General features: G+C 29.2%; 44 protein-coding genes, 1 tRNA gene and 1 other RNA gene (2 of these 46 cut by a window edge). 23 read left to right on the forward strand and 23 right to left on the reverse strand.

The features are described 5' to 3' along the window. Both BLU40_RS07955 and BLU40_RS07960 read left to right on the forward strand, forming a co-directional pair. A protein-coding gene (locus BLU40_RS07955) for a heme NO-binding domain-containing protein (protein WP_090122095.1) crosses the window boundary here: on the forward strand, positions 1-438 show its 3' portion. 105 nt of this gene lie to the left of the window's left edge; 438 of the gene's 543 nt are visible here — the last part of the coding sequence; its start codon lies off the left edge, out of view; the stop codon is at positions 436-438. Positions 439-441: 3 nt separating this feature from the next. Continuing rightward, the gene (locus tag BLU40_RS07960) at positions 442-3,144 is read left to right on the forward strand and encodes a PAS domain S-box protein (protein ID WP_090122097.1); all 2,703 of its coding nucleotides are present in this window, start codon (positions 442-444) and stop codon (positions 3,142-3,144) included. Between the two features lie 8 nt (positions 3,145-3,152). Here the strand turns inward: BLU40_RS07960 and BLU40_RS07965 are convergent, their stop codons facing one another. From BLU40_RS07965 to BLU40_RS07975, 3 genes are all read right to left on the reverse strand, one after another. After that, positions 3,153-3,695, reverse strand: coding sequence for a hypothetical protein (locus tag BLU40_RS07965; protein ID WP_090122098.1), 543 nt, complete (start codon positions 3,693-3,695; stop codon positions 3,153-3,155). A 111-nt stretch (positions 3,696-3,806) separates the two neighbouring features. Next, positions 3,807-3,881 (reverse strand) — tRNA-Pro (locus BLU40_RS07970). A gap of 49 nt (positions 3,882-3,930) precedes the next feature. Further along, on the reverse strand, positions 3,931-4,269 hold the full coding sequence (locus BLU40_RS07975) for a thioredoxin family protein (RefSeq protein WP_090122100.1): 339 nt from the start codon (positions 4,267-4,269) through the stop codon (positions 3,931-3,933). Between the two features lie 166 nt (positions 4,270-4,435). On the opposite strand from BLU40_RS07975, the gene trxB reads away from it, so the two are divergent. After that, positions 4,436-5,383 carry a thioredoxin-disulfide reductase gene (gene trxB / locus BLU40_RS07980; protein WP_090122103.1) on the forward strand — a complete coding sequence of 316 codons (948 nt, stop codon included), beginning with the start codon at positions 4,436-4,438 and terminating at the stop codon, positions 5,381-5,383. 141 nt (positions 5,384-5,524) lie between these two features. Then, positions 5,525-7,108 carry an aspartate:alanine exchanger family transporter gene (locus BLU40_RS07985; protein WP_090122104.1) on the forward strand — a complete coding sequence of 528 codons (1,584 nt, stop codon included), beginning with the start codon at positions 5,525-5,527 and terminating at the stop codon, positions 7,106-7,108. Here the strand turns inward: BLU40_RS07985 and BLU40_RS07990 are convergent. After that, positions 7,103-7,936 (reverse strand): GIN domain-containing protein, encoded by an 834-nt coding sequence (locus BLU40_RS07990; RefSeq protein ID WP_090122106.1) that lies wholly within the window; start codon positions 7,934-7,936, stop codon positions 7,103-7,105. The genes BLU40_RS07985 and BLU40_RS07990 overlap by 6 nt on opposite strands. A gap of 224 nt (positions 7,937-8,160) precedes the next feature. Here BLU40_RS07990 and BLU40_RS07995 point away from each other — a divergent pair, with 224 nt between their 5' ends. From BLU40_RS07995 to trpA, 7 genes are all read left to right on the forward strand, one after another. After that, the gene (locus BLU40_RS07995) at positions 8,161-9,552 is read left to right on the forward strand and encodes an anthranilate synthase component I family protein (RefSeq protein WP_090122108.1); all 1,392 of its coding nucleotides are present in this window, start codon (positions 8,161-8,163) and stop codon (positions 9,550-9,552) included. 95 nt (positions 9,553-9,647) lie between these two features. Then, a complete protein-coding gene (locus tag BLU40_RS08000) occupies positions 9,648-10,223 on the forward strand; it encodes an anthranilate synthase component II (RefSeq protein ID WP_090122111.1) in 576 nt (191 codons plus the stop codon). A gap of 134 nt (positions 10,224-10,357) precedes the next feature. Beyond that, positions 10,358-11,344 (forward strand): anthranilate phosphoribosyltransferase, encoded by a 987-nt coding sequence (trpD, locus tag BLU40_RS08005; protein WP_090122114.1) that lies wholly within the window; start codon positions 10,358-10,360, stop codon positions 11,342-11,344. An 82-nt stretch (positions 11,345-11,426) separates the two neighbouring features. Beyond that, positions 11,427-12,212, forward strand: coding sequence for an indole-3-glycerol phosphate synthase TrpC (trpC, locus tag BLU40_RS08010; RefSeq protein WP_090122116.1), 786 nt, complete (start codon positions 11,427-11,429; stop codon positions 12,210-12,212). 173 nt (positions 12,213-12,385) lie between these two features. After that, the gene (locus tag BLU40_RS08015) at positions 12,386-13,057 is read left to right on the forward strand and encodes a phosphoribosylanthranilate isomerase (RefSeq protein WP_090122117.1); all 672 of its coding nucleotides are present in this window, start codon (positions 12,386-12,388) and stop codon (positions 13,055-13,057) included. Next, positions 13,057-14,238 (forward strand): tryptophan synthase subunit beta, encoded by a 1,182-nt coding sequence (gene trpB, locus BLU40_RS08020; protein ID WP_090122119.1) that lies wholly within the window; start codon positions 13,057-13,059, stop codon positions 14,236-14,238. The genes BLU40_RS08015 and trpB overlap by 1 nt, the downstream gene beginning before the upstream one ends. 90 nt (positions 14,239-14,328) lie before the next feature. Then, the gene (gene trpA, locus BLU40_RS08025; protein WP_090122120.1) at positions 14,329-15,090 is read left to right on the forward strand and encodes a tryptophan synthase subunit alpha; all 762 of its coding nucleotides are present in this window, start codon (positions 14,329-14,331) and stop codon (positions 15,088-15,090) included. A 58-nt stretch (positions 15,091-15,148) separates the two neighbouring features. Here the strand turns inward: trpA and BLU40_RS08030 are convergent, their stop codons facing one another. Beyond that, positions 15,149-15,973: an FKBP-type peptidyl-prolyl cis-trans isomerase gene (locus BLU40_RS08030; protein ID WP_139170933.1), complete on the reverse strand. Its 825-nt coding sequence runs from the start codon at positions 15,971-15,973 to the stop codon at positions 15,149-15,151. A gap of 73 nt (positions 15,974-16,046) precedes the next feature. After that, positions 16,047-16,700: a uracil-DNA glycosylase family protein gene (locus tag BLU40_RS08035; RefSeq protein ID WP_090122123.1), complete on the reverse strand. Its 654-nt coding sequence runs from the start codon at positions 16,698-16,700 to the stop codon at positions 16,047-16,049. Positions 16,701-16,772: 72 nt separating this feature from the next. Here BLU40_RS08035 and BLU40_RS08040 point away from each other — a divergent pair, with 72 nt between their 5' ends. Further along, positions 16,773-19,001 carry an FUSC family protein gene (locus BLU40_RS08040; RefSeq protein WP_090122125.1) on the forward strand — a complete coding sequence of 743 codons (2,229 nt, stop codon included), beginning with the start codon at positions 16,773-16,775 and terminating at the stop codon, positions 18,999-19,001. Here the strand turns inward: BLU40_RS08040 and BLU40_RS08045 are convergent. Next, a complete protein-coding gene (locus BLU40_RS08045) occupies positions 18,983-20,713 on the reverse strand; it encodes a TonB-dependent receptor (RefSeq protein WP_090122127.1) in 1,731 nt (576 codons plus the stop codon). The genes BLU40_RS08040 and BLU40_RS08045 overlap by 19 nt on opposite strands. A gap of 41 nt (positions 20,714-20,754) precedes the next feature. Beyond that, positions 20,755-23,772, reverse strand: a complete 3,018-nt coding sequence (locus tag BLU40_RS08050; protein WP_090122703.1) for a tetratricopeptide repeat protein — start codon at positions 23,770-23,772, stop codon at positions 20,755-20,757. A 204-nt stretch (positions 23,773-23,976) separates the two neighbouring features. Here BLU40_RS08050 and BLU40_RS08055 point away from each other — a divergent pair, with 204 nt between their 5' ends. Continuing rightward, positions 23,977-24,660, forward strand: coding sequence for a cell division ATP-binding protein FtsE (locus tag BLU40_RS08055; protein ID WP_090122129.1), 684 nt, complete (start codon positions 23,977-23,979; stop codon positions 24,658-24,660). On the opposite strand, the gene BLU40_RS08060 is transcribed toward BLU40_RS08055, so the two are convergent. The 4 genes from BLU40_RS08060 to ssrA form a co-directional block, all read right to left on the reverse strand. After that, entirely contained in the window at positions 24,657-25,787 is a 1,131-nt protein-coding gene (locus BLU40_RS08060) for a glycosyltransferase (RefSeq protein WP_090122131.1), read from the reverse strand. The genes BLU40_RS08055 and BLU40_RS08060 overlap by 4 nt on opposite strands. Continuing rightward, entirely contained in the window at positions 25,762-26,853 is a 1,092-nt protein-coding gene (locus tag BLU40_RS08065; RefSeq protein ID WP_090122133.1) for a glycosyltransferase, read from the reverse strand. The genes BLU40_RS08060 and BLU40_RS08065 overlap by 26 nt, the downstream gene beginning before the upstream one ends. Before the next feature lie 11 nt (positions 26,854-26,864). Next, positions 26,865-27,092: a uroporphyrinogen decarboxylase gene (locus tag BLU40_RS08070; protein WP_090122136.1), complete on the reverse strand. Its 228-nt coding sequence runs from the start codon at positions 27,090-27,092 to the stop codon at positions 26,865-26,867. Positions 27,093-27,516: 424 nt separating this feature from the next. Beyond that, positions 27,517-27,910: a transfer-messenger RNA gene (gene ssrA, locus BLU40_RS08075) on the reverse strand. Between the two features lie 122 nt (positions 27,911-28,032). Here ssrA and BLU40_RS08080 point away from each other — a divergent pair. Together BLU40_RS08080 and BLU40_RS08085 are read left to right on the forward strand one after the other, a co-directional pair. Then, a complete protein-coding gene (locus BLU40_RS08080) occupies positions 28,033-29,238 on the forward strand; it encodes an NAD(P)-dependent oxidoreductase (protein ID WP_090122139.1) in 1,206 nt (401 codons plus the stop codon). Continuing rightward, entirely contained in the window at positions 29,225-29,449 is a 225-nt protein-coding gene (locus tag BLU40_RS08085) for a DUF3820 family protein (RefSeq protein WP_090122141.1), read from the forward strand. Before BLU40_RS08080 ends, BLU40_RS08085 begins: the two co-directional genes overlap by 14 nt. Here the strand turns inward: BLU40_RS08085 and BLU40_RS17875 are convergent. The 5 genes from BLU40_RS17875 to BLU40_RS08110 are packed head-to-tail and all read right to left on the reverse strand — an operon-like array spanning position 29,423 to position 32,595. After that, positions 29,423-29,800, reverse strand: a complete 378-nt coding sequence (locus tag BLU40_RS17875; RefSeq protein ID WP_090122143.1) for a ribosomal maturation YjgA family protein — start codon at positions 29,798-29,800, stop codon at positions 29,423-29,425. The two genes, BLU40_RS08085 and BLU40_RS17875, sit on opposite strands and share 27 nt — an antisense overlap. 23 nt (positions 29,801-29,823) lie before the next feature. After that, a complete protein-coding gene (locus BLU40_RS08095) occupies positions 29,824-30,228 on the reverse strand; it encodes a hypothetical protein (RefSeq protein WP_090122144.1) in 405 nt (134 codons plus the stop codon). Further along, positions 30,228-31,622 (reverse strand): DUF4153 domain-containing protein, encoded by a 1,395-nt coding sequence (locus tag BLU40_RS08100; RefSeq protein ID WP_090122146.1) that lies wholly within the window; start codon positions 31,620-31,622, stop codon positions 30,228-30,230. The genes BLU40_RS08095 and BLU40_RS08100 overlap by 1 nt, the downstream gene beginning before the upstream one ends. 53 nt (positions 31,623-31,675) lie before the next feature. Then, entirely contained in the window at positions 31,676-31,972 is a 297-nt protein-coding gene (locus BLU40_RS08105; protein WP_090122149.1) for a winged helix-turn-helix domain-containing protein, read from the reverse strand. 5 nt (positions 31,973-31,977) lie between these two features. Further along, positions 31,978-32,595: a hypothetical protein gene (locus BLU40_RS08110; protein ID WP_090122152.1), complete on the reverse strand. Its 618-nt coding sequence runs from the start codon at positions 32,593-32,595 to the stop codon at positions 31,978-31,980. Positions 32,596-32,755: 160 nt separating this feature from the next. Here BLU40_RS08110 and BLU40_RS08115 point away from each other — a divergent pair, with 160 nt between their 5' ends. Both BLU40_RS08115 and BLU40_RS08120 read left to right on the forward strand, forming a co-directional pair. After that, the gene (locus BLU40_RS08115) at positions 32,756-35,305 is read left to right on the forward strand and encodes an adenosylcobalamin-dependent ribonucleoside-diphosphate reductase (RefSeq protein ID WP_090122156.1); all 2,550 of its coding nucleotides are present in this window, start codon (positions 32,756-32,758) and stop codon (positions 35,303-35,305) included. Positions 35,306-35,368: 63 nt separating this feature from the next. Continuing rightward, positions 35,369-35,746, forward strand: coding sequence for a DUF1801 domain-containing protein (locus BLU40_RS08120; protein WP_090122159.1), 378 nt, complete (start codon positions 35,369-35,371; stop codon positions 35,744-35,746). Positions 35,747-35,889: 143 nt separating this feature from the next. On the opposite strand, the gene kdsA is transcribed toward BLU40_RS08120, so the two are convergent. Then, the gene (kdsA, locus tag BLU40_RS08125) at positions 35,890-36,708 is read right to left on the reverse strand and encodes a 3-deoxy-8-phosphooctulonate synthase (protein ID WP_090122162.1); all 819 of its coding nucleotides are present in this window, start codon (positions 36,706-36,708) and stop codon (positions 35,890-35,892) included. Between the two features lie 119 nt (positions 36,709-36,827). On the opposite strand from kdsA, the gene BLU40_RS08130 reads away from it, so the two are divergent. After that, positions 36,828-37,280, forward strand: coding sequence for an LEA type 2 family protein (locus tag BLU40_RS08130; protein ID WP_090122166.1), 453 nt, complete (start codon positions 36,828-36,830; stop codon positions 37,278-37,280). 153 nt (positions 37,281-37,433) lie between these two features. Here the strand turns inward: BLU40_RS08130 and BLU40_RS08135 are convergent, their stop codons facing one another. Beyond that, the gene (locus tag BLU40_RS08135; RefSeq protein ID WP_090122169.1) at positions 37,434-44,174 is read right to left on the reverse strand and encodes an alpha-2-macroglobulin family protein; all 6,741 of its coding nucleotides are present in this window, start codon (positions 44,172-44,174) and stop codon (positions 37,434-37,436) included. Between the two features lie 167 nt (positions 44,175-44,341). Here BLU40_RS08135 and BLU40_RS08140 point away from each other — a divergent pair, with 167 nt between their 5' ends. The 4 genes from BLU40_RS08140 to BLU40_RS08155 all read left to right on the forward strand — a co-directional run bounded on the left by BLU40_RS08140 (position 44,342) and on the right by BLU40_RS08155 (position 48,151). Further along, positions 44,342-45,697: a UDP-N-acetylmuramate--L-alanine ligase gene (locus tag BLU40_RS08140; RefSeq protein WP_090122172.1), complete on the forward strand. Its 1,356-nt coding sequence runs from the start codon at positions 44,342-44,344 to the stop codon at positions 45,695-45,697. Between the two features lie 66 nt (positions 45,698-45,763). Next, positions 45,764-46,549, forward strand: coding sequence for a DUF2249 domain-containing protein (locus tag BLU40_RS08145; protein WP_139170934.1), 786 nt, complete (start codon positions 45,764-45,766; stop codon positions 46,547-46,549). Further along, positions 46,549-47,838: a hypothetical protein gene (locus BLU40_RS08150; RefSeq protein WP_090122179.1), complete on the forward strand. Its 1,290-nt coding sequence runs from the start codon at positions 46,549-46,551 to the stop codon at positions 47,836-47,838. Before BLU40_RS08145 ends, BLU40_RS08150 begins: the two co-directional genes overlap by 1 nt. After that, the gene (locus tag BLU40_RS08155) at positions 47,831-48,151 is read left to right on the forward strand and encodes a metal-sulfur cluster assembly factor (RefSeq protein ID WP_090122182.1); all 321 of its coding nucleotides are present in this window, start codon (positions 47,831-47,833) and stop codon (positions 48,149-48,151) included. The genes BLU40_RS08150 and BLU40_RS08155 overlap by 8 nt, the downstream gene beginning before the upstream one ends. An 8-nt stretch (positions 48,152-48,159) precedes the next feature. Here BLU40_RS08155 and BLU40_RS08160 read toward each other — a convergent pair whose 3' ends face one another. The 3 genes from BLU40_RS08160 to BLU40_RS08170 all read right to left on the reverse strand — a co-directional run bounded on the left by BLU40_RS08160 (position 48,160) and on the right by BLU40_RS08170 (position 51,781). Next, complete coding sequence (locus BLU40_RS08160; RefSeq protein WP_090122705.1) at positions 48,160-49,659, reverse strand: TrkH family potassium uptake protein; 1,500 nt, start codon at positions 49,657-49,659, stop codon at positions 48,160-48,162. Between the two features lies 1 nt (position 49,660). Continuing rightward, positions 49,661-51,004, reverse strand: a complete 1,344-nt coding sequence (gene trkA / locus BLU40_RS08165; protein ID WP_090122185.1) for a Trk system potassium transporter TrkA — start codon at positions 51,002-51,004, stop codon at positions 49,661-49,663. An 81-nt stretch (positions 51,005-51,085) separates the two neighbouring features. Next, a complete protein-coding gene (locus tag BLU40_RS08170) occupies positions 51,086-51,781 on the reverse strand; it encodes a carboxypeptidase-like regulatory domain-containing protein (protein WP_090122189.1) in 696 nt (231 codons plus the stop codon). 169 nt (positions 51,782-51,950) lie between these two features. Here BLU40_RS08170 and BLU40_RS08175 point away from each other — a divergent pair, with 169 nt between their 5' ends. After that, positions 51,951-56,207, forward strand: coding sequence for a two-component regulator propeller domain-containing protein (locus BLU40_RS08175; protein WP_090122707.1), 4,257 nt, complete (start codon positions 51,951-51,953; stop codon positions 56,205-56,207). A gap of 75 nt (positions 56,208-56,282) precedes the next feature. Here BLU40_RS08175 and BLU40_RS08180 read toward each other — a convergent pair whose 3' ends face one another. Further along, positions 56,283-57,671: the 3' portion of a glycoside hydrolase family 2 protein gene (locus BLU40_RS08180; RefSeq protein ID WP_090122192.1), read on the reverse strand. The gene runs 1,521 nt beyond the window's last position; only the last 1,389 of its 2,910 coding nucleotides appear in the window; its start codon lies off the right edge, out of view — the gene reads right to left on this strand; the stop codon is at positions 56,283-56,285.

A 57,671-nucleotide genomic window follows, 5' to 3' on the forward strand; every position in this document is an offset into this window, starting at 1 on the left:
TTTTTAAGTAATGAGCCTTATGATGACGATGTTACTTATAACTTGGTAGTTACGGCTTCAGAAGTATTAGGTATTCCAGCTGAGGATATTCTTCATACTTTTGGAGAATGGTGGATATTAAGAACTGGTAAAGAAAAGTATGGTGCATTATTACAAGCTGGAGGAGAAAATTTAAAAACATTTTTAGTAAACCTTCCTTCGTTTCATAATCGAATTATGTTGATGTACCCTAAATTAACACCTCCAGAATTTAAAGTTAGTGATATAGAAGAAAATTCAATACATATACACTATCATTCAAAAAGAGAAGGTTTGCAGGAATTTGTAAGAGGAATACTAAGCGGTTTATGTAAAACTTACGAAGTTGAGGTTGATATAGAACTGCTGCAAGCGAGAAGTGAGGGAAGTACTCACGAAATATTTAAAGTAAACTGGTAACTTATGGCTCGATCTTTTTCTTTTGATGAAGAACAATTCAACAGATTTTTCCCTTTTTATGTTTTAATAGATAAGGACTTGAAAATTGTTAATTCAGGAATGTCTTTAAAAAAAATTGTTCCAATAGAAAATGGTGCATTATTTAATCAATTCTTTTCAATTCCTAGGCCACTTACGGAAATAGAAACTTTTAAAGATTTAGTAGCTCTAAAAAATCAGTTAGTAGTTTTAAGCCCTTGCTCAAGTGAAAAAGGAATGATGAGAGGGCAATTTGAATATTTAAAAAATACTAATGAAATATTGTTTGTTGGTTCTCCTTGGCTAGATTCTATGGAAGCAGTAATTGAAAATAACCTAGTTATTGATGATTTTGCAATTCAAGATCCGCTTATAGATTTACTTCATGTTTTAAAAACAGTTGAAATTACAAATGAAGAGCTTAGAGAATTAGTATCAATAATAAGTAATCAAAAAAATGATTTAAAAAAACTATCTAAGGAATATTATAATATAGCTCTATTTCCAACACAAAACCCAGATCCAAATATTAGAATTAATTATAAAGGAGAAATAATACAAAACAACCCTGCAGCTTCAAATCTAGATTTTATAGAATATGAAGGTAGTAATTATCGTATTGATTTGTTTTTTAAATTATTAGCCTCAGGAATTGATAAAAGTGTTAAAAGGAAGAGTTTTGAGATTAGATCTAATGAAGTTGATTATTCTCTTGATTGTGTGGCAATGCCAGATGAAGGTTATATAAATATTTACGGAAGAGATATTACCGAGCAAAAAATAAATCAAAAGGAATTAGAAAAGCTATCTCTAATTGTTCAAGAAACCATAAATGCTGTAATTATTACAGATTCTAATGGTAAAATAAATTGGGTAAATAGAGCCTTTGAAGAATTAACTGGTTACAAATTAAATGAAGTATTAGGTAAAACTCCCGGTGCTTTTTTACAAGGAGAAGAGACCAATTCTGAAATAGTAGATTACATGAGGTCTGAAATTAGAGATTCAAAACCTTTTACATGTGAAGTTTTAAATTATAAAAAATCAGGAGAAAGGTATTGGTTAAGAATTAACGGACAGCCAATTTTTGATAAAAATGGTAAAATGACAAATTATTTTGCTATTGAAGAAGATATTACCAAAATTAAAAATATTCAGCATCAAATAGAACAAAGTGAGAAAAAGTATAGAGACGTAATAGATCATACTTTGGCAATTGTAACTACACATGATTTAGAGGGTAGGTTGCTTACTGTTAATCCTATGGTGAAAAAAATGTTTGGATATGATGAAGATGAAGTACTAGATCGTAGGCTTATAGATTTTATGCCTGAAGATGATAAAATTATGTTTTATGATGAGTATTTAACAAAAATAAAGCAAGAAAAAGAAGCTACAGGTATTTTTAGAATTCTTCATAAAAACGGAGATATTGTTTACAGTTTGTATAATAATTATCTAAAAGAAGAACCTGGTAAAGATCCTTATGTTATTGGATTTTCAGTTGATATTACAACTCGTATTTTAGCAGAAAAAGAGTTGAAATTAGCAAAAAAGAAAACAGAAGAGTTGGCGCGTTCTAAACATAATTTTTTGGCAAATATGAGCCATGAAATTAGAACACCAATGAATGCTATTATGGGTATGAGTCGTCAATTGAAAAAAACTAGTTTAAATGACGAACAACAAAGCTATTTATACAATATATCAACAGCCTCTGAAAACCTATTGGTTATAATTAATGATATACTTGATTTATCAAAATTGGAAGCCAATAAGTTGTCTTTTGAAAAAATTGGATTTAAGCCAAAGCTAGTTATAGATAACGCATTAAAAGTAATGAACTATAAGGCAGAGGAGAAAGGAATTAAATTGACTAATAATTTTTATGATACTAAGTTGTCTCCAGTATTAATTGGTGACCCGTATAGAATTAATCAAATATTATTAAACATAATTTCAAATGCCATAAAATTTACAGAAGTAGGTAGTGTAGATATTAGTTGTAAAGTTTTGAAAGAAACAGACAATGTGCAAGAAATAGAAATAAAAATTACGGATACAGGCGTAGGTATGGATTCGTTATTTTTAGAGAAATTATTTGAGAAATTTACTCAAGAATATGGAGCCAAAAGTAAAAACTTTGGAGGTACAGGTTTAGGAATGGCTATTACTAAGTCTTTAATAAACAATATGGGTGGTGCTATTTTTGTAGAAAGTGAAAAAAATAAAGGAACTACTGTGTTTATTAGTTTTCCTTTAGATAAAGGAACAGAGTTAGATATAGAGGGGAAAGATAATGTGGTTACAACTTCTACTAATTTAAAAGGGAAAAAAATACTTGTTGTTGATGATAATATTATGAATAGAATGATTGCTGCATTAATTTTAAAAGAATTTAAAGTAGAAGTTTCTGAAGTTGGAGATGGAGAAGAAGCTGTAAATTATTTAAAAGAAAATCAATGTGATTTAGTTCTAATGGACATCCAAATGCCTGTATTAAATGGTTATAAAGCAACAGAAATTATTAGAGAAGAATTAAAATTAGATCTGCCAGTTATTGCTTTAACAGCAAATGTTATTGAAGGGGAAAGGGAGAAGTGTATAATTGCAGGAATGAATGATTATTTATCAAAACCTTTTGAGGAGGAAGAGTTTATAAGAGTTATTTGTAATTGGGTAGAATAAATTAAAAATTACCTTTTTTTATGTTCATTCCATAAATCTGTAATACTTTCTATTTTTAAATCAGAAGTTTTAGATGGTATTTTAATCCCTCTCATTGTAAAAGTAAACCTTTTATGAACTTCAAAATTCCAATAATTACCTGTTAATTTTCCATCGTTAGATTGTATATTCCAATTAGGAATATTAATTAAAGAATATTCTCCATCAGAATTTAAGTCTAAACCAAAATCTTCTAAATCTTTAGAGGTGTTATATTCAAGTGTAATTGTTGCATTTAAGAGATTGTTTTTGTCTGTTTGAAATTCTATGTGTTTAGACTTGTATTTTTTTAAAAGAGGAGACCAAATATTATTAATAATGGTATCTATTTCATTTTTTAGGTTTAAACTATCGTTTTTTGATTTTAGAATAGTGCATAGGTTTTCTTGTTGAATAACCATGGTTTTGGTTTGTGGATCAATAGATACTGTTACCAATTCTGAACCTATGTGGCAGTAATTAACTCCAAAAAACATTCCTAAAACAAAGAAAATTATTTTAACCTCTACCATATTTATTTTTTATTTTATTAAAATTATCCTTTAAAACTAGGTAATTGAACTTTTATTACTTTTAAAGCATAAAAAAAACTCGCTAATCTGTAAAGAAAAACGAGTTTTTTGTCGGGGTGGCAGGATTCGAACCTGCGGCCTCCACGTCCCAAACGTGGCGCGATAACCGGGCTACGCTACACCCCGAATAATTTCGGAATGCAAATATAAAACTAAATATTGTTTATGCAAGCATTTAATTAAAAATAAGTTGGTAAGGTCTGTCAATTACTTGTTTTAGTTCCTCAATGCTAAAACTTCTGCTTTTTTTTATGGTTTCTTTACCATCAAAAAATAAGATAACCGTTGGTTCTACAAAAGCTGTATATTTTGCTGTAATATCTGCATTGGTCTCCATATCAACACTGTAGCTTTTTATTTTAGGAAAATATGAAGCTAGTAACTCTACAACTTTAGGTTCTACAGCTTCGCCAACTATGCAAGAATTTGTTTTAAAATATAATAGTACTGCTAAGTTTTCTTTAAGTACTTTGTCTAATTGATTTGCAGATGCAATAGTGTTTTTAATATTCATAGGTAATAATTGTAGTGCAAAATTACTTAAATAAAGAAAAATGAAAGCTAAAAATATTGCTTATTGTAAAAGCTTATAATTGCATTATTAAAAATTATAAACAATGGTGTACAATTTTAGTATTTATATCCTAAATTTGTTTCAGAAAAAAATAAAAACATATAATATGTCAGAAAATATAGAGAGAATAAAATGTTTGATAATTGGTTCTGGACCAGCAGGGTATACTGCTGCAATTTATGCTTCAAGAGCTGATTTGAAACCTGTAATGTATACTGGTATGCAAATGGGTGGGCAATTAACAACTACAACAGAAGTTGATAATTTTCCGGGATATCCAAAAGGTACAGATGGTACTGCTATGATGGAAGATTTGAAAAGTCAAGCTGAGCGTTTTGGAACTGAAGTTCGTTTTGGTTTGGTTACGGAAGTTGATTTTAGTAAAGAGGTTGGTGGTGTGCATAAAGTTACAGTAGATGGTTCTACTTTAATTGAGGCTGAATCTGTAATTATTTCAACAGGAGCAACAGCTAAATATTTAGGTTTAGAAAGTGAACAACGTTTAATTGGTGGTGGAGTTTCTGCTTGCGCAACTTGTGATGGTTTCTTTTATAAAGGACAAGATGTTGTTGTAATTGGAGCTGGAGATACTGCTGCTGAAGAAGCAACTTATTTATCTAATATCTGTAACAAGGTTACAATGTTAGTTAGAAAAGATTATATGAGAGCTTCAAAAGCAATGCAACATAGAGTTGAAAAAACGGCTAATATTGAAGTGAAATATAATACCGAGTTAGATGAGGTTTTAGGAGATAATGTTGTTGAAGGTGTTAGAGCTGTTAATAACCAAACTGGTGAAAAAGAAGTAATTGATGTTACAGGTTTATTTGTTGCTATTGGACACAAACCTAATACAGATATTTTTAAAAATGTTTTAGAAATGGATGAGACAGGTTATTTAATTACCAAGGGTAAATCTACAAAAACAAATTTACCAGGTGTTTTTGCAGCTGGAGATGTTCAAGATAAGGAGTATAGGCAAGCTGTAACTGCTGCTGGTACTGGATGTATGGCAGCTTTAGATGCTGAGCGTTATTTAGGAGCGTTAATTTAAAAACTAATTAAATATATTTAAAAACCCAAGTTTTAACTTGGGTTTTTTATTTTTATAAATAAATCGTTTTCGTTAATACAGAAAATAAAAGATGAATTAAAAGCCATTACTAATTAATTTTGCAATTCAAAAAAAGAGATTATGAATTTACTTACCAACAGTTACTTTGTGTTATTTCTAATTATTTTAATTGGGTTTATTATTGGTAGAATAAAAATAAAAGGAATTTCTTTAGATGTTTCTGCAGTTATTTTTGTTGCCTTAGTATTTGGACATTTTGGGGTTGTTATCCCAAAAGATTTTCAATATTTAGGTTTGGTATTATTTATTTTTACAATTGGTATCCAAGCTGGTCCAAGTTTTTTTGAATCTTTTAAAAAGAATGGTAGAGAGTTAGCATTATTGGCAAGTGTACTTATAGTAAGTGCAGGTTTAATTACATTTTGTATTTTTTACTTTTTAGGTATCGATAAAAATTTATGTATTGGATTGTTAAACGGATCTTTAACAAGTACACCTGGGTTAGCAGCTGCAATTGATGCGACAGGTTCTCCGTTAGCTTCTATTGGTTATGGTATTGGTTATCCGTTTGGTGTAATTGGAGTTATTTTATTTGTAAGTTTTTTACCTAAAATTCTTCGTATTAACTTAAAAAAAGAAGAAGATATTTATAAAAAAGAAGTTCTTACAGGATTTCCAGAAATAACAAGAAAGTATTTTGTAGTTGAAAATGAAAGTGTTATTGGTAAAACTTTGGGTGAATTAAATATTCGCTTTATGACCAAGGCTGTGATTTCGAGGATAATGCATAATGATGAAGTAATTGTGCCAGACCCAAAAATTGTTTTTCATAAGGGAGATATTGTAAAGGCTGTTGGTACAAACGATGCTTTGGAGCGTGTTAAATTATTAATTGGTAGTGAAACCGAGCAAGAAATACCTTCAGATAATAATTTTGACATTAGATCGGTATTAGTAACTAATAAAGATGTTGTTAAAAAAACATTAGGGCAATTAAATATTTTAGAAACTTACCGAGCTACAGTTACTAGAATTCGTCGTTCGGGTATTAATATCTCTCCAAGTCCATCAGCAAAATTACAGTTTGGAGATAAACTAATTGTAGTGTGTCATAAAGATACTATGAAGCACGTAAGTAGAATATTTGGAGATGACACAAGTAAATTATCGAATACAGATTTTATGCCAATTGCAGCTGGAATTTTATTAGGAATTTTAGTTGGTAAATTAAGTATAAACTTTAGCTCATTCTCATTTAGTTTAGGATTAACTGGAGGAATTTTATTAGTGGCTTTAGTACTAGGTAGAACTGGTAAAACAGGACCAATTATGTGGACTATGACTGGTGCTGCCAATCAATTATTAAGACAATTTGGACTGCTCTTTTTCTTAGCAGCAGTAGGTACAAGCGCAGGGTCTAGTTTGGTAGAAACTTTTTTAGAGTACGGTATAGAATTATTTGTTTATGGTATTGCAATTACGCTAATACCTATGATTATTACAACAGTAATGGCTATTTACGTACTTAAAATAAATATACTTACAATTTTAGGAACATTAACAGGTAGTATGACAAGTACGCCAGGTTTAGCAGCAGTTGATAATTTAGTAGATACTGATGCGCCTGCAGTTGCTTATGCTACAGTATATCCAATAGCAATGGTATTGTTAATTATTGTAGTTCAAATATTAAGTTTGTTATAATTCTCTTTTATGTATTGAAGCTTTATCCAAAAAATTAGTAATAGTAATTTTTGGATTTGAATAAATATAAACTTCAGAGGTGTTTATGGTAGAAATATCAATAGTTTCTGAAGCATTTATAAAAGCGTCAGCATTATTTTCTGTGTTTACAATAGCATTTTTAATAGAGAATTCTTTTCCTATAAAATGTCCATTTCCAATAGCTTTTAATTCTAAATTTTCTGAATTACCTTTAAAAGAAATATCAGATTTTTCTGTTAATGAAATAAACGTGTTTTGAGAGTTTACATTACCTTTAATTGCACTGTTTTGAATTGTATTTACAAACAAATCATTTGTAAGAATTTCTAAATTTAAGTCGCTGTTTTTTTTAGCGTTTACAGTTACAATTTTAGCGTTCAATTTTAAACTAAAATCTGCATTATCAAAAGCATTTACTGTTAAGGAGTCTATGTTTAAAACGTTGGTAGTTTTAATTTTAGCATTGTTGTATGCATTAATTTCAGTTAAATAATTATTAACTTGAATAATTATTTTAAGCTCTTTTTTTCTAGTAATTTTAGTTGAAGTTTTTATGGTAAGAATACCATCATTAACTTCAGTAATAATTGCATTTAGAAGGTTAGAATCTGCTTTTACTTTTAAATCTTGATTTTCATTGTAAAGTAGTTCTACTTCAACATTGTCAATAACTTCAATTTTGTCAAATTCAGCTATTTCTCTTTCTTCTGTTGTAATTTCTCTATTACCTTTTAATTTGTCTTGTGAAAATGATGTTCCTATTACAAATATTGTAAAAAATAAAGCTATTAAGTATGAATTTTTCATAAATATGTTTTTATCAAATTTAATAAAATAATTTTTCAATGAATAATTTGTACAATTAAAAATCTATGTTACATTTGTACCTAAATAATGAAAAACAATAATTTAAATACAACTTGGTGGTGGAACTCTCTTATACAATAAGCGAGAAACCTGTTATATTTAAAAAAATAATATAAAACTTAAAAGGACTTATCTCGTGATAAGTCCTTTTTTTATACAACATAATGGAAAAACTAAAATTTAAAACAATTTCTAAACATCAGCTTTCTGATACGGTAACTCCAGTTGGTTTGTACTCTAAAATTAGAGATAAGTATGCCAATAGTTTATTGTTAGAAGGTTCAGATTATCACAGTAAAGAAGAAAGTTTCACCTTTATTTGTGCCGATCCAATAGTTACATTAAAAGCTGATAAAAACAAGTTTACGTATAGTTATAAAAATAAAGAATTGGATGCAAAAGAAATCAATAGAGATTTTTATTCAATTTTTGAAAATTATAAGCAAACAGTAGATGTAGATTGTAGTGACGAAATAAAATCGTTTAACGGTTTTTATGGATATATTTCTTACAATTCAATTCAGTATTTTGAGACTATAAAATTAAAGGCTGAAAAAGCACCTTCTGAAATTCCAGATTTACAATTTAGTTTCTTCCGTTTTATTATAGTTATTAATCATTTTAATGATGAATTAACGTTGATTGAAAACATTGAAGAAGGCGAGGAGTCAAGAATTGAAGAAATGCAAACTCTAATAAATGCTCGTACTTATGGTTTGTATAAGTTTGAAATGGAAGGGCAAGAATCTTCAAATTGTACCGATGAATATTTCAAAAATAATGTTGCCAAAGCAAAAATGCATTGTAAACGTGGTGATGTTTTTCAGTTAGTTTTATCTCGCCAGTTTCAACAATCTTTTTCAGGTGATGATTTTAATGTGTATAGAGCATTACGTTCAATAAACCCTTCGCCATATTTATTTTATTTCGACTACGGAAGTTTTAAATTAATGGGTTCTTCACCAGAAGCACAAATTAAAATTGATTCAGAGAAAGCAATCATCAATCCAATTGCTGGAACATTTAGAAGAACTGGTGATATGGCAAAAGATATTTTGTTGGGTGAAAAACTTTCAAATGATCAAAAAGAAACCGCCGAACACGTAATGTTAGTGGATTTAGCGCGTAACGATTTAAGTAAACACGCAAGCAATGTAAATGTTGAGGTGTTTAAAGAAGTACAATATTTTAGTCACGTAATTCATTTAGTTTCAACAGTTCAAGGGAAACCAAAAGGCGAAGCTATTAAAATTGTTGGTGATACTTTTCCCGCAGGAACTTTAAGTGGAGCGCCTAAATTTAAAGCAATGGAATTAATTGATACTTATGAGAATCAAACACGTGGTTTTTATGGTGGAGCAGTTGGTTTTATTGGGTTAGATAATAGTGTAAATTTAGCAATTGCCATTCGTTCATTTGTAAGTAAAAGCAATACGTTGTATTACCAAGCAGGAGCAGGAATTGTAATGAAATCCTCAGAAGAAGGAGAACTACAAGAAGTAAATAACAAATTAGCTGCTTTGAAAAAAGCATTAACATTGGCAGAGAAAATATAACTAAAACACGTCATTCTGAACTTGTTTCAGAATCTCATAATATTGATAATGAGGCCTTGAAATAAGTTAGGGAGACGAAAACAGAAATTGAAACAATGAAAATTTTAATATTAGACAATTACGATTCATTTACATACAACCTAGTTCATATGGTTGAAGATATTACAGGTGAATATCCAGCTGTATTTAGAAACGATGAGATTGAAATTTCAGAAATAGATAAATACGATTTAATAATTCTTTCTCCAGGTCCTGGTATTCCAGATGAGGCAGGAATTTTAAAAGAAACTATTAAAACCTATGCAGGTAAAAAACCAATTTTTGGTGTGTGTTTAGGTTTACAAGCTATTACAGAAGTTTTTGGTGGAAGTCTCGAAAATATGGATGAAGTTTTTCACGGTGTAGCAACTACAATGAATATTACCAAAAAAGATGCTACAATTTATAAGGATTTTCCTACTGAATTTGAAGCGGCTCGTTACCATTCTTGGATTGCTTCAAAAAAAGGTTTTCCTGCTGAATTAGAAATTACTGCAGAAGATGAATTTGGAGATATTATGAGTATTCAACATAAAGAATACAGTATTAGCGCGGTGCAATTTCACCCAGAATCTATTTTAACGCCAACAGGAGAAAAAATGGTTCGTAATTTTATTGATGCAAATAAATAATTAGGTCGCTGAGCGGAGTCGAAGTGACATCGGAATAGAGGAAATGTGATTTCGACTCCGCTCAATCACCCTAAAAAATATGTCATTGCGAGGAGAGAAACGACGTAGCAATCTGTTTTATTAAAAGAAATTAAATGAAAAATACATTAAACAAATTATTTGAGCAACAACGCTTAACCAAAGAAGAAGCAAAATCTATATTGATTGAAATTGCAGCAGAGAAGTTTAATAACTCCCAAATTGCTTCATTTTTAACAGTGTTTTTAATGCGACCAATTTCGGTTGATGAGTTAGCTGGGTTTAGAGAAGCATTGTTGGAATTATCGGTAAAAGTTAATTTGTCCGATTTTAATACCATAGATTTATGTGGAACTGGAGGAGATGGAAAAGACACTTTTAATATTTCAACATTAACATCGTTTATTGTTGCAGGTACTGGAAATAAGGTTGCTAAACACGGTAATTATAGTTCATCTTCAATTAGTGGTTCATCAAATATGCTAGAATATTTGGGTTATAAATTCACAAATGAAGAGTCAATTTTAAAAAGCCAAATAGATAAAGCAAATATTTGTTTTTTACACGCTCCGTTATTTCATCCAGCTATGAAAGCAGTTGGACCAACTCGAAGAGAATTAGGTATGAAAACCTTTTTTAATATGTTAGGTCCGTTGGTAAATCCAAGTAATCCTCAAAATCAAATGGTTGGAGTTTTCAATTTAGAAGTTGCAAGATTGTATAATTATTTATTGCAAGAAACTACTCAAAATTATGCCATAGTTCATAGTTTAGATGGTTACGATGAAATTTCATTAACAAGTGGTTTTAAATTACTTACAAAAGATAACGAGCAATTTATTACTCCTGAAGAATTGAATTTAAGAAGATTAGAACAAGAAGAGATTTTTGGAGGAGATTCAGTTGAAGAATCAGCAAAAATATTTGTTTCAATATTGGAAGGAAATGGAACTGAAGCCCAAAATAATGTAGTGTGTGCCAATGCCGCATTTGCATTAAAAACATTTGATAAAACTAAATCTTTTGAAGATGCTTTTGCAGAAGCAAAAGATTCATTATTAGGATTAAAAGCAAAAGAAAGTTTAAAGAAGTTGATTATATAAGGTTGGTCACTGAGCGGAGTCGAAGTGACAATAGTAATAATGTGGTTTCGACTCCGCTCAACCTCCAGAATTTATTAGAAAAATGACAATACTAGAAAAAATAATAGCACATAAAAAGCAAGAAGTTGCTCAATTAAGAAAAGAAGTTCAGGTAGAGAAACTTATAAAAAGCCCTAACTTTCAAAGAACTCCATTATCTTTAAAAAAGAGTTTGTTGAGTGTTGGGTCGACAGGAATTATTGCAGAATTTAAAAGGCAATCTCCTTCAAAAGGAATTATTAATGATAAAGTTGAAATAGAAGAAGTAACAAATGGGTATTTAGATGCTAAAGTTGCAGCACAGTCTATTTTAACAGATACTCACTTTTTTGGAGGAAATATAATGGATGTTATGAAAGCTCGTGCAGTTCAAGATACAACACCAATTTTACGTAAAGATTTTATTGTTGATGGATTTCAAATTGTTGAAGCTAAAGCCATTGGAGCCGATGTTATTTTATTAATTGCAGCCTGCTTAACCAAAGATGAACTAAAAAATTACGGAAAATTAGCTGAAGATTTAGGTTTAGATGTTTTGTATGAAATTCATACAGAAGAAGAACTAGATAAGATTGATGCAGACAATAAAATTATTGGAATTAACAATAGAAATTTGAAAACATTTAAAGTTGATTTAGAACATTCAATTCAGTTGGCAAGTTTAATTCCTGATAGTTGTGTAAAAGTTTCTGAAAGTGGTTTAAATGATCCAAGAGTGATAACTGGATTGAAAGAATATGGTTTTCAAGGGTTTTTAATTGGTGAAAATTTTATGAAAACTGATAATCCAGGCGAGGCGTGTAAAGAATTTATTGATCAAATAGGATAATTTGTTATTCTGAACGTAGTGAAGAATCTTATAATCCGTGAGATTTTTCGACTTCACTTTGTTTCGCTCAAAATGACAATATTAAATGTCATTTCTGGAAAGGCAGGAATCCAAAACTAACAGAATAAAAGATACCTGCTTATGCAGGTTTGACAAGAGTAAAAAATAGAAAAATGAAAATTAAAGTTTGTGGAATGCGAAATTCCGAAAATATTTCGGAGCTCATAAAATTAAAACCAGATTATATGGGTTTTATATTTTATAAAAAGTCGAAACGTTTTGTTTCCGATTTTCCACAAGTTAAAATTCCTTCTGAAATAAAAAAAGTGGGAGTTTTTGTAAACGAAACTATTGAAACTATTGTTAAAATAGTTCAAAAGCATCAATTGGATGCAGTTCAATTACACGGTAATGAAACACCAGAGTATATTCGGTCACTGAGCGGAGTCGAAGTGACTTACAACGAAAATATAAATAATGTGATTTCGACTCCGCTCAATCGCCAAGTTGAAATATTCAAAGCATTTTCAGTTGATGATGATTTTGATTTTTCTAAAACAGAGCCTTATCAAAAAGTATGTGATTATTTATTATTTGACACTAAAGGAAAAGATTATGGAGGAAATGGTGTTAAATTTAATTGGCAGATGTTAGACAATTATAAAGGAGAATTGCCTTATATGTTAAGTGGTGGAATTACAAAAGATGATTCACAAGTAATACTGTCATTCTTACGTAGGCAGGAATCCAATAAGTGTATAGGAGTAGATATAAACAGTGGTTTTGAAATAGAACCAGCGTTAAAAAATATAGCAAATATTAAAGAATTTAAACAAAATTTATAATGAGTTATTTTGTAGATGAAAACGGATATTACGGCCAATTTGGTGGAGCTTATATTCCAGAAATGTTGTATCCAAATGTAGAAGAACTACGTCAGAATTATTTAAAAATAATGCAAGAAGATTCTTTCAAAAAAGAATTTGACGAGTTATTAAAAGAGTATGTTGGGCGGCCAACACCTTTGTATTTTGCAAAAAGGCTTTCAGAAAAGTACAATACAAAAATCTATTTGAAAAGAGAAGATTTATGTCATACAGGTGCTCATAAAGTGAATAACACAATTGGGCAAATTTTAATGGCAAAAAAGCTTGGAAAAAATAGAATTATTGCTGAAACTGGTGCAGGACAACACGGTGTTGCAACAGCTACTGTTTGTGCTTTAATGGGAATTGAATGTGTGGTTTATATGGGAGAAATTGATATTGCACGTCAGGCACCAAATGTTGCTAGAATGAAAATGTTAGGCGCAACGGTTGTTCCGGCATTATCGGGTAGTAGAACTTTGAAAGATGCTACAAATGAAGCTATTAGAGATTGGATTAATAATCCAGTAGATACACATTATATTATTGGTTCGGTAGTTGGGCCACACCCTTATCCAGATATGGTGGCTAAATTTCAATCTGTTATTTCAGAAGAAATTAAGTGGCAATTAAAAGAAAAAGAAGGGAAAGAAAATCCTGACTATGTAGTTGCTTGTGTTGGTGGTGGAAGTAATGCAGCAGGTGCTTTTTATCATTATTTAGATGAAAAAGAAGTTGGTTTAATAGCGGTTGAAGCAGCAGGTTTAGGTGTTGATTCTGGCGAAAGTGCAGCTACAAGTGTTTTAGGAAATGAAGGTGTTATTCACGGAAGTAAAACATTGTTAATGCAAACTAAAGACGGACAAATTATTGAGCCGTATTCAATTTCTGCAGGGTTAGATTATCCAGGAGTTGGGCCATTACACGCGCATTTATGTGAAAGTAAAAGAGCAGAGTTTATTTCAATTACAGATGATGAAGCAATGCAAGCTGGTTTGGAATTATGTGAGTTAGAAGGGATTATTCCTGCTATAGAAAGTTCACATGCATTGGCTGTTTTTAAACAGAAAGAATTTAAAAAAGACGATGTTGTTGTACTAAATTTATCAGGAAGAGGAGATAAGGATTTGAATACATATATAAAATATTTTAAATTGTAAAACTAGATATGAGGTTTTAGATTTAAGAATTGAGAGAAGATAATTGCTGAAAATCTTATTACTAAATACTCATTACTCAATACTATTAAAATGAACAGAATAAATAAAAAATTACAAGAAGATAAAAAGCTACTTTCTATTTATTTTACAGCTGGTTATCCTAAACTTAATGATACTGTTGAAGTAATTGAAAGTTTAGAGAAAAGTGGAGTAGATTTTATTGAAATTGGATTACCTTTTAGTGATCCTTTAGCTGATGGACCAACCATTCAAGCGAGTTCTACGGCTGCTTTAGAAAATGGAATGACTACCGAAGTACTTTTTAATCAATTAAAAGATATTAGAAAAACAGTTTCAATACCGCTAATAATTATGGGGTATTTTAATCCGATGATGCAATATGGAGTGGAAGCGTTCTGTAAAAAATGTGAAGAAATAGGTATTGATGGTTTAATTATACCTGATTTACCTGTGCAAGATTATAATGAGAACTATAAAGCTATTTTTGAAAAATACGGAATAATAAATGTGTTCTTAATCACACCTCAAACTTCAGATGAACGAATTAGATTTATAGATAGTATTTCAAATGGATTTATTTATATGGTAAGTTCTGCCGGTGTTACTGGAGCAAAAGATAGTTTTGGAAATACGCAGGAAACCTATTTTGATAGAATTGCTAGTATGAATTTAAATGCACCACAAGTAATTGGCTTTGGAATTTCGAATGCAGAAACATTTCAACAAGCTACTTCAAAAGCAAAAGGAGCTATAATTGGTTCTGCTTTTGTAAATTATATTACAGATAAAGGAATAGATAAAATTCCAGATTTTATTACAACAATAAGATAAAAACAAAAAAGCTCATTTTATTAAAATGAGCTTTTTTGTTTTTATCTAAAACTGAATATTAGTCTGTGATTTCAATATCGAAAACAACCACTGCGTTTGGTGGTATTGTGTTGCTATAACCAGTTTCTCCATAAGCCAATTCAGGTGGAATAATTAGCGTTCCTTTTCCGCCAGTATTAAATAGCTGTGCGCCTTCAGAAAATCCTGAAATAACACTTTGAAGATTTAATTCTACAGCTGTTCCATTGCTGTTGTCAAACTCAGTTCCGTCGAGCAAATATCCTTTGTATATTACATTAATTGTCGAAGTAGAAAATATAGTTTCGCCATCTCCAATTTCATCAACAATGTAGTATAAACCAGAGTCTGTACTTTCTGCTGTTAAACTATTTTCGTTTAAATATGTTAGAATATCATCTTCTCCTTGTGGATTGTACACATTTAAAACTTCAATGTCAAATACTAAAACAGCACTTCCTGGTATAGTTCCATTTCCACTTTCTCCATATGCTAAACTAGGTGGAATTAATAACTTTCCTTTTCCTCCTTTTTTAAAATGTGTTAGTCCTTCAGCAAAACCGGCAATTAAACCTTCTAGTTTAAAATTGTAGCCTTCGTCACTACTCGCGTCAAATTGGTTACCGTCTAAAAAAGTTCCAGTGTATTTTACAATAACTGAAGCATTACTTTCAATTAAATCTCCTGTTCCTTCTTCTTCAATAATATAATATAATCCACTGCTTGAAGTTTCTGCACTTAGATTATTTGTTTGTAAATATTCTATAATATCACCTTCATCTTGATTTAGTGATTTTATATCGTCATCATCACTATTACATGCTATGAATAAAGCAAAAAATAAAATATAAAAATATGATTTCATACGTTTGTTTATTGGGTTAAAATGCAAATTTAATGAAAAAAGCAAGTTTGGTAATGCGGAAAGTGTTAAAACTCTAAAAGAACTTTTTGTATTGTAAAACTCTAAAATCAAAGGTGTTAAAATTTGGGTTTTTCTGTTTAAGTAATTTGTAATCTGGGTTACTTCCAACGGCTCTATTTGCTGCTCCAGACGGAGCTGTTAGCGATACAACCTTAATTGTTCTATTGTTTACTTTGAATGAATTAATTTTTGGTGTTGTTTTACTAATAGGTGTAAATGTTATGTTCTCTGCTTTTAGCAATCTTCTTAAATGGTATTCAGGACCATTTTTACTATTTCCGCCAGTTAATAGCAATGTGTCAACCTTTTTAGAATTTTTTATAAAGTTTAATAAATCTCTTAGAATAATATTTTCCATTCCTAAATCTGATGCATCAATTTTTTTTCGTTCACACGATTCAACAATATCACAAATACCAATATGGTTTTTTATCAAGAAATTTTTTCTTTGCTGAATTGCAAAATCAGTAGTTTCGAATTGCAGATTTAAGGCGAAAATTTCATTTAAAATAGGCCATAATTGCCCATCAATACTTCCATAGCAAAAATCTACATCGCCTTTTTTTAAAACACCATTAAAAAATCGAGGAGGAGGTAAAGTACCAACAATTAGTTTGGTAGCATTTGTAGGAATAAAAGGTTTATATGGGTGTTTATGTAAAAACATTTTACAATTATATAATTTTTATTTCTTCTGAATAGATAAATACTGTGTAAATTTGCCGCTAATAAAGTATAAATGTTAGCATCATTAAATAGATTTATAAAAAGTTTTAGTTTTTTAAAAGCAATTGTTTTAGCATTTGCTATGATCTCTCCTGTTTTTTTTGCAAATTATTTTTTAGGTGATATTCATTTAGGATTTAGTATTTCTTTAGGTGTATTATTTTGTTCGCCAACAGATGTGCAAGGAAGCTTAAAGCATAAGTTTTTTGGATTGCTTGCTGCGTTAATAATTTCATTTAGTATCACCTTACTTTTAGGTTCTATTTCTTTCAATTTATGGGTATTATTACCTGTTTTAAGTGCATTAGTATTTTTAGTTTCGTATATATCTGTTTTTGGTTTTAGAGCTTCACTTATATCGTTTTCAGGCTTGTTGGCTATTGTTTTAAGTTTTGCTTACGAAGTAGAGGAAATGAGTTTGTTAATGCATTCAATGCTAGTTGCTATTGGTGGTTTATGGTATTTGTTATTAACTATGTCGGCTTCATTATTATTGCCTAAAATTCAAACAGATCAGCTTTTTGTTGAGGTTGCAGAAAAAACTGCAGAATTTTTAAAAGTTAGAGGTCAATTGTTAGTTTGCACAACAAAACGTGATGAGTTGTATAGCAAGTTGTTTCAATTACAGTCGGAAATTAATGACAGTCACGAATCATTACGTGAAATTATTTTGAGTAAGCGTTTAATGTCTGGTTTTTCAAATAGAACACGTAGGCAGCAATTATTCTTTTCTGAATTGATAGAGATTTTAGAGTTGGCTGTTTCTAACCCTGTTAATTACGAAAAATTTGATGAGGTTTTTAAAGATCACTCTGAAAAAACAGAAGCATTTAAAAATCTAATATTTGAAATTTCTAATCAACTTTTGCATATTTCAAAAGTAATAGGAGGTGATGGCAAGGTTACACATAATGAGCAAATACCTGGAATGCTTAAAAAAATTAGTTTACAAATAGATTATTATAGAATACTAGTTGGTTTACCTAAGTCTAGAGTAGGTACTTTAATGTTGTTAAACCTTAAAAATTATTTAGAAAAACAAGCACAATCCGTTATTAGTATTGAGCGAATTATAAATAATTATAAAACAAATGATAAAATATTAGGTGTTAAAGATGCTGATAGATTTATAACACCACAAGATTATGATTTAAAAAAACTGAAAGAAAACTTTAGTTTAAAATCTCCAATTTTTAAACATTCGTTAAGATTGGTAATTGTTGTAATTATTGGGTTTTTTATTGGTAGTGTTTTTTCTATGCAAAATCCATATTGGATTCTATTAACCCTAGTTGTTATAATGAGACCAAGTTATGGTTTAACTAAAGAACGATCTAAAAATAGGGTTTTAGGAACATTAATTGGAGCTGCAATAGCTACAGTTATTTTTTTGGTAACTCAAAATGCAGTTATTTTTGGAGTTATTGCAGTTATTTCTCTTCCATTAGCATTTTCATTAATACAATCTAATTATAGAAATGGAGCCATATTTATTACGTTACACGTAGTATTTGTTTATGCATTATTAGAACCAAATACGTTGTCTGTAATAAAGTTTAGAGTGTTGGATACCTTAATTGGTGCAGCATTAGCTATAGCTGCAAATTATGTGTTGTGGCCATCTTGGCAATTTCAAAATATACACGAATATTTTATGGATGCTATTAAGGCTAATAAATTATTTTTGAAGCAAATAGATAGTTATTACCATAAAAAAGGTGAAGTGCCAACTAGTTACAGCTTGTCTAGAAAAGAGGCTTTTTTAAATATTGGAAATTTAAATGCAGCTTATCAGCGAATGAATCAAGATCCAAAATCTAAACAAAAAGAGTTAGCAACTATTTACGATATTATTACCATAAACAATACATTTCTTTCTTCTTTAACATCGTTAGGTGTATTTATTAGAAATAATAAAACGGCTCAAGTTCCAAAACAGTTTACTGTTTTTGTAAAGTATATTGTTGCTAATTTAGAGTTGGCTAATAATTTGTTAGAAGGAAAAACAGCTATTGAAGCATTAGAAGTTTCTGAAATTGAAAATGCAAAGGCAGTTTACGATAATTATTTTGATAATTTATCTAAACAAAGAGATCAAGAAATAGAAGATGGTAAAGAAATTAGTATAGAAATGGGAGAGATGTTAAAAGAGACCCAACTAGTTTCAGAACAAGTTAAATGGTTGTTTAACTTGTCTGAAAAACTAATTAATTCTATAAAGCATTATAAGTCGAATTTGTAAGTAATTCCTGCAGAAACTTGTAAAGTTTGTACTTGGTAATTTACAAAAGGATGGTATTTTTTACCTAACGCATTATTTATTTTTGCAAACGCTGTTAACCTATCCGAAAATATATAACCTCCATTTAAATTTAAATCTATATAGCTATCGTTTTCTACAATTGTACCAGTATTTGGAGCTGCTAAATAAAGTAAAACATAATCCTTAGTTGCACCATTATAAAATAATTTAGCGCCAGCAAACCAATTTTTGTTTTGGTAATTACCAGAAATTGTAGCGTACATATCTGGTAAATTCCAAGCTTCTGTTTGGTTTGTAGTTGTATAATTGTTGTAGTTTAAATTAGCTCCAATATTTAAGTTTTCAGAAACATTAATTGTAATTTCAGCAAAAACGCCTAAAGTTTTAATATCGTCATAAATTACACTAAACGAATTTCCTAATTGGTAAGCTTCAGTAACACTACTTGTACCGTTTGTTTGCGTTTGATTTTGAATAAATAAAGGTTTATTTTTTTCGTTTGAATGACTAACATTTAAATTATACCCAATGTTAGATGCTAATTTACCTTTTGCACCAACAAAAGCTTTGTATTGCTGATCGCTTTGCATAATGTTTAGTGTAGGAGAAACATAGGGATTGTCTTCTGTAAAATCTTTATAATTATTTTGAATCAAGTCTCCGGTAACTCCACCAACTAAAGTAAAAACATCTTCAACCATTTTTAATGAAGCAGTAACATTTGGGTAGGCATAAAAATTATTTGCACTATTTTCTAAATCATTAGAGTAATATATTTTTGCTCCAAGATTTACTGTTAAATTATCTCTTAATACTTCAAAATTAGGATTAAAACCAAGGTTTAAAAAGCTGTATTTAGTTTCTGTATTTACTAAATAATTTTGTTTGAATTTTCCTGAAATAAAGTCCACTAAAAATTCACTATTAATAAGCTCTGTTGAAATTGGGAATTCTACTTTAGGCTTTGCTACAAAACGAATTTCATTAGAGCTATAATTATCTGTAAAGTTTACAACTTCTACCGTAGCACCTTTAAAATACGAATCGAAAAAGTCAATTTTTCCACCTAAATAAATATTTTTGTAAACTTGTTTTTCGTCTAAACTATTTAACATTGTATCATCAAAAGTAATCTGGCTGTCTAAACCATAGTAATTAAATTGTCTACGTTGTACGCCAGCGTTTACTTGCCAGTTAAAATCTCTGTCAAATTGCTTGTAAAAAGCATCAATTCTGGTGTCAGCAAAACTATCATCTAATTGTAGGTCTTTAATACCACCTTCCGAAGAATAATGATTTACAAAAACACCAAAATCATTATACCTACTTTCTCCAGAATGTATGTAAGCTTCGAACGTTGGGCTTGTAAAGTTTCCGAACCCAGCAGAAATGTAATTTTGAAACAAGCGTTCTTTTGGAGCTCGTTTTATACTTTGCGCTTTTCCTTTTGAAGGTGTAAAAGTAGACGCTACAGGAATAGAAAAAATACTATAGTTTACTTTTTCTTTTTCTATGTTTTTAGTTTCTTCAATAGAAGGATTAGATTTTACTTTAAAAGCATCTGTAATAGTTGGTGTGTATGGTTTTACAACAATTATTTCTTCAGTTTTTAAGGTGTCTTTACTCTTTTTTTGAGCAAATAAAAGACTTGATGAACAAATTAATATAGATACTATAAATAGCTTTCGCATTGTTTTATGTTTTAAAAGTTGAACGTTTTATGGTTTAACTGTTATTGTTTTATTGATTCGTTAGTTTTAGCTTGCTCTGTTTTTATACGGTTCAGTTCTAAGGTTGCTTCATCAACAACATCTTTAAACTCAGCAAAATTTTCTATTACACTTTCTAAAATATAAGTGGCCTGAAAAGCATCTTTTAACTCGTAATGGTTATTTGCCATAACTATTAAACCTTTAGCTCCCCAATATTTATATGGTGCATAATTAGCAACTAAATTTTGAATTATTTGATTAGAAACTCTGTAGCTACCATCGTTATTTTCGAAATAAGCGCTGTAGTATAAAGCTTCAGCTTTAAGCTCTCCAGAAGCAATTTTTTCCACTTCTTTATAAGCGGTTTTCGCTTTTTCTAGTTTATTAGTTTTAATTGCAGATCGAGCAATAATTATATGAGCATCAGATTTTATTCTGTTTTCAATTTTATTATTAGCCAGTACTTTATCGGCATAATTAACCGCTTTGGTATAATTTTCATTTGCATAATACCCTTTCATTAAATTAGACTGCGCAAACGTTTTGTTTTGTGGTATGTTAGATTCTAGCTCTAAACGTTCTAATAACGGAATAGCTTTTTGCCAGTTTTTGTTTTCTAAATAAATTTCAGACAATCTAGATAAGGCATTTTCAGAAAACTCACTTTGTGGTGCATCAACAACAAAAGTATAATACGTTGCAGCTTCGTTTTGTTTTTTTTCTGAAAACAATGATTGAGCCAAGTAAAAGTTTGCTTGTAATTTGTGTAAGCCATTTGGAAAACTACTTAAGTATTTTCTAAAGCTAGTAATTGATTTTTTATGGTTGTTTTGTAGGTATTGCTTTTCTGCAGACTCATACATATCATTATCCAATTCAGCATCAGAAACATTTACAAAATCAATATTTTTAACCCAAGCTGCATATTCATCAACTCTACCTAAATCCACATATATTTGGCGTGTGTTTTTAACAGCTTGTTTTGCTTCCGCAGTATTAGGAAATTTTTTTACAACAGCTTTATAGGTTGTTAAAGCTTGTTCATTTTTATCGGTATTGTAATAAATTAATCCTTTTTTTAGCATTGCTTTAGATACTAAAGGACTTCTTTTAAAGCTGTTAATTAGATTGTTGAAATTTTGAAGAGCTTTATTGTTATTACCTTTTTTTGTGTAAGAATTTCCTAGCACATAAAAAGCATCGTCTCTATAAGCAGATTTTGAATGTTTGTTTAAAAATGAATTTAATTCATCAATTTTTTTAGATTCATTACCTGTTAAGCCGTAGCTAATTGCTTTTTGAAATTGAGCATAATCTTTATCAACTCCGTTAGAACTTATAGCTTTGTTATAGTATTCAATAGCATTAGAATAATTTCTACTTGCAAAATAACCATCACCAATTCTTAAATAACTATCGTTTATTCGTATTGCATCTTCAGAATTTTTTGAAGTAAATTTTTTGAAGTTGTCAATAGCATTCGGATACTCTTTTAATTTAAAATTAGCATATCCTAAGTTGTAATTAAAATTAGTGTATTCTTCAGTTTGTGAAGCATTAGGATGCGCTTCAAAAGATTTAAAATCGTTTTGAGCATCTAAAAAATTATTTAGTCTATAATTTGTTTCACCTTTCCAAAAAGTTGCTCGTGCTGTTGTTGTAGCGTCTAGTGCAACAGTTAGTGAATTTTTAAAACTCTCGTTAGCAGCACTAAATTTACCTTTATTAAATAATTCTACACCTCTGTAAAAAGCTACTTTTTGATATAATTCACGCTCTTTCGACCCTTTTTTGTTTTTCAGAAAATCTAATGCGCCTTTAAAATCGCTAGACGAAATATAAGCGCTTATAATTAAATCGTTAATTTCTTTTTTGTGAGTTGAATTTGGGTACAAGTCTAAATATTCTTGTAAAACATCGGGTACACTTTTGTATGGGTTTCCAATTTCGTAACTTAATTTAGCATAGTTTAACCAGGCATCTTTTTTAATTTCTGGTTCAAACTTCATATGTGCAGCATTTCTAAAAGCATTTAAAGCCTCCGTTTTTTGATTTAGTTTTAAATAACACTCAGCCAAATGGTAATAAGCGTTTTGTGCAACAGCATTAGAACCGCCAATTATTTTGTTAAAATTGCTAACAGCACTTTCAAAATTGTTTTGTTTGTAGTATGTGTAGCCTAATAAATAATAATCTGTATTATTCCATTTACCACGTTTACCTTTGTAATTTTTTAAGTGTGGTAAAGCATCATCATATTTTTTAAGGTTGAAGTAACTTTCTCCAACAATTTTAGAAATTTCAGAATGTTCCACACCTTTTGCTTTCTCTAAAAGTGGTAAACCATTAGTAATAGCTTTATCAAACTTTCCTAATTTAAAATTCATATCAGCTAAGTAATAGCTAACCTTACTTTTGTAATTAGATTCGTTAGCCACTTCACCTAAATATTGATCAGCCGTATCATAATCGTCTAAATTATAAGCAATATACCCATAGTAGTATTTTGCTTGAGAACCGTAAGTAGGAGAATCTAACAAGCTTAAAAAATGTTCTTTTGCTTTAGCGTAGCTTTTATTAACAAATAAAGAGTAGGCGTAATTAAAGTTATAGTCTTCTTCTTTTTTTAATGTTAAGTTGGTTGTATTTACTTTAGAATACCATTTAGCAGCATATGCATATTTACCAGATTTAAAATAATAGTTTGCAACATTTATAAAAGCACTATTACGTTTTGTACTTGTTGGATATTTATCTACAAAATCTTCCATTAAGCGGTCTGCATCTGGTTGCCCAAGTCTAACAGCACAATTAGCAGCGTAAAATTCGCAATTAGCTTTTAGTTCTGAAGCGTTGTCAAAACTATATTTAATGTTGTTAAATTTTTCTTGTGCCGCAACAAAAGCTTTGTTTTGATACAACTCCATTGCGTGGTTGTATTCTTTTAAAGGATTGGTGTGTATAATTGTTTGCTGGGCTGAAAGTGATACTGTTATGAAAAATATAACAATAGGAAAAAACAATTTTTTAAAATTCATTTTGCTGAAAATTGAAAGAATTAAACTATAATGTATTAACGCATATTTTTTTTGAAATTGCGTAGGCTCGATTATTTTTAAGTAATAAGCTTGCAATTTTTATACCTTTTTTAATCTATGAGCGAAATTATGCAAATTTTAAATAGTTTAATAAAGGTTGATACTTTATTTTATAATAGTTAGATTTGTTCAAAATCAGAAACTATGTCAGAAGAAATTCTTTCTTTACACAATGCTGAAATTTTTCAGCGAGAAAATCTTGTTTTATCAAACGTAAATTTATCTATAAAAAAAGGTGAGTTTGTTTATTTAATAGGGAAAACTGGAAGTGGAAAAAGTAGTTTAATGAAAACACTTTACGGAGATTTACCTTTAGAAAAAGGTACTGGAGGTATTGTAGATTTCGATTTGACTAAATTAAAAGAGAAGGAAATTCCATTTTTAAGAAGAAAGTTAGGTATTGTTTTTCAAGATTTTAAATTGCTAAATGATAGAACGGTTTATGAAAATTTATTTTTTGTTCTTAAAGCAACTGGGTGGAAGGATAAGGGTAAAATGAAAGCGAAAATTATAGAAGTTTTATCTAAAGTAGGTATGGAAACTAAAGATTTTAAAATGCCCTTTCAATTGTCTGGTGGAGAGCAACAAAGAGTAGCTATTGCAAGAGCTTTGTTAAATGATCCAGATTTAATTTTAGCAGATGAACCAACGGGGAATTTAGATCCAGTAACTTCAGTTGATGTTATGAATGTTTTGAGAGATATTCATAATAGCGGAAAAACCATTTTAATGGCAACACACGATTATGCTTTAATTTTAAAGTTTCCTTATAAAACTATTAAGTGCGAAGGTGGAGAATTGTTTGAGGTTGTTCAACAAAAAAATTAATCTAGTAGAGCAATAATTTTTTTAGCATTTTCGATATTGTTAAAATCAACTAAAGAATGCTTTCTTTTTTCTATTTCTTTTTCTGAAAACTCTTTTTGAAATAAATTTTTAATTTGTTTTTGAAATTCATGTTTTGTGTTTGCTGTTTCACATAGGTTTTCTAAACCTGTATTTTCTATCATTGCATTATTAACCAAGCAAAACCTTCCGTTAAATAAAGCATTGATTAGTTTTAATTTAATACCGGTATTTTGAAAAGTAGGAAGTATATTAATATGGGCGTTTATTATTAAGTTATTTAATTGTTTATTATCAATTTTATGAATTAATTTAATGTTCGAATACTTTTTAAAATTGCCTATTAATTTTTTGTTATTAGTATTTCCTGCAATAATTAGATTATAATTTATGTTAGAAAAAATTTCACATAAATATTTACAAGCTTTTATATTGTCTCCTACACTTAAATCTCCATGGTACAGTGCGTAATCTCCTTTGCCAGCTAAACTTGTAATAGTACTATTTTGATGAAAAGCAGGAATGTATTCAATATTAGTATCTAGTTCTTTTTTTAAATAGTTGTCTTCTTTTTTTGAAATAGATAAAACATAATTTCCTTTGTTTAATATTGATTGATGTTTTTTTAATTTTAGAGCTTCAATTAAAAAGTATACTTTTTTTAATACAGAAGGTTCACTTTTTGACAAACCTAAATAATAGTGATGCTCTATATTATGAGATCTTACAAGTATGTTTCTGTTTTTTAAAGGTAATTTTAAAATAGGAAATGTTGTATGTAACCCTTCAAAAAGAATAGGATAATTATTGGATTTTAAATTTTGAATTAAGTTTAAATCCTTTCTAGATTTAACAATAAAAGGTAAAGAAGATATTAGTTGATTTATATTTTTGGTTCTTTTGTAGTAATAAACATTTTCGCAGTATTTATTTAATTCAAAAGCCTCGCCTCTTCCGTATTCAAAAGTATGTAAGGTTATTTTTATGCCTAATTGATATAAAGCTTTTATTTTAAAAAAAACATCTATTACTCCACCGTAATTTGGAGGGTAGGGAACATCAAATGAAACTATGTTTATATGTTTAGACAAGGTTGTTGAAAATTTCAATTAATTGTTTTTCTTCGTTTTCCCAAATTAATTCTTTTTTAGCTGTTTTAAGCTGTTTTAGATATTTGTTTTTAGAGTTTAATAAAATATCAATTTGTAAAGCAAGTTTTTTAGGTGTTCTATTATTAACAACTTGTCCAATTTTATATTTTTTTATAATAGCACTCATTTCTGGTAAATCTGAAACTAAAACAGGAACTTCAGCTTGCACATAATCAAATATTTTATTTGGTAGAGCATACCTATAATTTAAACCTAAATCCTCTTCAATACTAATGCCTAAATCGGCTAATGGTGTTATTTTTTTTAATTCAGATGGTAATACCCTAGAAATTAGTTTGACGTTTGTTAATTTATGTTTTTCAACTTCTTTTTTAATATCCGTTTCAATTTCTCCACTGCCTATTATTAATAAAAGAGCATTATTTAAGTATTGCATAGTTTCAATAATTAATTCAAGCCCTCTGCCTTTATTAATTGCACCTTGATAAATGATTAATTTTTTATCATTAGGATTAAAGTTTAATTTAGATTTTGCTATTGAAAGTTGAGCTTTAGGAAAATTTCTAACAACCTTAAAGTCTGTTTTATACAGCTTATTATAAAAATTGGCAATTGAATTATTTACTGTATATGTGTTTTTTAAATTAGGAACAATTAGTTTTTCAATAGTAAGCCAAATTTTTTGTTTAAAAGGCCTGTTTATTAATTCAGGAAGTTCAGAAAATAATTCGTGAGAATCATAAACTAATTTAATATTAAAAAGTTTACTAATAATAAAATTTGGAAGTAGAGTATCTAAATCATTGGCTAGTAAAACATCTTTTTTGGAAAAAAATAATTTAAAAAAGAGTCTTGTATTAAATTCAGCATAAGAAAGCATACCGCGATTAAATACTAAATTGAATTTTAAAACTTTATATGGGAGTTTTAATTTTAGGGTTTTGGTTTTTTTTCGTCCAATTACTAAAACTTCAAAATTATTGTTAATTAATGTGTTGCATACTTTCTGTACTCTTTGGTCGGTACTAAAATCGTTGTTAACAGATACAATAATTCTTTTCAAAAATTAATTTTTTAATTCTTTTTTAAAAATAAGTAATAAATGTTAGCAAATAAAATAAAAACGTTTGTAATTATTATTGGGTAAGAAATATTAAGCATAAAACCATACAAAACGAAAAGTACAGCTCCAATAGAATTTATAATTCTTAGTGTTTTAACGTTTTTCATTGTAAACGAAATAATAAGGGCTAGCGAGGCTAAATATCCAACCCATTCGGTATAAGTAATTCCAAATATCATAATGTTAAATTTTTAAGGGGGGCAAATGTAGTAATTAATTTGAGAATAACATACCTCTATAAAAAAAGAAACCTCACTCAAAGTATGAGTGAGGAAAATTGCTATGAAAAAGATTGATAAGTATTACACTTATCAGGTACAAATATACAGCTAATATTTTATATGCAATACAAAAAATGTGAAAAAAATGTTAAAATAATAAGTTTAGTTAAAGTTTTCTTTGTTTGAAATTTTTCAAATGAATCTATCTACCTGTAAATAAGTTGTTTGTGTGGTTTGGTTGGAGGTTGTTAGAATAAAATAATTTAATATTTTTTTTCTTTTAAATTAACTTATTCAAATTAAAAAAATTATATTGGTTAAATTACAAGAAATTATTAAGGTAGAATATTGAATAATTGAGAGAAAAAGGGAAAAAATAAAATAGTGGAGACGCCGGGAATCGAACCCGGGTCCAAACAAGCAACCAAAGTAGTTTCTACATGCTTAGTTTTCGATTAATTTTCGATAATAAGCTGACCGAAAACAGCCCACTTAAAACTTAGTTTTTTTAGTTTCGAAATACTACCAAAACTTTAGTATTTCTATATTAACTTTTACGATGCCCGTAAATTGATCGCCGCTAATCAAGGCTATCAGGGGGCATAAAGCTTGCACACCTTGTGTGCCGAGGCTAATCCTACTATAATTCGGATTATGCAGCTAAAGCGTAGTTATCTTCGCCGTTTAAAATGTTGAAATTGTGATTTACGAGTGCTATTTCATTACTCGACATGCTTCTAGTTTAATTGACCTTGCAGTCAAAACCAGTCGTCCCCAATAAATCAAAGATCTTATATCTTTTAAAGATCGCAAATGTATAAAAAAATCTGTTAGTATAATTATTTGCGTGTTCCTTTAATTCATAATATATTGTGCAAAACTTATACCAAATGTAATTATGAAGTTAGGAATTATTAAAGAAAGAAAAAATCCACCAGATAGAAGAGTAGTTTTATCACCAAAAAAATGTAAAGAAATTCTAAAAGAATATCCTCAACTTCACATTAAAGTAGAAAGTTCTGATATTAGAGTTTTTAAAGATGAAGATTATATAAAGGAAGGTATTGAGGTTGTAAATGATGTTTCGGATTGTGATATATTGCTTGGAGTAAAAGAAGTGCCTATTGAAAATTTAATTCCTAATAAACAATATTTCTTTTTCTCACATACTATTAAAAAGCAACCTTATAACAGAAAATTACTTAAGGCTATTTTAGATAAAAACATTAAACTATATGACCATGAAGCTATTGTAGATAAGCATAATGTGCGTTTGGTTGCTTTTGGAAAGTATGCTGGTAATGTAGGTGCTTATAACGGTTTAAGAGCTTATGGAAAAAAGGCTGAGCTTTTTGAAATGCCTAAGGCAGAAGAGTTACACAATCAGCAAGAATTGATTGATGAAATGAGTAAAGTAGATTTACCGAACATTAAAGTTGTATTAACTGGTTGTGGTAGAGTTGGTAATGGAGCAAAAGAAATGCTTGAAGGTATGGAAATGCGAGAAGTTACTATTAATGAATTTTTAAACGAATCGTTTAAAGAACCTGTTTATGTTCAAATAAATGCGTTAGATTATAATGTTAGAAAGGATGGTTTTGTAAAAGGCTATCAAGACTTTTTTACACATCCAGGAGCTTATGAAAGTAATTTTATGCGTTTTGCCAAAGTGGCAGATATGTACATTGCGGGGCATTTTTATGGAGATAATGCACCCTTTATTTTTAGCAGAGAAGATGCTAAACATAAAGATTTTAATATAAAAGTTGTTGCAGATATTAGCTGTGATATTGATGGGCCTGTTGCCTGTACCATAAAACCTTCAACCATTAAAAATCCTATTTACGGATATTCTCCTTCAGAAGAAAAAGAAGTTGATTATTTAAATGAAGAGGCTATTGCTGTTATGGCAGTTGATAATTTACCTTGTGAGTTACCTAAAGATGCATCTGAAGGTTTTGGAAAAAGTTTTGCAGAGCATGTGATTCCTTCATTTTTTAATAATGATGAAGATGGTGTTCTAAAAAGAGCTAGAATGACTAGTAAAGGTAAATTGAAACGTAGATTTAAATATTTGCAAGATTTTGTTGATGGAAAAGAATAACCAACAACATGAATTAGTAAAATTAGCAAATACTAAAATGCCATACGGAAAGTATAAGGGTAAGCATTTAATTGATTTGCCAGAACATTATGTAGTTTGGTATAATAATAAAGGGTTTCCGAAAGGTAAATTGGGCGATATGCTACGTTTGGTTTATGAATTAAAACTAAATGGTTTAGAAGATTTAGTTAGAAAATTGAGAGTTTATTAATTTTTCAAACACTAGAGTTGTAACTACTCCAAAAGTATAAGCGATTAAATCGCTTATACTAAATGTGGTACCTATAATTATTTTTATAATTCTGTTTTCAATATTTAATATTTTTATAATGTTTATTAATTGTAAAAATTCAACAAAAAAAGAAATAGTAAGTACTGCTATTCCAATTGAAAGCGGATTCACTTTTAAAAAACTTTTAAAAAAACAGTACAAAAGTATAGTTGCTAAAAAATCACCAAATATATTTCTAATAAAGGGCTGTGTGCAATAGCTAGCTATTAATATTTCCGTTATTAACACTATTATAAAAGTTAAAAAGTAGCGGTAGTTATATGTAATCATTCTATTTCTAAAATTATTTTATTTTATTTTTTAAAAAACCAAATCCAACTTGTAACAGATGTTAAAAATACCGTTATGATAAAGTTGATAATAAAAGGTTCAATTATATTCATGTTAAATGCTAGCCCAGTGCAAATAACAAATGATACTATTGCGTAATATGGGAAATACCTTTTGAAAATTTCTTTTGGATTAAATTTAGTAATGGATATTTTATAAAATGGAACAATGGTTAGTATAACTGAAATATAACAGATTACGCTTATAATAATTGATGAGATGATAAAAAATGCAAATACGATTGGAAGATCATCTAGGTCTGTTTTTTGAATTTTACCGTAACATAATATGTTCAAACTCCAATTTAAAAATATTGCGGTAATTGTTGCTCTTAAACTTGTAGCTGTAATTCGTTGTGATAAATTCATTACTCAATAGTTAAATTATCAGCAACCATTTCTTGCCAAGAGTTTCTTTTTAACTGAGATACATAATTTGCGTGTTTACTCTCAATTTCCTCTTGTTGTCTAAAGCTTACATTGTTTCCTTTATCAATATATGCTTTAAGAGCAAATGTGTTGTTGTTAGATAGGTTTAGTAGGTATTCCATATCAATAACTTCAGCAGTATATAAATTGTATTTTGAAATAATTGCATCCCAATTTATGAAAGAGAACATAACTAAAATTGAAAAAGCAATAGTTGCATTTTGTCTAAATAAATACCAAATATTTTTTTGCTGGTTTACCTTTATAAAAGTTGTAATTAAACCACTAATAGCTAATAATAAATAGATTAAAACTCCAATTCTTTTATAAGTTAACCCAAACGAAGTTATATATTCAATATTTTTAATACTTGTACTAACACTTAATAATAAGTTTAAAACAATCCACACAATAGTTAGCGTTTTTAGTTTTTTGTTTTCTTTATAAAAGTTTAAATGACCTCTAAAAAAGTATAGAATAATTGCAATAGCTAATACAATAGATATAATTAATGTGTAAACGCCATTGTGTACTTGTTTAGAAATTTCTGCAGCAGATAAATAATGCAGTTTAGATATGTAAACAAAATCTGTTACTAAAAACAATATTATTAAAACATTTAATGTTAGAATTAATACGGTTGCTAATTTATTTTCATTTTTTAAATTATCCGTTGAAGTTTCTTTCAATTTATTTTGAAGGAGCAAATTTCCAGTAGTTAAATCTGTGTTTGTTGCTGGTTCAATTTTAATTGGATTAAGAATATTATTGAATAAATAATAGCCCAAACCAGTAAATAATATCCATTTAAAATTTATAAAACTTAAATCTATTTTAGAAAGTAAATCACTAAATACCGGATTTCCTTTGCTGTACAATACTATAAATACAACAACTACAATTATGGTTGGAATTGTTATTTTTAAATTTGAGACAAATTTTTTCTGATTGTTAGTGTTGCTTGTTGAAATAACATTAGAATTTTGTTTTTCGAAATAAATGGCAAATACAGATACAATACAACTATATAAACCATTTATCCAATTAATATAAATAGAGGTTCTATTTTCTGAAAAAGCACCAACTACCGTAAAAAATGAAATAAGGTTTGCAATAATAGTTAAATCCGATTTTTGAAAAAACACTGCTATTCCAGTTAGCAAGTAAATAACGCTATACCAAATTGTAGTTTTGTTATTAATTTTTGAAGGATGAACTATTGCTAAACTAATAATTGTAGTTATAGTAAAAAGCAAAAGGTTTAGCCCTACAGATTGTTGAAAAAAGAGTAGGCTAAAAGTAATAGCGGAAATAAGTGTAATAATTTTCTTCATAATTATATTTATTTAAAAGTACTTTGTTTTTCAAAGTGTATAGTTAAAAAAATTTAGTTTTTATTAATTAGTTTTTCTAAAGCAGTTATATGCTTTTTAAATTCTAAAGTTCCAAGTTTAGATATGCTATAGCGAGTATTTGGTTTTTTACCAATAAACTGTTTTTCAATTATTAAATATTCAACTTTTTCTAAAGCTTTAATATGGCTAGCTAAATTACCATCGGTAACACCTAATATTTCTTTTAACGAATTAAAATCTAAAAACTCGTTAACCATTAACGCTGACATTATTCCTAGTCTTATTCTATTATCAAAAGCTTTATTTATATTTTTAAGAATATCTTTCATATAAATTACTTGTCGTATTTAGTATACATTAAAGTTCCGTATATTATATGAAATACACCAAAGCCTAAAGCCCAAAAATAAATTCCGTAGCCAATAAACTGTGTTGCAATTAAACCTGTAATTATGTTAGCCATTCCTAAATACTCAATATTACCTAATGTATATTTACTAGCATTTACACAAGATAAACCGTAAAAAATTAACATAAATGGAGCAATTAAACCTATTAAGTTGTATTGGTATAAAACAATACATAATAAACCACCAGTAAATAAAGGAACAATAAAGCTTTTTAGCAACCTTCTAGTAGTTGACGTCCAAATTTTTTCGTTATTAGATTTAGCCTTTTTGCTAGTTAATAAAAAGGCTGTAGATACAGATAGTAACAGTACAATACTAGCAACAACTAAAAGTAGAATTTCAAAATAATGAATTGGTAAGTGTTCGATACCAGTTTCGCCTTGCTGATACGAATTAATTAAGAATTTTCCAACAAAAGCTCCTATCAAAGCATACACGCCAGCTAAAATTCCAGACATTCCACTAAGTGATATAAACCGAGTAGATTTATTCATTATCGATTTAATTTCTGTAAGGTCTTGTAAATAATCTTTTTCGCTCATGTTAAAAGTACTTTGAAAAGCAAAGTAAATAAAAAAATGGCACTCAAACAAGTTTTCAACAAAAAATGTTAATTACTAATTCTAAATAAGACTGTTTAGTTTTTAATTAATGCATAATTTTAATTTTTGAAAAATAAAACGATAAATCTGCTTAATAAAAATGACTGAAGAATTAGTGTTTCCGAAAACGTATACTTATAAAGAGGTGTTAAAGAGTTGTTTAGACTACTTTAATGATGATGAACTTGCAGCAACAACTTGGATGAATAAATACGCCATGAAAAATAAAGATGGTGAGTATTTAGAGTCTTCTCCAAATGATATGCATAAAAGAATGGCTGCTCAGTTTGCTAGAATTGAGAAAAAATATGATGAAGCTAAAGTTGATACTGAAGGCTTATCTGAATACGGAAAAACTCGTTCTAAACTTGGTGAAGAAGAGATTTTTGAGCTTTTTAAAGATTTTAAATACACAATTCCACAAGGAAGTGTAATGTCTTCTTTAGGTAATACTAATGTAATTGCTTCTTTATCAAACTGTGTGGTTGTACCACCTGTTTACGATTCTTATGGAGGTATTTTTCATACAGACCAACAATTAGCACAATTATTTAAACGTAGATGTGGAGTAGGAGTAGATTTATCAAATTTACGTCCAAATGGTGCACAGGTTTCAAACTCTGCTGGTTCTACAACTGGAGCGGTTTCATTTATGGATCGTTTTTCAAATACAACTCGTGAGGTTGCACAAAACGGTAGACGTGGAGCATTAATGCTTACTATGGATATTGCACATCCAGATGTTGAAGATTTTATTACTGTAAAACAAGATTTAACAAAAATAACAGGAGCAAATATTTCATTAAGATTGTCAGATGAATTTATGTTGGCTGTTGTTAAAGATGAAGATTATACGTTGCGTTGGCCAATAGACAGCGAAACACCAAAATATACCAAAGTAGTTAAAGCTAAAAAATTATGGGATTCTATAATTAAATGTGCACATAACACTGCAGAACCAGGATTAATTTTCTGGGATCGTCAACATTATTATTCTACATCATCGGTATATCCAGGATTTAAGAATGATTCAACAAACCCTTGTTCAGAAATTGCAATGCAAGGTGGAGATAGCTGTCGTTTAATTGCAGTTAACTTATATAGTTTTGTAGATAACCCATTTACAGATAAAGCATCGTTCGATTTTAAAAAGTTTTATAAAGTAGTTTATGAAACACAAAGATTAATGGATGATTTGGTTGATTTAGAGCTAGAAGCTGTTGATAAAATATTCAACAAAATAATGCATGATAAAGAACCAACAGACATTAAACAAGTAGAAATTGATACTTGGAAATTGTTGTACAAAACAGGTAAAACTGGACGTAGAACTGGTTTAGGTTTTACAGCATTAGCAGATGCTGTTGCTGCTTTAGGAAAAAAGTTTGATACCGATGAAGCAATTGAGGTTGTTGATGAAATTATGAAAGTTAAATTTAGAGGTGAGTTTGATAGTAGTATTGATATGGCTATTTCTCGTGGAAAATTTAAAGTTTTCAACCCAGAAATTGAAAAATTCTCTGAGTTTGTTCAAATGATAGAAACAGATTTTCCTGATATTTATGAAAGAATGATGAAATACGGGCGTAGAAATATTTCTGTAAGTACAGTGGCTCCTACTGGAAGTTTAAGTATGCTAGCTCAAACATCATCAGGAATTGAACCTGTATTCTTATTATCATACAAAAGAAGAAGAAAAATAAATCCAGACGATCCAAATGCAAAAGTTGCTTATGTAGATGATATGGGAGATGAGTTTGAAGAGTTTGATGTATACCACGGTAAATTGAAAACTTGGATGGACATAACTGGAGAAACAGATATAGATAAGAGTCCGTACAAAGGTGCAACTGCCCCAGAAATAGATTGGGAGAAACGTGTTGAAATGCAAGCGTTAGTTCAAAAATATACTACGCACTCAATTAGTTCAACAATTAACTTGGCTAAAGATGTTCCTGTAGATTTAGTTGGCGATATTTATATTGAATCTTGGAAAAAAGGATTAAAAGGAATTACAGTTTATAGAGATGGTTCTCGTAGTGGTATTTTAGTTTCTAATGACGATAAGAAAAAGGAGAAAAAAGGTGAATGTTATGCTGAAACTATTTTCCCTAAAAGACCTAAGAAAATTGACGCAAAAATAGTTCGTTTCCAAAATGATTACGATAAATGGGTTGCGGTTGTAGGAGTAATTAATAATAAACCTTACGAAATTTTTACAGGTAAATTAGATGATGCATTTTTATTACCAACCTGGTTAGAAGAAGGTTGGGTAATTAAAAATAAAGATGACGAAGGTAAAACAAGATACGATTTACAGTTTGCAGATAAGCACGGTTATAAAGTAACTTTAGAAGGTTTATCTAGAACTTTTGATAAAGAGTATTGGAATTACGCTAAGTTAATATCTGGAGTATTACGTCACGGAATGCCAATTCCTTACGTAGTTGATTTAGTTAACAACTTAAATTTATACGATACAAATATTAACACTTGGAAAAACGGTATTGCACGTACATTAAAACAATTTGTTATAGATGGTACACAAGCTGTAGATAAAAAATGTCCAGAATGTGGTGATCCAGAAGGGTTAATTTATGAAGAAGGTTGTTTAAAATGTAAAAGTTGTGGACACTCTAAGTGTGGATAGTAAGCACAAATAATTAAAAATATTAAACACCAACATAATTTTATATCTTGTTGGTGTTTTTTTATGAATCCAATAGACGAATATTTATACAGCCAAAAAGAGCCTTATCAATCAATTATGCTTTATGTTAGAAGTGTAATTCATAAGGCGCTTCCAGAAGTTGAAGAAAAGTTTAGTTATAAAATCCCTTTTTTTATGCATTGTAAAAAGCCAATGATTTATTTAAATGTTTTAAAGGGAACCAATTTTGTAGACATTGCTTTTGTTCAAGGTATTTTGTTAGAAGAAAAATACACAGATCTTAAAAATTATAATAAGCGAAAACAAGTTCGTTCTATTCAAGTAAAATCTTTGGAAAATTTTAATGAACCTATGTTTATTCAATTAGTAAAAGATGCAGCTATTTTTATGGAAAATACTGACAAGGCTTGGTTTGTGTAATTATATTGAACAATTAAAAATATGTCATTCTGAGCATTAGCGAAGAATCTCACATAGTAATAGATTCTTCATTCCGTTTCACTCCATTCGGAATGACAAAATTTAATATTTTTAGCCAACAACCAACAACCAACAACCAACAGCTAAAACTGATTAATCGTTTTTCTAATAGCAACTAAATTACTTAATAAACCCTCTAAATATTGTAAATCTAGCATATTTGCTCCATCACTTTTTGCATTTGAAGGATCAAAATGAGTTTCTATAAACAAACCATCAACACCAACTGCAATACCAGCTCTAGCAATAGTTTCAATCATATCTGGTCTTCCGCCAGTAACACCACTAGTTTGGTTAGGTTGTTGTAAAGAGTGTGTAATATCTAAAACTGTAGGCGCATATTGTTGCATTTCAGGAATTCCTCTAAAATCAACCAACATATCTTGGTAGCCGAACATAGTTCCTCTATCAGTAATCCAAGCTTTTTCGTTTCCGCTATCTTTTACTTTTTGCACTGCGTGTTTCATTGCAGAAGGACTCATAAATTGTCCTTTTTTCAAATTTACAACTTTTCCAGTTTTTGCAGCAGCTACTACTAAATCTGTTTGGCGAACTAAAAACGCAGGAATTTGCAATACATCTACATATTCTGCAGCCATTGCAGCATCTTCATTTGTATGAATATCTGTAACTGTAGGAACATTAAAAGTTTCTGAAACTTTTTTTAGTATTTTCAATGCTTTTTCATCTCCAATTCCTGTAAAACTATCAATTCTACTTCTGTTAGCTTTTTTAAAACTTCCTTTAAAAATAAACGGAATCTCCAATTTATCAGTTATTTTTAAAACGTGTTCAGCAATGCGCATTGCCATTTCTTCACCTTCAATAGCGCAAGGTCCTGCTAATAAAAAGAAATTGTTGCTATCAGTATGTTTTATGTTCGGAATCAAATTTAAATCCATTGTTTTAGTTTTTTGCAAAGATAGAATAAGTTTGAATGATTAAAAGTTGAAAGGTTGAAAAGTTTGAGTATTAAAAAATAAATAATTATTACTTTGCGAGAAATTTATTTAAAAATATTATGAAAAGATTATTGCTATTTGTTCTTGTTTGTAGCTTGGTTAGCTGTTCTGTAAGAGAAACACCTGAATTTGTTACTGTTAAAAATATAAAAGTATTAAAATCTGATAAGAAAAATTTAACCTTAAAAGGAGATGCTTTATTCAAAAATCCAAATATTATAGGAGGAAAACTTCAAGCTGATGGAATTAAAGTTTTAGTTAATGGAAATGAAGTAGCTGAGGTATCTTCGGAAGTTTTTAATGTTCCTTCTGAAAAAGAATTTACCATTCCATTATTAGTTGATATTCCAGTAAACAAGGTTTTTACCGATAAAAATTTAGGGAGTTTATTAGGAAGTATTCTTACCAAAAAAATGGAAGTAAAATATATTGGTAAGATTAACTATAAAATTTTAGGTTTTTCGCATTCTTATACTGTTGATGAAACTGAAACGGTGAAGATTAAACTGTAAAAAAAGTAGGATGAGATGCTGAATCAAGTTCAGCATTGCGAATAGTTAATTGTCATTCTGAACGATAGTGAAGAATCTCACGTTTGTTACGTAAAAGATTCTTCATTTCACTACGTTTCATTCAGAATGACAAATTAAATATTTTACCATCAACTAATCTTCAATTCTAACTCTAACACCTTCACTATGGCTACTAAATTCAGGAGCATACATACTTTGAATTGTTGTAATTCCGTTGCTAAAGTTTCCGGCATTATTTACACGTAAATCATACTCAAAAACGTACACGCCTTTTGGTAAACGTTCCATAAAAAAGTTGGTAGAAGCATCTTTTGTACTTTCGTAATAACCTAAACCATCTTGCCATTTATAGCTCGATAATACATTTATAGGTTCTAAACCACTTGCTCTCATATCTTTCATATGCACAAATTCCATTGGTCTATCAGCTCTTAATTCAACTCTAACGGTAATTAAATCACCAACCTTTAAATTTGTATTTTCAGTAATTTCAGTTAATTCTTTACCGGTATTAGTATTTTGTTTTAAGAATAATTTCTTACTTAATTTTAAAGGAGTTTCAGCCGAAGTAATTTTGTCTAAATCTTCGAAATATTGCCAATATAAACCTCCCCAAGCAATTCCTTCATCTTTTTTAGAAAGTGTAACTTCACCCATTTCAGAAGTAATTTCATTGCCATTCCACGAAGTTTTAAAATAACCAGTTCCAGCTTCAACTTTTACGTTTTCTAATTTAGAAGGTTCTATTTTTTGTGTTCCAATAGTAACGTCAACAGATTCATTTACAGAAAGCCAATCGCTTCCTTGTAATAATAAAGCATAAACAGCTTCTGTAGTTGCTTTGGTTGTTTTCCATTGGTTGGTTTGCTTGTTTTTTAACAACCAAATTTTTAAGTTATCAATGGTTTCTAGATTCTTCGTTTCACTCAGAATGACATTTCCAGCTTCAGCGAAAACTTCAATCATTAATGCTTGTGTTTCAATAGGCGATTGATACCAAAACCAACTAGGTGTATTTGCTTTCCAATACATTCCTAATTCTTCAGAAGTAATGCTATTCTCTTTTAATGATTTTAATATATCAGAAGTGATTGTTTTATTCTCATTTCTATGTTGAATTAAAGCAATCATTCCTTTTGAATATAGATTAAAGTCTGTCCAGTAAGTAGCCGATTGTTTTGTATAATAATCCACCGCTTTTTGAACTTTTGAAGGAACTTCAACATTCTTATAAAAGCTACGCATATATAAATAATGTAATTGCGTATGCCCTAAATTATTTTTTTCTAAAAATTCTTTTTCAGCCTTTATTCCTTTTGATTTTGTTTTCGCTTTTTCTCTTGTTTTTTTAGCTCTTTCTAAAAGTTTGTTATAATCATCTAAAATTTCATCATCTAAAAATTGGACGGCTTTGGTAATCATTTTAGATGCTTCACCATCTGTCATTTCGACTCCGCTCAATGACCTAAGTTGTTTTAAATGACCATAACTAGAAGCAATGTGTTGTGTAATATATCGGTTAGGATATTTACTTCCTTTAAACCAAGGGAAACCACCATTGCTAAACTGTAATTCCTTTAGCTTGTTTAAAGCAATTTCTTGCTCGTTTTTCATTTTATTTAAATCGAACAACAAACCAATTCTTTTCTTTTGCTCGGTTTCATTTTGAGCATCACGTAACCAAGGAGTTTCTTGAATAATTATGGATTTTAATTCTTCATTTTTCTCTAAATTAGAAACCAATGCATCACTCGTTTTCCAAAGATTAAATACTTCTTGAATTCTTGGATTTGAATTCGCAATATGGCTAGCCAAGGTATTTGCATAATAACGCGAGAATGTTTGCTCAGCACATTCATACGGATATTCCATTAAGTATGGCAAACTTTGAACTGCATACCAAGCCGGATTGGAAGTTATTTCCAACGTTAACTTATGATTTTTTAATGTTCGGTCGCTGAGCGGAGTCGAAGCGCTATTTATAAGTTTATCTAACTTAAATGTTTTTGTCTGCTTACTACGTACCCACATTGGTAATGTTTCAGTAACCAACATTCTGTTAGATAAAACTGGCAATACATTTTGTTCACCATCAGAAAATTCTCCAGCTTTTGCTACAATTTTATACTGTACTGCTTGAACATTATCTGGAATAGTTAATGTCCACATTACATTGGTATTTCCTTTAGCATCAACCATAAAGTTTTGAAGCCCTCTCTGTCCTTTGGACATCTCTCCCGAAGGGAGAGAAGCTTTTAGAAGTTGTTTTGTAACATCCTGACCAGTAATTGCATCTGTTAACACCAATTGAGCAACTCCATTTAAAGCTTTATCAGATAAATTAGAAATTTTACTAGAAAACTGTAAAACATCACCCTCACGTAAAAAACGTGGTGGATTTGGTAATACCATTAGGTCTTTTTGTGTAACTGTTGTTAAGGTTTTAGTTGCAGTTTCTAGCTGTGGAGTATGTGCCAATAACTGCAATTTCCAACGTGTTAATGCTTCTGGCATTGTAAAGTTGAAACTTACGCAACCATCTTTATCGGTTTTTAAATGAGGGAAAAAGAAAGCGGTTTCTTTAAAGTTTTTTCTTGCCTTTACATTTGCTAGATCTTTTTCTAACTTTTTTTGTCCACTTTTTGTGGAAATTATTATTACTCCATTTGCTCCACGAGAGCCATAAATTGAAGTAGCTGCAGCATCTTTTAAAACATTAATAGATAAAATTTCAGCATTACCAATTTCAAATTTATTTACAGGCACGCCGTCAACAATATATAATGCATTTTTGGTATTTGTTGAATTTGTGCCTCTAATCATTACTTTTTTATTGGCTCCTGATGTTCCAGAGATGTTTACACCTGCAACTTTTCCCTCTAGAATCATTGATACATCTTCTGAAACTTCAGATTTTACTGTAGAGATTGATCCAGTTAAACTTGCTTTTCTTTGTGTTCCATAACCAACAACAACAACTTCTTCTAATGCTTCATTTGATGCTTCCAAAGAAATATCCATTGTAGATGAGGTTCCAATTGTTTTACCAGTTGTAGAAAATCCAATATAACTATATTGCAATTCATCTCCTTTTTTTACTTTTATTGAGTAGGCACCATCAAAATCTGTTTGAGTTCCAAAAGTTGTACCTGAAATAATAACCGAAACTCCAGGTAAAGGTTGCCCATCATTATCTGTTACAACACCTGAAACTATTTTATCATAAGAACTTCTTTGTGATTCTTTTCGTTCAACACTAGCTTTAGCTTTTGCCATATAAGTTCGTTGTAAATAACGATTGTTATTCAAACTAAACCCAAACCAATTTAACTTATCAAAATTTTGCGTTTGATTGTTATAATAATGTCTTGATAAATTATAAACTCTAAAGCTAGTATTACCGTATGAATTCTGCGTATTCCAATTGTTATAGCTGTAATATGATGAATGTTGAATTGGATTAAAACTCCAACTATGAGATTTAAATTGATCTAAAGAAGCATCGTACATACTAGCCAAAACTTCTGCAGTGATTTTGTCTTTGTTTGCTCCTTTAATTTTAAAACTCCACGTTTCTTCTTGTCCTGGTTGTAGCTTATTTCTAAAGGTTTGTGTTTCAATAGAAATATCGTTTAACTGTTTTGGTACAGCAATATTTAAAACGCCACTTTTAAAACTATTGTATGCTGAAAAACTGTACTTAATTGCAAAGCCGCCTAAATCTTCTTGTTCTACTGGAATTTTAATGAATTTTACTTCATTATTAAGTTTTACAATTTGCTGACTTACAATTTTATGATTTTTTTCAATGGCAATAGTTACAAAAACTTCATTAGAAGCTGAACCAATTTTTAGCTGAACATTTTCATTGGTTTTGTACAAGTTCTTATCGGTTGAAATTTCAAATAACTGATTGTCTGCAACAGCAGGTTTTTTTGAATTGAAAACTGAAAATCGAGTTTTATCTTCAACTTTTTGATTGAATTTATCATTGGCTTCAACTTCAATTAAATATTTGCCAATGTTCCAATTTTTAATCTTTTTTAACTGTATTTCTTTACTTTCTTCAGTGTTAAATTCAGTTTCATAAACTAAAGCTCCTTTTTTCCAGTTATTAACCTTGTTTTCATCGTTTGTGTAAGGTTCGTGTGGAAATAAATTTTGATATTCATTTTTAGATAAAACTTGATAATCAGGAACACTCCAAGGTCTTTCTCGCAATACATTTACTGGTGCTAATAGTTTGTAAATTTTTAAAGCTCCTTTAGTTGGAACAAATTCTCCGTTTAAATTGTTGGTAGTTAATGTGATTTTATGAGTTTTTTCATTCAAATCAATTTTATCCGAAATACTTGCTGAAATATCTAATGTATGATACCCAACTTTTACCAAAGTAGTTGCACTTCTAGTTTCTCCATTTATATCTGTAATATCTGCTTCAATTTCATAAGTGAAAACAGGTTTATTCTCCTTGTCAGCACTTTTATCTGGAATGGATTTAAACGTGATTTCAAAGTTTCCTTCATTATCAGTTTTAGTTTCACCATGTGTAATTTCCATCGCTCCTGAAGTATTGTAAGACGGTCTGTACCAATAAAACCAACGTGGATAAATTACTTTTCTATGAACTCTATACGTAACTTTAGCATCAGAAATTGAACTGCCAGCAAATGCGGTTGCGTTTCCTTTTACAGTAACTGAATCGTTTAATTTAAAAGTTTCGGTTACAGGTTTAAACTCTGCTTCAAATTTTGGACGTTTGTATTCTTCTACGGAAATAGTATGTTCTAAATAGTCAAAATCATAATCAGCATTGTTGTAAAAGTTAGTGTTATCGTGTTCATAACTTTCATCTACATAAATTGTGTATTCACCGTTTAAACCATTATTTGGTAAAATGAAAGATTCTGAAACTGAACCAAACTCATTTAATTTTAATTCAATTTCTTTGATTTCCTCTCCATTAGGGTTTTCCAAAATAAAACTAACGTATTCATTGGTGAAAACTTCAGATTTGTCTCCTTGTTTTTTTAAGAAAATAGCTTTAAAATGAACCGTTTGTCCAGGTCTATAAATACTTCTATCAGTAAAAATAAATGGTTTAATAGTTATTTCATCATCGTTATTTTTTTCAATGCGTGGTTTTCTATTTTCGTTTAAATAATAATCTTCAAAAGCTGCTTTTTCATTTTTAGTTTCTACTGTAATTGCTACATTTCTGTGATAATTTCTAGTTTTAAAATTAAATTCACCAAACTCGTTTGTAACTAAATTTTTTGAGATAGATTTGTTATATCTGCTAATGTCGTAGTTTTTTACAGAGACCTTTGCATCAGTAAAAGGTTCTCCTGTATTTCTATCTATTACCTGATAAATATGTTGCTCATTTGTGCTTTTTTGAACAACAGAAATGTTTGTACTTTGAATAGTTGTAGTTGCAAAAGTTGAATTTTTATTGAGTACTTCTTGAGGTGAAGCAACCAATAAATAGTTTCCATTTTTTAAAGGAGGTAGTACAATTTCTGTAATGTGCTGTTGGTAATCTTTTTCGTTTTTTAATGTGTTTTTTAATGCTTCAACTTTTTTGAGTTTATTTATATAAGCAATCTTTGTAGAATCATTATAAATTTTATTAAAAGTTCTAATTTCTTTTTCCGAAACTTTATAAATGGTTGTATTTAATTTATTAAAGTTTTTGAAGAAAACTGATATTTTACTATGTAAATTAGTTGGAATATGTTTTTCCGTAATTATGCTTATTTCTTGTTGTAAAATGCTTTCTTTTAGGTTTTTACATTGTTTGGTCCCTAAACTTTCAGGGAATTTTTCTATTGCTAAATCACAGATTTCAACAGCTTTTGCCTTTTCAAACTGATGTTTTGTATTTTCAGAATTGTATTCGTTTCCTTTTTCGTTGTGAACACTCGCAATTTCAAAATCTATTAAAGTTGAAGCTTCGTGGCTTTTAAAATCTTCTTTTAACTCAATTAATTTGTTGAAAAACAGTTCATTTTCACCTTCAAAATTTGAATGTTGGTTTAAGAATTTCAATCGTTCTAACTCAACAGAAACAAAAGCATTTTTATTGTTATTTTTATTATGAAAAGCAATTAAGCTTTGATAAATGTTTAAGGCATTTAATTGCAATGATTGCTTGTCTTTTTCATTTAGATAACTTGTGTTTATCTTATAAAACTGTTCAAAATCTTTTGCTGAAATCACAAATTTATCTGCTGGTTTTGTGATGGAGTTTTCAGAAGTTTTGTAAAAGTCTAATGCATTGTGAGCAATAAAATCGTATAAAGTTGGTCTATATAATTTTGAATCTTTTTGAAGATGTAAAATATCGTTAAACTGTTCTAATTTAGTTTGTTGTAGAATAATTCCGTTTTGTAATGAATTTTGAAAATGAGTGTGAATTTCAGTAAACAATGTATTTAAATCCCAAGTTCTAAAATCAACAGTATCTATTTTTTCAGATGTTTTTGTTCTATTATAAAATTTCCATCTATTTTGTTGAAAATATTGCCAGTATAAATTTGCCAATACACTTTCCAATACATTTTTTGTTGGAGTTTCAGCCTTTTCAATTTCAGTTTTTAAATTAGATATAACACTTAATTTCGCATCTTCTTCTAAAGTTAATGCAAATTTTGATTTATATAGTAATGCTTTTACTAGTTGAGGAGAGTTTTTCTGTTTTTCAGCTTTTTTATAAATGGTTTCAACCACTTTTAAAGCAGATTTAGGCAGGTTTTTAACTTCATTTTGTTGAACTTCCTTCCATAAATTGGAATAGTTGTCAAATTTTTGGGCTTTTGATACGTGAGAGAATAAAAATACAGACATTAATGTTAAGGCAATTTTTTTCATAATTCATTCATTTTAGATACTAAAGATACTTGTATAAAGTATCAAACAGACGTATAATTGAGTAAACAATACGTTTTAGCTCGTGAAACTAACTTTTTAATTAGTGTTCTTAAATTTATAAAAATTCTGAAAGCTATTTTGTACATTTACGCTACAAATTTTTCAGAATGAATATACATTTTATTGCTATTGGTGGAAGTGCAATGCACAACTTAGCTATTGCACTACAACAAAAAGGATACCAAATTACAGGAAGTGACGATACCATTTTTGAACCTTCTAAATCTCGCCTTGAAAAACGTGGTTTATTGCCAAAAGCGTTTGGCTGGTTTCCTGAAAAATTGTCAGCTAATATAGGTGCAGTTATTTTAGGTATGCACGCAAAAGGTGACAATCCTGAATTGTTAAAGGCAAAAGAGTTAGGTTTAAAAATATATTCGTATCCAGAATTTTTATACGAGCAAAGTAAAGATAAAACTCGTGTGGTTATTGGTGGTTCTCACGGAAAAACTACTATAACTTCAATGATTTTACATGTTTTAAATTATCATTCTGTTGAGGTTGATTATATGGTTGGTGCTCAATTAGAAGGTTTTGAAACTATGGTTCATTTAACTAAAGAAAATGAATTTATGGTACTAGAAGGTGATGAGTATTTGAGCTCACCCATAGATTTACGACCGAAGTTTCATTTGTACAAGCCTAATATTGCACTAATTAGTGGAATAGCTTGGGATCATATAAACGTTTTTCCAACTTTTGAAAACTATGTGGAGCAGTTTTCCATTTTTACAGATTCCTTAACCAATGGCGGAATTATGGTGTATAATGAAGAAGATGTTGAGGTAAAAAACGTTGTTGAAAATTCTGAAAGCCCAATAAAAAAATACGCTTACGGAACACCTGAACATACTATTGTAAACGGAACTACTTTTATTGAAACGCCTGACGGCGAAATGCCTTTAGAAATTTTTGGAAAACATAATTTGCAAAATATGGCAGGTGCAAAGTGGATTTGTCAGCATATGGGAATAGGAGAGGAGGAATTTTACGAGGCAATTTCAACTTTTAAAGGTGCAAGTAAACGTTTAGAAAAAATTGCAGAAAATAATTCAACAGTAGTTTTTAAAGATTTTGCACATTCACCGAGTAAAGTCCAAGCTACTACAAACGCTGTTAAAGATCAATACGCAGAAAGAACTGTATTGGCTTGTTTAGAATTACATACTTATAGCAGTTTAAATGCTGAATTTCTAAAAGAATATGAAGGAGCGTTAAATTCAGCCGATAAAGCTGTGGTATTTTACTCACCTCACGCTGTTGAAATTAAAAAGTTAGAAGAAGTTTCAGCTGAACAAATTAAAGAAGCTTTTAATCGTGACGATTTAATTATTTACACAAACCCAGAAGAATTTAGAAATTATTTATTTTCTCAAAATTTAGCTGAAACAGCTGTATTGTTAATGAGTTCAGGGAATTATGGAGGATTAGATTTTGACAAAGTGAAAGAATTTTTACAATAAATCACAAAATAGAAGATAAAACTATCTTTTATTTTTATATCTTTGTTTAGAAATAATCTAAATAAGGTGAAGATTTCTCAACATACAAAAATTTCAACTTTAATTAAAGAACATAAAAGTGCTATAGATATTATTGCATCTATAAATCCGCATTTTAAAAAGTTACAGAATCCTTTATTAAGAAAAGTATTAGCTCCAAGAGTTACCATTTCCGATGCTGCAAAAATTGGAGGGATTTCTGTTGAAACATTTTTAAGTAAGTTGAAAACTATTGGGTTTGAAATTGAAAATGATACTGAAGAAACTTCACAAAAAGAAGAAATTATTATGGATAAAAGTAATGTGTTAAGTTTTGATGTAAGGGAATTATTAGCTGGAGGTACAGACCCTTTTAAGGCTATAATGGAGAAGATAAAAATACTTAAAAAAGGGCAAACATTAGAAATTATAAATACGTTTGAACCAATTCCTTTAATTAATGTATTAAAATCTAAAGGTTTTATTGCCGAAGTTGAGCGAAAGAATGATTTGGTTTATACCTATTTTCAAAAAGTTGAAGACGCAGAAATCAATGTTTCAGAATCTACTTGTACTTCTGAAAATAATTTTGACGATGTTTATAAAACTTACATTGGTAAAATGGAACATATTGATGTTCGTCATTTAGAAATGCCAGAACCAATGACAACCATTTTAGAAAAGTTAGAAACTCTGCCTGAAGGTTTTTGTTTGGTAGTAGATCATAAAAAAGTTCCTCAATTTTTATTGCCAGAATTAAAAGAAAGAAACTTCGATATTTTTTACAATAAAATTGATGAACATAATATTCAACTATTAATAAGAAGAGCTTAATGAATGGTTTACAAACAAATAATGCGCCACATAGTAGTGTAGTTGTTCCTCATTTTATTTTTGGAGCAATTAGTTTATTGGTTTTAGCTGTACTTATAATTTTAGCCGATGAAAGTTTATTGCAAGCCTATTTTAATACAAAACTAATAGCCATAACCCATATTGCGGTGTTAGGTTGGGCTTCTATGATTGTTTTTGGAGCGCTTTATCAATTAGTTCCTGTGGTTTTTGAAACAGCTTTATTTAGCGAAAAATTAGCAAAAGTTACTTTTTGGTTTTCAGCTGTTAGCGTATTGTTTTTATCGTATAGTTTTTGGGTAGGATCTTATGTTACATTGCTACCGTATGCATCAATTTGTATGTTTTTATCGCTGTTATTATTTGTGGTAAATATTCTATTAACGTATAAAAATGCTACCTTAAAAAACATTAAATCTACGTTTGTAATTACTTCGGTTTTTTGGTTGCTAATTACTGAATTAATTGGAACCTTAATCGCATTGAATTTTAAGTTTAATTTTCTTTCTGAAATTCATCTTCATTATTTAAAAATACACGCAACAATTGGGTTAATAGGTTGGTTTGTTTTATTGATTATCGGAGTAGGAGCTACCTTAATACCAATGTTTTTAATTTCGCACGAGTTAAAAGAAAAGAAACTAACATTTGCTTATTATTTGGTAAATGGAGGATTAATTGTAGCGGTAATTAATTGGTTTTTATTTAAAAATGAACTAATTGATTATCTAATTCCGCTATTAATTATTAGTGGAGTTTTGTTTTTTGTTTCCTTTATTTATGATTCATACAAAAAGAGGTTGCGTAAAAAATTAGATGTTGGTATGCAGTATTCTATGTTGGCAATTGCAGCTATTTTTGTGCCTTTTATTTTAATAGGATTTATAGTTTTAAACACATCTTTTGAAGTTGAATTTATTTATAGAATTATCACTTTTTATGGTTTTTCAATTGTATTTGGGTTAATTACTACCTTAATTTTAGGACAAACTTATAAAACCTTACCATTTATAGTTTGGTTGAATAAATATCAAAAATTGGTTGGAAAAACAAAAACACCGTTGCCAAGAGAATTGTATTCTGAAAAAATAGCTAATATTCAAATCATCATCTATTTTGTATTTATAGCATCATTTGTAATTGGTTTATTGTTTAACCAACTTCTATTTATAAAAATTGGTAGTTATGCATTGTTATTGGTTGCTATTTTATACAATGTAAATATATTTAAAATGATTACTCATAAAGTAAAATCTGTTGAAAATGACTAAAGAAGAAATCACTCAATTTGAATTAGAATTATTAGAATTGTTGAAAAATGTTATGGATCCTGAAATTGAAATTAACATTGTTGATTTAGGTTTAATTTACGAACTAAACTATGATGAAGGTAAAGGTGAAGTGGATATAGATTTAACATTTTCAACGCCATCTTGCCCGTTAGGTGAAACTATAATAAGTAATATTAAAGAAACCATTGCACAAAAACATCCTTCAATTTACACCAATGTAAATGTTGTATTTGAACCAAAATGGTCAACAGCTAATATTTCAGAAGAAGGTAAAAAAATCTTAGGAATGTAATTTCTTAATTAGTTTTTCTTCCAAAAGAAAGGTGTTAACAGTATTAATACTGTAAATAATTCCAATCTACCAATTAGCATTAAAAAGGAACAAGTCCATTTTGCAGGAATAGATAAATGCGAAAAATTATCAACAGGACTTACAGTACCAACAGCTGGACCAATATTACCCAATGATGAAGCTGCTGCTCCCATTGCAGAAATAAAATCTAGGCCAAAAATTGCTAAAATAACAGAGCTAACTATAAATATACCCATGTAAAGTACAAAGAAAGATAGAATGTTAAATACAATGTTTTGTTGTATTCCTGCTCCGTCATAACGCACAGGTAATATGGCATGTGGGTGAAGTAATTTTTTAAATTCTAGTATACTGTTTTTTATAATTATAATATGTCTTACAATTTTTACACCACCACTTGTAGAGCCCGCAGAACCACCAATAAAAAATAAAGAGAACATTAGCATTGTTCCAATAGAACTCCACATAGTAAAATCAGCAGAAACAAACCCTGTTGTTGTTAGTACTGAAACTACTTGAAAAGCAGCGTGTCTAAAAGCACTTTCAATTTTACCATAAGGCTCTGGATGATGTATGCTTGTTACCAAATTAGGATCTCTATAATTAAGAATTATTATAGTTAGAACTAAGGTAAAACCAATAACACCGAAAAAATAATATTTAAATTCTTCACTTTTAAAAACCTTTCTAATTTTACCTTTTAAAGCAAAGTAAGTTAATACAAAGTTGGCACCAGCTACAAACATAAATGCCGTAATTATATATTGAATTAAAGGAGCATTGTTATAATATGCAATACTTGAATTTTTTGTTGAAAACCCTCCAGTACTCATAGTTGCCATTGCGTGGTTAATGGCATCAAACCAGGTCATTCCAGCAATTTTTAAAAGAAAAAACTCAGTAAACGTCAAAGAAAAATAAATTAACCAAAGTCTTTTAGCCGTTTCTGTAATTCTTGGATGCATTTTATCTGCACTTGGTCCAGGAGCTTCAGCCATAAATAACTGCATACCACCAATACCTAATAACGGTAAAATAGCTACTGTTAATACAATAATACCCATACCACCAATCCAATGCGTTGCACTTCGCCAAAAAAGTATACCTTTTGGCATAGATTCAATGTCAGTTAAAATGGATGAACCAGTTGTGGAATAACCAGAAATAGTTTCAAAAAAGGCATCTGTAAATTGTGGGATTGTATTTGTGAAAACATAGGGGAGAGTTCCTGTAAAGGATAGCATTAACCAGCCAAGTGTAACAATTATATAGCCTTCTTTTTTTCCTAAATTCTTTTTTGCTTTTCTATTTGTAAACCAAAGTGTAAATCCTAAAGCAATGGTTGTTAAACCAGCGTATAAAATTCCCCATTGAGCTTCTTCTTTATGGTAAATACTAAATGGTACAGCTATTAACATAAATACACCGTTTAGCATAGATGTTAAACCTAAAAAGCTGATTATTATTTTAATGTTTAGCTGATTCATTTTAGTTAAATAGTTTTTCAACTTTATGAATAGCTTCAGGCAAGCAAAATACCACAGCTTTATCTCCAGCTTTTATTTGGAAATCTCCAAAAGTCATCATAGCAACTCCGTTTCTAATAACCCCACCAAAAACCGCTTTTTTAGTAATTTTAATATCTTTTACTATATTTTTTGTTACTAGAGAATTTTCTTTAACTAAAAATTCCAATACTTCAGCATCTACATTATGTAGGTTGGCTAATTTTAAAACTTCACCTTTACGTACGTGCTTAAAAATAGCACTTGCAGCTAATAATTTTTTGTTTATAAGTGTGTCAATACCAATAGTTTGAGATATGTTTATGTAGTCCATATTTTCAACTAAAGCTATCGTTTTTTTAACACCTTTAGATTTTGCAACTAAGCAAGACATTATGTTGGTTTCAGAATTTCCTGTAACAGCTATAAAAGCATCCATTTCAGCAATATCTTCTTCTTCTAATAACTCAACATCTCTACCGTCTCCTTTAATTATAAGTGCATTTGGTACTTTTTCAGCAACTTCAAAAGCTTTGTCCTTATCAATTTCAATTAGTTTAATATTAAAATTAGGGCAAAGGTTTCTAGCAGCTTTTACTCCAATTTTACCACCACCAAGAATCATAACATCTTTAACACCAAATTGGGTTTTACCCATAAGTTGGTATAAATCTTTAATACTTTCTTTAGGTGTAGAAAAATATATTTGATCGTTTGCTTGATAAACAGTATTTCCTCTTGGAATTATAGTTTCATCACTGTTTTCTGGTTTAATGGCAATGGTAATAAAATCTACGTTTGTAAATTTTCCTGTTGCTTCTTGGACTGTTAAACCAATAAGCGGCGATGTATATTCTAATGTACTTCCTAAAATATTTAATGTTCCATTTTCAAATTGAATAGTGTCATTAAATGCAGATTGATTTAAAAGCATTTTTATTTCGTCTGAAGCTAATTCTCCAGGAGAAATCATGCTATCTATACCAATTTCTGAAAAATCGATTTCAGAATTTTGAGTAAATTCATGATTAGAAATACGTGCAATTGTTTTTTTTGCTCCTAATTTTTTTGCTAAAACAGCTATGGTAAAATTAGTGTTTTGAGATTCAGTTACAGCCAGAAAAATATCTGCACTAGCAATACCAACTTCTCTTAAAAGTTTTAAAGAAGTTGCATCTCCTTTTTTAGTAATAACATCTATATGGCTACTGGCATAGTCTAATTTTTCTGCATCAGAATCAATTAGAAAAATGTCTTGGGATTCAAAAGAAAGTAATTTGGCTAAGTGAAACCCAACATCTCCTGCTCCAGCAATAATAATTTTCATGAATGTATAATATTTACTACAAAGATATTATACTTATTTAGGAAAAAAAAATAATGTTAATTAGATTAAAAAAACGTTTTCTTATTCGTATTTTAATGTAATTTCAATAGCACCATTTCCACCTCTCATTCCCCAATGTCCAGCTTTATTTCCTGTTAAAACTTTAATAGTTTTTATATTTGCAGGTATAACTGATGAAATATCTTGAACTACCATTCCATCTATAACTAAAAGGGCATCAGGTTTTGCAAATATAGATTTGGGACCTCTCGAAGCTAATTCAATTATGGTTCGTCCATCATCGGGGCTTTCATAAATATTTACGCCTGGGTAAATAAGTTCAATAACTTCATAAACAGATTGGTATATGTCGTAATTGTTATTGTCTTCAATTAAATTTTCTAAGCAATAATTTAATTGTTCTTTGGTCATGTAGTCATATTTTATGACATCTTTATAGGAGTTTTTACCTTCAATATATATTAAATTGGCATTAATAGAATCTATTCCTTTAGCCTTAAATGAATAATTGTTAAAACCATAAGCTTTAACTTTTATTGCATCTTTTTTAGAACATTTGATTGAAAAATTACCTAAAGAATCTGTAACTGTCCGATTCTTAGTTTTTTTTGTTTCAACAGTAACGTTTTTTAGTGGGTAAATTTTAAAGGCTAGAACCTTTCCTTTTATTACCTTATCTTGGGCATTAGATGTTACTTGAAATAAAATTAAGAAGGTAAAAAAAAGCGCAATTTTTAGAATCTTTTTTAGGTACATGTCAGTATGAAGTTTATCTTATAAAAATAATGAATATTATTCAAAAAAATGAGTATATTCCTTACTTAATTTTAAGCTTTTTAGCTTTAAATTTTTGTATGAATTGTTTTATTCATGCTAGTTAAATCTTATTTTTGTAAACTTGTTTTAAAAATATAAAATGCATAAAATGTTAAAGCTTAAAATTGTAGTCCTTTTCTTGTTTTTTGCAAGCCATTGTTTTTCTCAAAACTCGGTGAGGTTTGATCATTTATTAACTGAAGATGGTTTGTCGCAAAATGATGTAAATACAATTTATCAAGATAAAAAAGGGTTTATGTGGTTTGGAACTCACGATGGATTGAATAAATATAACGGTTATGAGTTTGAAATTTTTAAACCAGACCCTAACAATCCAAACAGTATAAGCAGTAATTTGATTTATACAATTGTTGGTGACAAAGATGATAATTTATGGATAGGAACTACTGGTGATGGTTTAAATTTTTACAATCAATCTACCAATAAGTTTACACATTACAAACACGATAGTAATAACCCTCATAGTATTTCTCACGATCAAATAAATTCTATATATAGAGACAGGAGTAACAGATTGTGGATTTCTACTTTAGAAGGTATTGATATGTTGGATTTAAACAATTTAACGTCTCCAGTAAAATTTCATCATGTAAAAATATCAGAAGATTATCCATATAAAAATGGGAAAAAATTAAATGTATCTACATTTTATGAAGATACGAATGGGCAGTTATGGATGGGTGAGATTAATGGTACTGGAAAAATGATAAAGAGTAAAGAAGGTGATTTTATTTATGAAAGTGCCAATCCTTATTTTAAGCTAACACCTGTAGTGGCCGTTAGAAGTATTTGTGAAGATTCTCATGGACGGTTAATTTTAGGAACTACTGGTGGTTTGTTTTTAATTAAACAAAATAACGGAATTGTAACTAGACACTTAATTAGCACAGGAGTTTTTAATAAGTTAGTTTCATATAAAAATCAAATTTGGGCAGGGAGTATTAAAGGTTTGTCTAGTTTTCAAACCTTAGGGGAGAAAGAAAATTTATTAATGAAAAATAAATTTACCTACGACCCTAATAACTCTAAATATAGTTTAGCAAAAAGTAGTGTAAAATCTTTATTTGTAGATAGAACAGGTATAATTTGGGTTGGTTCAAATGGAGGTGGTGTAAATATTTTAGATCCAAATAGAAAGCAATTTAAATATTTTGGAAAAACCGTTGCACCAACAAGTTTAAGTTCAAGTAATATTAAACTTATTTTTGAAGATAGTAACGGAGCAATGTGGTTTGGAACTGAAGAAGGAGGTTTAAATGTTGTGTCTAAAAAGGACAATGATGGAACCTATACTAATTTTAAAAAGTTATTAGGCGAAAAATCACCAATTTGTGTGGTTGAAATTGAAACAAACAATAAAAAAGAATTGTTATTTGGTACGGCCAATTGGTCCGGATTATTTAGGGTAGACATTACAAATCCAAACCTAACCAATACTATTGTAGCAGAAAATATAAATGAAATAGGTAGAAGTGTTTTTTCAATTTTAAAGGATAGTTCAAAAAATTTATGGTTTGGAACATATAATGGAGGTTTATATAGGTGGCTTAAAAGTGGTGATAATCAATATAAAAAAGACATTTTATTTGATAAACCAAATGATACTTCAAGTTTGCCAAGTAGTATTATAAGAGATATTATTCAAGATAAAAAAGGTGATATATGGTTTGCTACTAGTGAAGGTTTAGCTTTTTTAACTAAAGAAGAATCTTTAAAAAAGAATCCGAAATTTGTTGTATACCAAAACATACCAGGAGATAAAACAAGTTTAAGCCATAACTATATTTTAAATATTTTTGAAAGTTCTACTGGTGATATATGGATAGGTACTTTTGGAGGAGGTTTAAATAAATTTGTACCATCTAATAATTCAAAAGGGCATTTCAAAGTTTATTCTATAAAGCAAGGACTACCAAACGATGTAATTAAGTCTATAATTGAAGATGATCAAGGAGCTCTTTGGTTATCTACAAATGGAGGTTTGTCAAAGTTTACCATAGAAAATGAAAAATTTAAAAATTACGATATTAATGACGGTTTACAAAGCAATGAGTTTGGTGAAAAGGTTAGTTTTAAAAGAGATAACGGAGAGTTATACTTTGGAGGAGTAAATGGGTTTAATATTTTTACAGCAGATAATATAAAAGATAATACAGATAAGCCAGAAACTGTTTTTACTAATTTATTAATATTTAATGAGCAAGTTGAAATTGGAGAGAAAATAAATGGTCGGGTAATTTTAGAAAAATCAATAAATGAGATTGATGAAGTTAAATTAAAATACCAAGAAAATAGTTTTTCTTTTGAATTTGCGGGATTGCATTTTGCGGCTCCAAGTAAAAACCATTACGCATATAAGTTAGAGGGATTTAATAAAGATTGGATTTATACAACATCAGATAAAAGGTTTGCTACTTATACAAACTTAGAACCGGGTTCTTATACACTAAAAGTTAAATCATCTAATAATGATGGATTATGGAATGAAGAACCAGCAGAATTAAAAATAGAAATTATTCCTCCATTTTGGAGAACAAATTGGGCAAATGCGCTGTATTTATTAATGTTTTTAGGAAGTTTAATGTTGTTTAGAAGATTTACTATAATTAAATCAACTAAAAAACATCAATTAGAATTAGAACATATAGAAAAAGAAAAGCACGAAGAAATTCATAGATTGAAGTTAGAATTTTTTACAAACATATCTCATGAATTTAGAACCCCTCTAACCCTTATTAAAGGACCTTTAGAATACCTTCAAAATTTAGATATAAAACTACCAGAAGTTGTTGTTGAACAGCATAAGTTAATGCATAAAAATACCGATTATTTATTGCGTTTAGTAAATCAGTTGCTCGATTTTAGAAAAATGGATAAAGGTAAAATGGATTTAAAAGTTGGTGAAGGTGATATTGTTGACTTTGTTAGAGTAGTTGGAGAACCATTTCAATTTTTAAGCCATAAAAAGGATGTGAAATTTGAAATAAATTCTGACAAAGAAGTTATTAATTCTTGGTTTGATCAAGATGCAGTTGAGAAAATATTAAATAACTTATTATCTAATGCCTTTAAATTTGCACCAAAACTAGGAGAAGTAACAATTAACGTTAATGATGGAGTTAATTTTAAAATTCCAAAGGGAATTAAAGAACTACCAAATAAAGAAGATTATTTTATTATTCAGGTAAAAGATTCTGGGCCTGGGATACCAAAACATAGGCTTAATTTTATTTTTGAACGGTTTTATGTGGATCGCGATGTAAGAAAAATTAATTCTGAAGGATCTGGAATTGGTTTAGCATTTACTAAAAAGTTAGTAGAACTTCATAAGGGAAGTATTGATGTTGTTACTGAAGAAAATAAAGGAACAATGTTTGTGGTATGGTTGCCAAAAAATAAAGAAGCTTATGAAAATGTTTCTGGAATAAGTTTTGTACATGAAAATGAAAGTAAAACCTTTATTAATCAAGTTAATGCAGAGTCTCATGCAATTAGTGTATTAGATGAAATAGTAGATCAAAATTTTTCAAAAAAGAAATCTAAACTACCTATTGTTTTAGTTGTAGATGACAATGCAGATATTAGAGCTTTATTAAAAAGAGGCTTGGAAGGCATTTACGAAATTTATGAAGCAGAAAATGGAGAGCGAGCTTTTGAGTTTGCAAAAAAATTGTTGCCAAATATTATTTTAACAGATGTATTAATGCCAATTATGGATGGTATTGTATTATGTGATTTGTTAAAAACAACTCAAGAAACTAGTCATATACCTGTAATAATGTTAACAGCTAAAATTTCACAAGAAAGTGAAATGGAAGGCTTAAAAAATGGGGCAGACGCCTACATACGTAAACCATTCGATTTAGAAATGGTTAAACTAAAAATGCAAAACTTATTAAAGCATAGAGAGGAATTACGTAAAAAGTTTAATCGAGAAATTACCCTACAACCTAATGAAGTTACTGTAACTTCTACAGATGAAATATTTTTACAAAAAGCCATCGAAATTGTAGAAGAAAATATGATGAATGATGAATTTAGTGTAGAAATTTTAGTAAAAGGTATGAGTTTAAGTAGAAGTACTTTTTACTTAAAAATTAAAGAACTTACAGGCTTGTCTTCTGGAGAGTTTATAAGAAATATTAGGCTTAAAAGAGCTATGCAATTATTAGATAAAAGTAATTTATCAGTAAAAGAGATAATGTATATGACTGGGTTTAATACAGCATCTTATTTTTCTAAATGTTTTAAAAAGCAATTTGGTGTTATACCAAGTAAATATGTTAGAGAAATGAAAGATAAAAATAACGGAGGTGAAATTCCAAACAATGATTTAAAAGAATAAGTCTTAAGGAGATTTTAATAAAAAGGCATAAAAATATTGTTATGCCTTTTTATTAAATTAATATATTTTATTAGCTTATTTCCATTCACTCAATTCAAAGGCATTCAACCAAATACCTTTATTTCCGTTTCCGTTGAAATTAATAATTACAGGGTTTGTACCATCTGCTTTAAAGATAATCTCAGAAATACCAGGTAAATCCCATTGCATTTGTTTTCCTTCGGTTACTTTTGAAACAATTTTATGTTCAGACACTGAAACAATTACTTCTTTTTCATAAGGTAATTTATGAATTTGAAGTTTTTTCATTTTATCTTTATTCGGATCCATTAAATCTGAATTAGTTCTTGGAGCGTGGTGCCAAGACTTCAGCTTATAAGTTCCTTTTGGTAAATTATTCAACACTAAATTCATTCCTTTAGCATCTATTGAAATTACACCATCGCCATAAGCAAATCCATACTTACCAATAACGTTCATTTCTCCAAGCCATCTAATAACACCTTCATTCGAGCCATTTTTTAATTCAGCTTTTACACCTGGGAAATTTTTTAAAGAAAATTTATTATTAGAATCGTCTTTACCATTCCAAGGACTCCAACCAAACTGTAATAATTGATCTTCAGCACCTAAATCAACTCTTTCTGATGCAAAATCGTAAATAGGTTTTGCATTTTTTTGAATTTCATTTAAACTATTTCCAATTAAAGAAATACTTGCACTTCCAGATTTCAATCTTTTAGATTTTGCTACAACTGTAATTTCTCCAACAGTTTTACCAGCTTTTATAAGCACTGGAGCAACTCCATATTCGGTAAACATCGGGTTAGCATTAATGGTTGCTTTATCACCAATAATTGACGCATCACCTTTTACAGAAAAATGTATCATATTTTTTGAATCTGTTACAGTTGTTCCGTTTTTATCAACTACCGTTGCATAGGCCAAAATCACGTCATTATTGTCTGCAGTAAAAGTTCTTCCTTCTGAATCAATTTTTAATTGAATAGCATATGGTTTCCCTGCTGTAGATTTTTTAGTTTCCAAAGATTTTCCATTATTAAAATGAGCCTTAGCAACTAAACTCCCATTTTCATAATTAACATTTTTAAAATGAAAAGGCGCATGTTTTAAACCAACATAACTAGTATCATTACTTGGCTTCAATTTTTCAATTAACTTTCCATTTTTAAATAGAGATACTTCAGGAGCATTACTAAATACCGTAACTTCCTCAATTCCTTCTTTCCAATCTTCAACAATTTTAACAAAAGGCTCTTTTTTAAATTCAGTTTTGTACCAATCTAACTCAGGTCTTGGGTATCTAAAAATAGTCATCATACCACTTCTTGTTCTATCTATTTTGTCATTAGATTTTGCATGTGTAGGGTGAAAGGTATAGTATGCATGTGCAGTCCAAGAAATTAAACCAGTCATTAAATCATCACGCATATAAGGTGCAAC

Origin of the sequence: Lutibacter oricola (assembly GCF_900106565.1) — a bacterium.
GTDB lineage: Bacteria > Bacteroidota > Bacteroidia > Flavobacteriales > Flavobacteriaceae > Lutibacter > Lutibacter oricola.

Coding starts and splice junctions, on each gene's coding strand:
- BLU40_RS08030 (WP_139170933.1), bottom strand. CDS start 15,973: ATGAAATCATATTTTTATATTTTATTTTTTGCTTTATTCATAGCATGT.
- trpC (WP_090122116.1), top strand. CDS start 11,427: ATGACAATACTAGAAAAAATAATAGCACATAAAAAGCAAGAAGTTGCT.
- BLU40_RS08040 (WP_090122125.1), top strand. CDS start 16,773: ATGTTAGCATCATTAAATAGATTTATAAAAAGTTTTAGTTTTTTAAAA.
- BLU40_RS17875 (WP_090122143.1), bottom strand. CDS start 29,800: ATGATTACATATAACTACCGCTACTTTTTAACTTTTATAATAGTGTTA.
- BLU40_RS08120 (WP_090122159.1), top strand. CDS start 35,369: ATGAATCCAATAGACGAATATTTATACAGCCAAAAAGAGCCTTATCAA.
- BLU40_RS08070 (WP_090122136.1), bottom strand. CDS start 27,092: ATGATATTTGGAATTACTTATACCGAATGGGTTGGATATTTAGCCTCG.
- BLU40_RS07985 (WP_090122104.1), top strand. CDS start 5,525: ATGAATTTACTTACCAACAGTTACTTTGTGTTATTTCTAATTATTTTA.
- BLU40_RS08155 (WP_090122182.1), top strand. CDS start 47,831: ATGACTAAAGAAGAAATCACTCAATTTGAATTAGAATTATTAGAATTG.
- BLU40_RS08115 (WP_090122156.1), top strand. CDS start 32,756: ATGACTGAAGAATTAGTGTTTCCGAAAACGTATACTTATAAAGAGGTG.
- BLU40_RS07975 (WP_090122100.1), bottom strand. CDS start 4,269: ATGAATATTAAAAACACTATTGCATCTGCAAATCAATTAGACAAAGTA.
- BLU40_RS08000 (WP_090122111.1), top strand. CDS start 9,648: ATGAAAATTTTAATATTAGACAATTACGATTCATTTACATACAACCTA.
- BLU40_RS08160 (WP_090122705.1), bottom strand. CDS start 49,659: ATGAATCAGCTAAACATTAAAATAATAATCAGCTTTTTAGGTTTAACA.
- BLU40_RS08045 (WP_090122127.1), bottom strand. CDS start 20,713: ATGCGAAAGCTATTTATAGTATCTATATTAATTTGTTCATCAAGTCTT.
- kdsA (WP_090122162.1), bottom strand. CDS start 36,708: ATGGATTTAAATTTGATTCCGAACATAAAACATACTGATAGCAACAAT.
- BLU40_RS08080 (WP_090122139.1), top strand. CDS start 28,033: ATGAAGTTAGGAATTATTAAAGAAAGAAAAAATCCACCAGATAGAAGA.
- trpD (WP_090122114.1), top strand. CDS start 10,358: ATGAAAAATACATTAAACAAATTATTTGAGCAACAACGCTTAACCAAA.
- BLU40_RS08150 (WP_090122179.1), top strand. CDS start 46,549: ATGAATGGTTTACAAACAAATAATGCGCCACATAGTAGTGTAGTTGTT.
- trpB (WP_090122119.1), top strand. CDS start 13,057: ATGAGTTATTTTGTAGATGAAAACGGATATTACGGCCAATTTGGTGGA.
- BLU40_RS08135 (WP_090122169.1), bottom strand. CDS start 44,174: ATGAAAAAAATTGCCTTAACATTAATGTCTGTATTTTTATTCTCTCAC.
- BLU40_RS08140 (WP_090122172.1), top strand. CDS start 44,342: ATGAATATACATTTTATTGCTATTGGTGGAAGTGCAATGCACAACTTA.
- trpA (WP_090122120.1), top strand. CDS start 14,329: ATGAACAGAATAAATAAAAAATTACAAGAAGATAAAAAGCTACTTTCT.
- BLU40_RS07965 (WP_090122098.1), bottom strand. CDS start 3,695: ATGGTAGAGGTTAAAATAATTTTCTTTGTTTTAGGAATGTTTTTTGGA.
- BLU40_RS08100 (WP_090122146.1), bottom strand. CDS start 31,622: ATGAAGAAAATTATTACACTTATTTCCGCTATTACTTTTAGCCTACTC.
- BLU40_RS07960 (WP_090122097.1), top strand. CDS start 442: ATGGCTCGATCTTTTTCTTTTGATGAAGAACAATTCAACAGATTTTTC.
- BLU40_RS07995 (WP_090122108.1), top strand. CDS start 8,161: ATGGAAAAACTAAAATTTAAAACAATTTCTAAACATCAGCTTTCTGAT.
- BLU40_RS08050 (WP_090122703.1), bottom strand. CDS start 23,772: ATGAATTTTAAAAAATTGTTTTTTCCTATTGTTATATTTTTCATAACA.
- BLU40_RS08055 (WP_090122129.1), top strand. CDS start 23,977: ATGTCAGAAGAAATTCTTTCTTTACACAATGCTGAAATTTTTCAGCGA.
- BLU40_RS08175 (WP_090122707.1), top strand. CDS start 51,951: ATGTTAAAGCTTAAAATTGTAGTCCTTTTCTTGTTTTTTGCAAGCCAT.
- trkA (WP_090122185.1), bottom strand. CDS start 51,004: ATGAAAATTATTATTGCTGGAGCAGGAGATGTTGGGTTTCACTTAGCC.
- BLU40_RS08130 (WP_090122166.1), top strand. CDS start 36,828: ATGAAAAGATTATTGCTATTTGTTCTTGTTTGTAGCTTGGTTAGCTGT.
- BLU40_RS08110 (WP_090122152.1), bottom strand. CDS start 32,595: ATGAGCGAAAAAGATTATTTACAAGACCTTACAGAAATTAAATCGATA.
- BLU40_RS08095 (WP_090122144.1), bottom strand. CDS start 30,228: ATGAATTTATCACAACGAATTACAGCTACAAGTTTAAGAGCAACAATT.
- trxB (WP_090122103.1), top strand. CDS start 4,436: ATGTCAGAAAATATAGAGAGAATAAAATGTTTGATAATTGGTTCTGGA.
- BLU40_RS08105 (WP_090122149.1), bottom strand. CDS start 31,972: ATGAAAGATATTCTTAAAAATATAAATAAAGCTTTTGATAATAGAATA.
- BLU40_RS08035 (WP_090122123.1), bottom strand. CDS start 16,700: ATGTTTTTACATAAACACCCATATAAACCTTTTATTCCTACAAATGCT.
- BLU40_RS07990 (WP_090122106.1), bottom strand. CDS start 7,936: ATGAAAAATTCATACTTAATAGCTTTATTTTTTACAATATTTGTAATA.
- BLU40_RS08015 (WP_090122117.1), top strand. CDS start 12,386: ATGAAAATTAAAGTTTGTGGAATGCGAAATTCCGAAAATATTTCGGAG.
- BLU40_RS08170 (WP_090122189.1), bottom strand. CDS start 51,781: ATGTACCTAAAAAAGATTCTAAAAATTGCGCTTTTTTTTACCTTCTTA.
- BLU40_RS08085 (WP_090122141.1), top strand. CDS start 29,225: ATGGAAAAGAATAACCAACAACATGAATTAGTAAAATTAGCAAATACT.